At 64.1% G+C, this 53,201-nt stretch carries 63 protein-coding genes and 2 pseudogenes (2 of these 65 running past the window's edge); 44 read left to right on the top strand and 21 right to left on the bottom strand.

Annotated elements, in window-relative coordinates; translation table 11 throughout:
* Both L0C21_RS14510 and L0C21_RS14505 read left to right on the top strand, forming a co-directional pair.
* Nucleotides 1–892: the 3' portion of an AAA family ATPase gene (locus L0C21_RS14510; protein ID WP_259279154.1), read on the top strand. The gene continues 287 nt to the left of window position 1, outside the view; 892 of the gene's 1,179 nt are visible here — the last part of the coding sequence; the start codon falls outside the window, past its left edge; its stop codon occupies nt 890–892.
* A gap of 52 nt (nt 893–944) precedes the next feature.
* Complete coding sequence (locus tag L0C21_RS14505; protein ID WP_259279153.1) at nt 945–1,946, top strand: ParB/RepB/Spo0J family partition protein; 1,002 nt, start codon at nt 945–947, stop codon at nt 1,944–1,946.
* A gap of 717 nt (nt 1,947–2,663) precedes the next feature.
* Here the strand turns inward: L0C21_RS14505 and L0C21_RS14500 are convergent.
* Nucleotides 2,664–3,731 (bottom strand): hypothetical protein, encoded by a 1,068-nt coding sequence (locus L0C21_RS14500; protein WP_259279152.1) that lies wholly within the window; start codon nt 3,729–3,731, stop codon nt 2,664–2,666.
* Between the two features lie 220 nt (nt 3,732–3,951).
* On the opposite strand from L0C21_RS14500, the gene L0C21_RS16960 reads away from it, so the two are divergent.
* Together L0C21_RS16960 and L0C21_RS14495 are read left to right on the top strand one after the other, a co-directional pair.
* Complete coding sequence (locus L0C21_RS16960; protein WP_374940268.1) at nt 3,952–4,110, top strand: recombinase family protein; 159 nt, start codon at nt 3,952–3,954, stop codon at nt 4,108–4,110.
* 207 nt (nt 4,111–4,317) lie between these two features.
* Nucleotides 4,318–4,902, top strand: coding sequence for a YdeI/OmpD-associated family protein (locus tag L0C21_RS14495; RefSeq protein WP_259279151.1), 585 nt, complete (start codon nt 4,318–4,320; stop codon nt 4,900–4,902).
* Nucleotides 4,903–5,034: 132 nt separating this feature from the next.
* On the opposite strand, the gene chrA is transcribed toward L0C21_RS14495, so the two are convergent.
* From chrA to L0C21_RS16955, 3 genes and pseudogenes are all read right to left on the bottom strand, one after another.
* Nucleotides 5,035–6,423: a chromate efflux transporter gene (gene chrA / locus L0C21_RS14490; RefSeq protein WP_259279150.1), complete on the bottom strand. Its 1,389-nt coding sequence runs from the start codon at nt 6,421–6,423 to the stop codon at nt 5,035–5,037.
* Nucleotides 6,424–6,425: 2 nt separating this feature from the next.
* On the bottom strand, nt 6,426–6,824 hold the full coding sequence (locus tag L0C21_RS14485) for a chromate resistance protein ChrB domain-containing protein (RefSeq protein WP_259279149.1): 399 nt from the start codon (nt 6,822–6,824) through the stop codon (nt 6,426–6,428).
* A 152-nt stretch (nt 6,825–6,976) separates the two neighbouring features.
* A pseudogene (locus L0C21_RS16955) lies at nt 6,977–7,273 on the bottom strand (Chromate resistance protein ChrB); the annotation flags it as partial.
* Between the two features lie 280 nt (nt 7,274–7,553).
* Between L0C21_RS16955 and L0C21_RS14475 the strand changes: the two are divergent.
* On the top strand, nt 7,554–8,426 hold the full coding sequence (locus L0C21_RS14475; protein WP_259279147.1) for a DUF1259 domain-containing protein: 873 nt from the start codon (nt 7,554–7,556) through the stop codon (nt 8,424–8,426).
* A 174-nt stretch (nt 8,427–8,600) separates the two neighbouring features.
* On the opposite strand, the gene L0C21_RS14470 is transcribed toward L0C21_RS14475, so the two are convergent.
* Complete coding sequence (locus L0C21_RS14470) at nt 8,601–9,017, bottom strand: MarR family winged helix-turn-helix transcriptional regulator (protein WP_259279146.1); 417 nt, start codon at nt 9,015–9,017, stop codon at nt 8,601–8,603.
* A 104-nt stretch (nt 9,018–9,121) separates the two neighbouring features.
* On the opposite strand from L0C21_RS14470, the gene L0C21_RS14465 reads away from it, so the two are divergent.
* Both L0C21_RS14465 and L0C21_RS14460 read left to right on the top strand, forming a co-directional pair.
* The gene (locus L0C21_RS14465; RefSeq protein ID WP_259279145.1) at nt 9,122–9,532 is read left to right on the top strand and encodes an FAD-dependent monooxygenase; all 411 of its coding nucleotides are present in this window, start codon (nt 9,122–9,124) and stop codon (nt 9,530–9,532) included.
* Nucleotides 9,495–10,619 carry an FAD-dependent monooxygenase gene (locus L0C21_RS14460; RefSeq protein ID WP_310593412.1) on the top strand — a complete coding sequence of 375 codons (1,125 nt, stop codon included), beginning with the start codon at nt 9,495–9,497 and terminating at the stop codon, nt 10,617–10,619. The genes L0C21_RS14465 and L0C21_RS14460 overlap by 38 nt, the downstream gene beginning before the upstream one ends.
* Nucleotides 10,620–10,769: 150 nt before the next feature.
* Here the strand turns inward: L0C21_RS14460 and L0C21_RS14455 are convergent, their stop codons facing one another.
* Nucleotides 10,770–11,456: a hypothetical protein gene (locus tag L0C21_RS14455; RefSeq protein WP_259279144.1), complete on the bottom strand. Its 687-nt coding sequence runs from the start codon at nt 11,454–11,456 to the stop codon at nt 10,770–10,772.
* A gap of 222 nt (nt 11,457–11,678) precedes the next feature.
* Here L0C21_RS14455 and L0C21_RS14450 point away from each other — a divergent pair, with 222 nt between their 5' ends.
* Together L0C21_RS14450 and L0C21_RS14445 are read left to right on the top strand one after the other, a co-directional pair.
* Entirely contained in the window at nt 11,679–12,143 is a 465-nt protein-coding gene (locus tag L0C21_RS14450; RefSeq protein WP_259279143.1) for a site-specific integrase, read from the top strand.
* Complete coding sequence (locus tag L0C21_RS14445) at nt 12,109–12,366, top strand: site-specific integrase (protein WP_259279142.1); 258 nt, start codon at nt 12,109–12,111, stop codon at nt 12,364–12,366. The genes L0C21_RS14450 and L0C21_RS14445 overlap by 35 nt, the downstream gene beginning before the upstream one ends.
* Before the next feature lie 335 nt (nt 12,367–12,701).
* On the opposite strand, the gene L0C21_RS14440 is transcribed toward L0C21_RS14445, so the two are convergent.
* Genes L0C21_RS14440 through L0C21_RS14425 form a run of 4 tightly spaced genes read right to left on the bottom strand, consistent with a single transcriptional unit; the run spans nt 12,702 to nt 15,212 of the window.
* The gene (locus L0C21_RS14440) at nt 12,702–13,832 is read right to left on the bottom strand and encodes a flavin monoamine oxidase family protein (RefSeq protein ID WP_259279141.1); all 1,131 of its coding nucleotides are present in this window, start codon (nt 13,830–13,832) and stop codon (nt 12,702–12,704) included.
* Nucleotides 13,829–14,344 (bottom strand): DUF2938 family protein, encoded by a 516-nt coding sequence (locus tag L0C21_RS17050; protein ID WP_259279140.1) that lies wholly within the window; start codon nt 14,342–14,344, stop codon nt 13,829–13,831. Before L0C21_RS17050 ends, L0C21_RS14440 begins: the two co-directional genes overlap by 4 nt.
* A 4-nt stretch (nt 14,345–14,348) precedes the next feature.
* Complete coding sequence (locus L0C21_RS14430) at nt 14,349–15,047, bottom strand: cupin domain-containing protein (RefSeq protein ID WP_259279139.1); 699 nt, start codon at nt 15,045–15,047, stop codon at nt 14,349–14,351.
* Nucleotides 15,048–15,050: 3 nt separating this feature from the next.
* Complete coding sequence (locus L0C21_RS14425) at nt 15,051–15,212, bottom strand: hypothetical protein (RefSeq protein ID WP_259279138.1); 162 nt, start codon at nt 15,210–15,212, stop codon at nt 15,051–15,053.
* Nucleotides 15,213–15,337: 125 nt separating this feature from the next.
* Here L0C21_RS14425 and L0C21_RS14420 point away from each other — a divergent pair, with 125 nt between their 5' ends.
* Nucleotides 15,338–16,261 carry a LysR substrate-binding domain-containing protein gene (locus L0C21_RS14420; protein ID WP_259279137.1) on the top strand — a complete coding sequence of 308 codons (924 nt, stop codon included), beginning with the start codon at nt 15,338–15,340 and terminating at the stop codon, nt 16,259–16,261.
* Between the two features lie 275 nt (nt 16,262–16,536).
* Nucleotides 16,537–17,418, top strand: coding sequence for an AraC family transcriptional regulator (locus L0C21_RS14415; RefSeq protein WP_259279136.1), 882 nt, complete (start codon nt 16,537–16,539; stop codon nt 17,416–17,418).
* A 263-nt stretch (nt 17,419–17,681) separates the two neighbouring features.
* Here the strand turns inward: L0C21_RS14415 and L0C21_RS14410 are convergent, their stop codons facing one another.
* On the bottom strand, nt 17,682–18,581 hold the full coding sequence (locus L0C21_RS14410; RefSeq protein WP_259279135.1) for an AraC family transcriptional regulator: 900 nt from the start codon (nt 18,579–18,581) through the stop codon (nt 17,682–17,684).
* Nucleotides 18,582–18,745: 164 nt separating this feature from the next.
* Between L0C21_RS14410 and L0C21_RS14405 the strand changes: the two genes are divergently transcribed.
* Both L0C21_RS14405 and L0C21_RS14400 read left to right on the top strand, forming a co-directional pair.
* Nucleotides 18,746–19,480, top strand: a complete 735-nt coding sequence (locus tag L0C21_RS14405; protein ID WP_259279134.1) for an SDR family oxidoreductase — start codon at nt 18,746–18,748, stop codon at nt 19,478–19,480.
* A gap of 18 nt (nt 19,481–19,498) precedes the next feature.
* Nucleotides 19,499–20,242, top strand: coding sequence for an SDR family oxidoreductase (locus L0C21_RS14400; protein WP_259279133.1), 744 nt, complete (start codon nt 19,499–19,501; stop codon nt 20,240–20,242).
* Nucleotides 20,243–20,359: 117 nt separating this feature from the next.
* Here L0C21_RS14400 and L0C21_RS14395 read toward each other — a convergent pair whose 3' ends face one another.
* On the bottom strand, nt 20,360–20,755 hold the full coding sequence (locus L0C21_RS14395; protein ID WP_259279132.1) for an anti-sigma factor: 396 nt from the start codon (nt 20,753–20,755) through the stop codon (nt 20,360–20,362).
* Between the two features lie 378 nt (nt 20,756–21,133).
* The gene (locus tag L0C21_RS14390) at nt 21,134–21,667 is read right to left on the bottom strand and encodes a sigma-70 family RNA polymerase sigma factor (protein ID WP_259279131.1); all 534 of its coding nucleotides are present in this window, start codon (nt 21,665–21,667) and stop codon (nt 21,134–21,136) included.
* Nucleotides 21,668–21,805: 138 nt separating this feature from the next.
* On the opposite strand from L0C21_RS14390, the gene L0C21_RS14385 reads away from it, so the two are divergent.
* From L0C21_RS14385 to L0C21_RS14335, 11 genes and pseudogenes are all read left to right on the top strand, one after another.
* Nucleotides 21,806–22,879, top strand: a complete 1,074-nt coding sequence (locus L0C21_RS14385; protein ID WP_259279130.1) for a catalase family peroxidase — start codon at nt 21,806–21,808, stop codon at nt 22,877–22,879.
* Nucleotides 22,876–23,505 carry a cytochrome b gene (locus L0C21_RS14380; protein WP_259279129.1) on the top strand — a complete coding sequence of 210 codons (630 nt, stop codon included), beginning with the start codon at nt 22,876–22,878 and terminating at the stop codon, nt 23,503–23,505. Before L0C21_RS14385 ends, L0C21_RS14380 begins: the two co-directional genes overlap by 4 nt.
* The gene (locus L0C21_RS14375; RefSeq protein ID WP_259279128.1) at nt 23,495–24,385 is read left to right on the top strand and encodes a LysR substrate-binding domain-containing protein; all 891 of its coding nucleotides are present in this window, start codon (nt 23,495–23,497) and stop codon (nt 24,383–24,385) included. The genes L0C21_RS14380 and L0C21_RS14375 overlap by 11 nt, the downstream gene beginning before the upstream one ends.
* A 210-nt stretch (nt 24,386–24,595) precedes the next feature.
* Nucleotides 24,596–25,669, top strand: coding sequence for a YeiH family protein (locus tag L0C21_RS14370; protein ID WP_259279127.1), 1,074 nt, complete (start codon nt 24,596–24,598; stop codon nt 25,667–25,669).
* Nucleotides 25,670–25,680: 11 nt separating this feature from the next.
* Nucleotides 25,681–26,604: an MBL fold metallo-hydrolase gene (locus tag L0C21_RS14365; protein WP_259279126.1), complete on the top strand. Its 924-nt coding sequence runs from the start codon at nt 25,681–25,683 to the stop codon at nt 26,602–26,604.
* A 24-nt stretch (nt 26,605–26,628) separates the two neighbouring features.
* A complete protein-coding gene (locus L0C21_RS14360; protein WP_259279125.1) occupies nt 26,629–26,928 on the top strand; it encodes a hypothetical protein in 300 nt (99 codons plus the stop codon).
* A complete protein-coding gene (locus L0C21_RS14355) occupies nt 26,916–27,755 on the top strand; it encodes an MbnB/TglH/ChrH family RiPP precursor modification enzyme (RefSeq protein WP_259279124.1) in 840 nt (279 codons plus the stop codon). The genes L0C21_RS14360 and L0C21_RS14355 overlap by 13 nt, the downstream gene beginning before the upstream one ends.
* A complete protein-coding gene (locus L0C21_RS14350; RefSeq protein ID WP_259279123.1) occupies nt 27,745–28,440 on the top strand; it encodes an HvfC/BufC family peptide modification chaperone in 696 nt (231 codons plus the stop codon). Before L0C21_RS14355 ends, L0C21_RS14350 begins: the two co-directional genes overlap by 11 nt.
* A complete protein-coding gene (locus L0C21_RS14345; protein ID WP_259279122.1) occupies nt 28,437–29,036 on the top strand; it encodes an HvfX family Cu-binding RiPP maturation protein in 600 nt (199 codons plus the stop codon). Before L0C21_RS14350 ends, L0C21_RS14345 begins: the two co-directional genes overlap by 4 nt.
* A gap of 75 nt (nt 29,037–29,111) precedes the next feature.
* A pseudogene (locus L0C21_RS14340) lies at nt 29,112–29,302 on the top strand (transposase); the annotation flags it as partial.
* Nucleotides 29,303–29,387: 85 nt separating this feature from the next.
* Nucleotides 29,388–29,600 (top strand): DUF4287 domain-containing protein, encoded by a 213-nt coding sequence (locus tag L0C21_RS14335; RefSeq protein WP_259279121.1) that lies wholly within the window; start codon nt 29,388–29,390, stop codon nt 29,598–29,600.
* Between the two features lie 39 nt (nt 29,601–29,639).
* On the opposite strand, the gene L0C21_RS14330 is transcribed toward L0C21_RS14335, so the two are convergent.
* A complete protein-coding gene (locus L0C21_RS14330; RefSeq protein WP_259279120.1) occupies nt 29,640–30,578 on the bottom strand; it encodes a LysR family transcriptional regulator in 939 nt (312 codons plus the stop codon).
* A gap of 92 nt (nt 30,579–30,670) precedes the next feature.
* On the opposite strand from L0C21_RS14330, the gene L0C21_RS14325 reads away from it, so the two are divergent.
* Complete coding sequence (locus L0C21_RS14325) at nt 30,671–31,753, top strand: saccharopine dehydrogenase family protein (RefSeq protein WP_259279119.1); 1,083 nt, start codon at nt 30,671–30,673, stop codon at nt 31,751–31,753.
* On the top strand, nt 31,674–32,504 hold the full coding sequence (locus tag L0C21_RS14320) for an isocitrate lyase/PEP mutase family protein (protein ID WP_259279118.1): 831 nt from the start codon (nt 31,674–31,676) through the stop codon (nt 32,502–32,504). Before L0C21_RS14325 ends, L0C21_RS14320 begins: the two co-directional genes overlap by 80 nt.
* Nucleotides 32,505–32,707: 203 nt before the next feature.
* Here the strand turns inward: L0C21_RS14320 and L0C21_RS14315 are convergent, their stop codons facing one another.
* Nucleotides 32,708–32,920, bottom strand: a complete 213-nt coding sequence (locus L0C21_RS14315; protein WP_259279117.1) for a tautomerase family protein — start codon at nt 32,918–32,920, stop codon at nt 32,708–32,710.
* 23 nt (nt 32,921–32,943) lie between these two features.
* Nucleotides 32,944–33,693, bottom strand: a complete 750-nt coding sequence (locus L0C21_RS14310) for an oxidoreductase (protein WP_310593400.1) — start codon at nt 33,691–33,693, stop codon at nt 32,944–32,946.
* A gap of 223 nt (nt 33,694–33,916) precedes the next feature.
* Between L0C21_RS14310 and L0C21_RS14305 the strand changes: the two genes are divergently transcribed.
* Nucleotides 33,917–34,825, top strand: coding sequence for a LysR family transcriptional regulator (locus L0C21_RS14305; RefSeq protein ID WP_259279116.1), 909 nt, complete (start codon nt 33,917–33,919; stop codon nt 34,823–34,825).
* A 43-nt stretch (nt 34,826–34,868) separates the two neighbouring features.
* On the opposite strand, the gene L0C21_RS14300 is transcribed toward L0C21_RS14305, so the two are convergent.
* The gene (locus L0C21_RS14300) at nt 34,869–35,177 is read right to left on the bottom strand and encodes a hypothetical protein (RefSeq protein ID WP_259279115.1); all 309 of its coding nucleotides are present in this window, start codon (nt 35,175–35,177) and stop codon (nt 34,869–34,871) included.
* Here L0C21_RS14300 and L0C21_RS14295 point away from each other — a divergent pair.
* From L0C21_RS14295 to L0C21_RS14270, 7 genes are all read left to right on the top strand, one after another.
* A complete protein-coding gene (locus tag L0C21_RS14295; RefSeq protein WP_259279114.1) occupies nt 35,161–36,009 on the top strand; it encodes an oxidoreductase in 849 nt (282 codons plus the stop codon). The genes L0C21_RS14300 and L0C21_RS14295 overlap by 17 nt on opposite strands.
* A gap of 25 nt (nt 36,010–36,034) precedes the next feature.
* On the top strand, nt 36,035–36,202 hold the full coding sequence (locus L0C21_RS16745) for a hypothetical protein (RefSeq protein ID WP_310593399.1): 168 nt from the start codon (nt 36,035–36,037) through the stop codon (nt 36,200–36,202).
* On the top strand, nt 36,193–36,657 hold the full coding sequence (locus L0C21_RS14290) for a (2Fe-2S)-binding protein (RefSeq protein WP_374940267.1): 465 nt from the start codon (nt 36,193–36,195) through the stop codon (nt 36,655–36,657). The genes L0C21_RS16745 and L0C21_RS14290 overlap by 10 nt, the downstream gene beginning before the upstream one ends.
* Nucleotides 36,654–37,631 carry an FAD binding domain-containing protein gene (locus L0C21_RS14285; protein WP_259279113.1) on the top strand — a complete coding sequence of 326 codons (978 nt, stop codon included), beginning with the start codon at nt 36,654–36,656 and terminating at the stop codon, nt 37,629–37,631. Before L0C21_RS14290 ends, L0C21_RS14285 begins: the two co-directional genes overlap by 4 nt.
* On the top strand, nt 37,628–39,871 hold the full coding sequence (locus L0C21_RS14280) for a xanthine dehydrogenase family protein molybdopterin-binding subunit (protein ID WP_259279112.1): 2,244 nt from the start codon (nt 37,628–37,630) through the stop codon (nt 39,869–39,871). The genes L0C21_RS14285 and L0C21_RS14280 overlap by 4 nt, the downstream gene beginning before the upstream one ends.
* 281 nt (nt 39,872–40,152) lie before the next feature.
* The gene (locus L0C21_RS14275) at nt 40,153–40,968 is read left to right on the top strand and encodes an SDR family oxidoreductase (RefSeq protein ID WP_259279111.1); all 816 of its coding nucleotides are present in this window, start codon (nt 40,153–40,155) and stop codon (nt 40,966–40,968) included.
* 82 nt (nt 40,969–41,050) lie between these two features.
* Nucleotides 41,051–41,464, top strand: a complete 414-nt coding sequence (locus L0C21_RS14270; protein WP_259279110.1) for a GlcG/HbpS family heme-binding protein — start codon at nt 41,051–41,053, stop codon at nt 41,462–41,464.
* A gap of 115 nt (nt 41,465–41,579) precedes the next feature.
* Here L0C21_RS14270 and L0C21_RS14265 read toward each other — a convergent pair whose 3' ends face one another.
* On the bottom strand, nt 41,580–42,158 hold the full coding sequence (locus L0C21_RS14265; RefSeq protein ID WP_259279109.1) for an FMN-dependent NADH-azoreductase: 579 nt from the start codon (nt 42,156–42,158) through the stop codon (nt 41,580–41,582).
* 90 nt (nt 42,159–42,248) lie between these two features.
* On the opposite strand from L0C21_RS14265, the gene L0C21_RS14260 reads away from it, so the two are divergent.
* On the top strand, nt 42,249–42,626 hold the full coding sequence (locus L0C21_RS14260) for a winged helix-turn-helix transcriptional regulator (RefSeq protein ID WP_259279108.1): 378 nt from the start codon (nt 42,249–42,251) through the stop codon (nt 42,624–42,626).
* Here L0C21_RS14260 and L0C21_RS14255 read toward each other — a convergent pair whose 3' ends face one another.
* Nucleotides 42,627–43,001, bottom strand: coding sequence for a helix-turn-helix transcriptional regulator (locus tag L0C21_RS14255; RefSeq protein ID WP_259279107.1), 375 nt, complete (start codon nt 42,999–43,001; stop codon nt 42,627–42,629).
* 461 nt (nt 43,002–43,462) lie between these two features.
* Here L0C21_RS14255 and L0C21_RS14250 point away from each other — a divergent pair, with 461 nt between their 5' ends.
* From L0C21_RS14250 to L0C21_RS14240, 3 genes are read left to right on the top strand one after another with little or no spacing between them, the layout of a single operon-like run.
* On the top strand, nt 43,463–44,818 hold the full coding sequence (locus tag L0C21_RS14250) for a ligand-binding sensor domain-containing protein (RefSeq protein WP_259279106.1): 1,356 nt from the start codon (nt 43,463–43,465) through the stop codon (nt 44,816–44,818).
* Between the two features lie 43 nt (nt 44,819–44,861).
* Nucleotides 44,862–46,367: an ATP-binding protein gene (locus tag L0C21_RS14245; protein WP_259279105.1), complete on the top strand. Its 1,506-nt coding sequence runs from the start codon at nt 44,862–44,864 to the stop codon at nt 46,365–46,367.
* Nucleotides 46,364–46,993 (top strand): response regulator, encoded by a 630-nt coding sequence (locus tag L0C21_RS14240; RefSeq protein ID WP_259279104.1) that lies wholly within the window; start codon nt 46,364–46,366, stop codon nt 46,991–46,993. The genes L0C21_RS14245 and L0C21_RS14240 overlap by 4 nt, the downstream gene beginning before the upstream one ends.
* 76 nt (nt 46,994–47,069) lie before the next feature.
* On the opposite strand, the gene L0C21_RS14235 is transcribed toward L0C21_RS14240, so the two are convergent.
* Entirely contained in the window at nt 47,070–48,533 is a 1,464-nt protein-coding gene (locus L0C21_RS14235) for a S41 family peptidase (RefSeq protein ID WP_259279103.1), read from the bottom strand.
* 60 nt (nt 48,534–48,593) lie between these two features.
* Between L0C21_RS14235 and L0C21_RS14230 the strand changes: the two genes are divergently transcribed.
* Complete coding sequence (locus L0C21_RS14230; protein WP_259279102.1) at nt 48,594–49,760, top strand: winged helix-turn-helix domain-containing protein; 1,167 nt, start codon at nt 48,594–48,596, stop codon at nt 49,758–49,760.
* A 123-nt stretch (nt 49,761–49,883) separates the two neighbouring features.
* Here L0C21_RS14230 and L0C21_RS14225 read toward each other — a convergent pair whose 3' ends face one another.
* On the bottom strand, nt 49,884–50,432 hold the full coding sequence (locus tag L0C21_RS14225) for a 3'-5' exonuclease (protein WP_259279101.1): 549 nt from the start codon (nt 50,430–50,432) through the stop codon (nt 49,884–49,886).
* A 443-nt stretch (nt 50,433–50,875) separates the two neighbouring features.
* On the opposite strand from L0C21_RS14225, the gene L0C21_RS14220 reads away from it, so the two are divergent.
* The 5 genes in view from L0C21_RS14220 to L0C21_RS14200 are tightly spaced (at most 9 nt apart) and all read left to right on the top strand, a layout consistent with a single transcriptional unit that may run on beyond the window.
* Complete coding sequence (locus L0C21_RS14220; RefSeq protein ID WP_259279100.1) at nt 50,876–51,613, top strand: beta-ketoacyl synthase chain length factor; 738 nt, start codon at nt 50,876–50,878, stop codon at nt 51,611–51,613.
* On the top strand, nt 51,600–52,379 hold the full coding sequence (locus L0C21_RS14215) for a lysophospholipid acyltransferase family protein (RefSeq protein ID WP_259279099.1): 780 nt from the start codon (nt 51,600–51,602) through the stop codon (nt 52,377–52,379). The genes L0C21_RS14220 and L0C21_RS14215 overlap by 14 nt, the downstream gene beginning before the upstream one ends.
* 6 nt (nt 52,380–52,385) lie before the next feature.
* Nucleotides 52,386–52,649 carry a phosphopantetheine-binding protein gene (locus L0C21_RS14210; protein WP_310593397.1) on the top strand — a complete coding sequence of 88 codons (264 nt, stop codon included), beginning with the start codon at nt 52,386–52,388 and terminating at the stop codon, nt 52,647–52,649.
* 9 nt (nt 52,650–52,658) lie between these two features.
* Nucleotides 52,659–52,919, top strand: coding sequence for an acyl carrier protein (locus L0C21_RS14205; protein WP_259279098.1), 261 nt, complete (start codon nt 52,659–52,661; stop codon nt 52,917–52,919).
* Nucleotides 52,912–53,201, top strand: partial view of a COG4648 family protein gene (locus L0C21_RS14200; RefSeq protein ID WP_259279097.1) — the start only. Its footprint extends 292 nt past the window's final position; only the first 290 of its 582 coding nucleotides appear in the window; the start codon lies at nt 52,912–52,914; its stop codon lies beyond the right edge, outside the window. Before L0C21_RS14205 ends, L0C21_RS14200 begins: the two co-directional genes overlap by 8 nt.

Genomic DNA, 53,201 nt, shown 5'->3' with positions numbered 1-53,201 from the left:
ATGGCGGGCGGAAACCGACGAGCCGGTCATCCTCTCGGTGCAGAACTTCAAGGGCGGCGTCGGCAAGTCGACCATCGCTGTGCACACCGCCCACTATCTGGCGCTCAAGGGCTACCGCGTGCTGCTGGTGGACTGCGACCCACAGGGCAGCTCGACCAGCCTCATGGGCATCAACCCGGATGTGGACCTGGGCGGCGGCGAGACCCTCTATCCTTATCTGCGCCGGGACTATGAGGACCTGAGCTACGCCATTCGTCCGACGCATTGGGAAGGGCTTGATCTGATTCCGGCCAACCTCGACCTGTTCAGCTCGGAATACGAGATGGCGGTGTTATTGAAGGACAACCCCATCCATTTCGACTGGCTGCGCGAGGGTATCGAGCGGGCGGCCCAGAACTATGACGTGGTGATCCTCGACTCGCCGCCGGCGCTCGGCTTCATTTCGCTGAGCGTGCTGCGCGCGGCCAATGCGCTGCTCATTCCAACGCTGCCGTCGAACGTGGACCTGTTCTCCACCCGCAAGTTCATCGCCATGATGACGGATGTGCTGGAGCAGCTTTCCAGCTTGCCGCGCGAGCGCGCCTACAAGTTCCTGCGCGTCGTCATCTCCCGCGGTTCGGATACCAAGACCAGCCACGGCGAGATGAGCCATTTCATGGAAGAAACCTGGGGACGTCGCATGATGCGGGCGCAGCTGAAGGACTCGGCGGAGATCGACAACGCGGGCATGCTGCTGAAGACCGTCTATGAAATCGGCCAGCCGACCGCCTCGCGCCAGACCTGGACGCGCTGCATGTCGTACCTCGACGCCTATGGCAAGGAACTGGAACTGCTGATCCGCAAGACCTGGCCGAGCCACTATGAATCTCTGGAGCAGGCCGGGCTGCTCTAGGCACTCTGACGGAAACGAAAACACCTGACCTCGGGCAGGAGGAGAGGGACCCATGGCGATCAAGGCGAAATCCATCATCTCGCAGGCGCTGGAGAAGCGGCAAGCCAATACGCCGGAGCCCGGTGCGGGCGAGAACGCCAACCTCTCCACCCGCATGTCGGCGCTGGGTTCGGCGCTGGGCTCTGATACCAAGGTGCAGACCCAGCGGCTGATCGACCCAAGCCGTTGCCGCATCTGGCAGGGTAACGCGCGCATCTATGACCAGCTGACCCTCGCTCAGTGCCAGGACCTGATCGACAACCTCATCGCCGAGGGCGGGCAGAAGATCCCGGCCGTCGTGCGGCCGGTCCGGGGCGACGCCAGCGTTGACTATGAAGTGATCTGCGGCGCGCGGCGGCACTGGAGCATCAGCTGGCTGCGCGCCCACAACTACCCGGAGATGAAATTCCTCGTCGCCGTGCAGGACATGGACGACGAGGCCGCCTTCCGCCTGCAGGACTTGGAGAACCGGGAACGGCAGGACATCTCGGATTACGAGCGCGCCCGCTCCTATGCCCAGGCGCTCGACTACTATTACGGCGGCCAGCAGCACGCCATGGCCAAGCGGCTTAACGTCTCGGAAAGCTGGCTAAGCCGCTACCTCACCATTGCCCGGCTGCCGGAGGAGGTGCTGGCGGCGTTCGGCGACAAGCGCGCGCTCAACATCACCGCTGCCGCCGAGATCGCACCGCTGCTCAAAACCGAGAAGGGCCGTAGCGCCGTGCTGGCGGCAGCAAACGAACTGGCGGCGGAGCAAGAGACGCTGGCGGGTGAGGGCAGGCCCTTCCTGCCGGCGGCAACGGTGCGGACCCGCCTTAAGAAGAGCGCCGCCACACCCAAGGCGAGCAAGACAGGGCCGGAGACGGTGACGTTGCCGAACGGTCGCCCGGTGCTGCGTTTCACGCGGCCGGGCCGGGGTGGAGCCTTCCAGATCCAAGTACTACCGGGCCATGGAGCCAGCAAGGATGAGGTGCTGGCGCTCATCAGCCAGACGGCGGAGCAGTTGCTCCGCTGATCTTGCAGACCTGCAAGATATCCTCAAAGCCGCGGAAAACCGCGGCTTTTTTGTTGGTCAATGGTGCGGCAGCGGCGGGTGGCGTTTGTCGACACACAAGACCGACAGGGAAGGGGAAGAGCCGTCTTGCAGGCCTGCAATTTGCCCGGAAACCCGCAGAAATCTGAGGTTTTCCGCCTCCGTTTGGGTCGGCTTCTGCGCCCCGGCGCGATTGGGCGACGAAACGTGCAGTTCCTGTTCAGACTCCATCAACGCGCCTGCTAGACCAGACAGCTCTTCTCCATGGCGGTTCAGGTTGGGCAGGTGGAATCTGGTTCCGTTTCATGACGTCCCATTTGCCATGAGGACCCGCGCCGACCTTGGCGGCAAACCCACCGATCAGAGATTGCCTTGCCGGTACGTCCCGCTCGTGGTCACACCACAGCCTAAGGACTGCCCTGCATCCTTATCGGGACGCGCCTGGGGAAATCGCATGGCGGTCTGCACGTGCAGCTCACGCGCCGATCCGACCGGGTGCATCCCGGTAAGCAAAAAGGGAGGGTGCCAAGAGGGTCTTGGCCCTCCTGCAAAACAATCCTCCCCGCAGCACAATCCTTGTTATGCCCCCGTCTCCTACATGCAGCGCCTTTCGCACAGCAGCCGGCCAGGCCGGTGCTTTTGCCTGCAAGGCTTTGAATCGTTTCCGCTGACTTTTCGCGCGCTGAGGGGGAAGGGCGATTATTCCTCCGCCAGCTCCGCGAGCGACGCCGGTTCGCCCAATCGCTCCAGCATCCGGTCGACCGCTGCCAGGGCATCGTTGAAGGCGGCTTCATCGAAGCCGGCGTCAAGCGTGGCAGGGTGCGGGGCAAGGGCCGGACGGCCCCGGCTGGGCGGCTCGAGCCCGGCCATCTGGAAGAGAAGTGTGCCCGCGTAGCGCTGATACAGGGGGCGTTTCATGGCAGAGCGGTCAACAGCAGGCTGAACCAGGCCGATCTCCTCGCTGGCTTTCAGCAGCCGGGATGTGGTGGAGACCTGCTGGCCCCAGCGCCGGGCAAGGCCGGCTGGGGAGAGGGGACGCGGCCACAGGGCCTCCCACGCCAGGCGGCGCAGGGCCTCCTTCCGCTGAGTTTTCGCGCCCTCCACTTTCCGCTGACTTTCCGCCACAGCGCGGCCGATCTCTTCGAGCAGGCGCAGGCCCTGCTCGGCCTGAGTGGCGAGGCGCTGGCAGAAGCGTTCGATCATGGCGGTGGTGGAGAACTCTTTTGAGGCCAGCACCCGGATGGACCCGAACAGGCCGGGCAGGTGAGCGTGGGTCAGCTTCAGCCGCCACAGCGCGTAGGGCACGGCGAGCGTGAGGTCACAGCGGTCGAGCCGCTGGCGCTCCAGCGTGTGGAGCCGGGCGATAAGGAGAACGAGGGTTGGGCCGTCGGCCGGGCCGAAGTCGCACAGGGCTTCGACCGTGGCTTTCAGCGCTTCATGCCCCTTGCGCTGCTCCATGGCCCGCCAGCGGGTGCGGGCGGCTGCCGTCTGGCGGCCAAGGGCTGGCTCCAGTACGTGGTTTCCGCTGCCTGCCAGCGCAGAAAAAATACGTCTGGCGTCGTCCGGCTCGTTGATCTGACGGCCCAGCTCGGCCAGCGCCTGAATTTCGGCATAGGCCCGCCACAGCGGCGCATAAGGATGGCCGAAAACCGCCTGATCGAGCCGGGCCATGGCGGTTGTGGCCTGTTCGAGCGCCCGGAGCGCGCCAAGGCGCGACTGGGCGGTTTCGACTTCGTAGCCGGTCAAGGCAGTGAGGAAAGTTTGCACGAGTTTCCCTTTCGCGCAAACTTAACCATAGGCGCGGGGAAGGCGCAATGCCGGGGATGTTTTGGAGGGGGAAGGGGATGTGGGTTCTTGTACGCGATCACATAGAGCTTCAGTAAGCATTGAAGCTAGACAGCATGCTACCACGATCGCGTTGCGTAGGCCAGCCTGCAGCTACTTGGATTACTTAGGCTTTGCAGCAGGCTCCATGACAGGCTGATACATGCGGCGCGGCACTTTGCGGGCGCAGCCGAAGATTTCGCTCCGCGCCCTTGCAGCCGAGCTTGACCGCAGAGGCTTTCACCCTCCCAGAGGCCACCGTTGGTCGCCCGAGACCGTGAGACGGCTATTAGAGGTGTCGCCTGACCTTAGAGCCGATTAGTATCTATGATTACCGGTATCCAGCTTTGGCCGATAGCGGCTAGCCTGCTTCCAGCATGGAACTTGGGAAAACCGCCGTTCCCCTTTTGCGCCTACATGGACCGTTTCTGACGCGCTGCAACAAGCCACGACAACGTCGCTTAAGGCGGGCTATAGTATCGGTTGTGCAGATGAACGGATCATATCTCGACCCCTGGGAGATCGACCGATGACCGAAGAGCGCGCAGGCCTGCCGATCGTAGCCTTTGCCGATGCTGCGGCTCTGGAACGGTGGCTCGAACTCCAGCCCGCAAATTCGAAAGGGCTCTGGATCAAGCTGGCGAAGGCAGGCTCGGGTCGTGTTAGCGTGACGAAAGCCGAGGCGATCGATGCAGCGCTCTGCCACGGCTGGATCGATGGCCAGCTCGACAAGTATGACGACGAGCATTGGCTCATTCGCTTCACGCCCCGCAAGGCCCGCAGCAAGTGGTCACAGGTAAACCGCACGCGCGCGACCGCGCTCATCGAGGCTGGCCGGATGCGCCCCGGTGGGCTGGCGCAGGTCGAGGCTGCCAAGGCAGATGGCAGGTGGGACGCAGCCTATGCTCCTGCGAGCACGGCCGAGGTGCCGGCGGACCTCCAGGCAGCGCTTGATCGGAGCCCTGAGGCGGCAGCCTTCTTCGGGACACTGAGCGGCGCCAACCGGTACGCAATCCTCTACCGCATAGGAGCCGTGAAGAAGCCGGAGACCAGGGCGCGTAAGATCGCAGGCTTCATCGCCATGCTCGAGCGGCACGACACGGTGCACGGCTGAGACTGGCCGAGAGCGGACTGGCTGGCTTCAGGTGTACTGAGCCAAAAACCAGATGCCAGATCAGTCGGCGGCTGACCGAGGCCCGCTCTTCATTGCCGCCAACTCCTGCCTAAAGGTTTGGTGAAGTCCTCTTCAGCCGATCGTCAGCTGATAAACAATCCCCACCGTGGCACAGGCCGCCAGCACCGGCAGAACGCCCACTTTGAAGCGGAAGACGGCGACCACAGCTGCGGCTGTCAGGATGAGGGCCGGCAGGTTGACCGTGGACAGAACCGGCACGTCAAGGGTGCCGCCGAACAGGCGGTGCCCCCGCACCTCGGCGAACAGTGCGTGCAGGGCGAACCAGACGGCAAGATTAAGGATAACGCCAACAACCGCTGCGGTGATGGCAGTGAGCGCCGCCGAAAGCGCCTTGTTGCCGCGCAACCGCTCGATGAACGGCGCGCCCAGGAAGATCCAGAGGAAGCAGGGCACGAAGGTTACCCAGGTGGTGAGCACGGCCGCCAACGTGGCTGCAACCAGCGGGTCCAGGGCGCCTGGGGCGCGGAAGCCGCCCATGAAGCCAACGAACTGGACCACCATGATGAGAGGGCCCGGCGTTGTCTCGGCCATGCCAAGCCCATCCAGCATCTCGCCGGGCTGCAACCAGCCATAGGTTTCGACTGCTGCCTGCGCCACATAGGCGAGGACGGCATAAGCGCCGCCGAAGGTGACGACCGCCATCTGGCTGAAGAAGGTGGCGATACGAGTGAAGGTGTCGTCTGGACCGAGGGTCAGCCACAGCGCCAGAATGGGCCCGAGCCACAGCAGCAGCAACACCGCAGAGATTTTAAGCGACCAGGCGAGGTTCGGCTTGGCATGACCCGGCAACTCTTCGCCAAGTGCGGTTGCACGGTCTGGCACCACCTTGCCCGTCGCGGCGGCATGGCCGCCACCGCTCTGGAAAGAGCGCAGGCCCATCCGCCCGCCGACATACCCGATCAGCGCCGCCGACAGCACAATCAGCGGAAAGGCAATATCGAGGAGGAAGATGCTAATAAATGCCGCTGCAGCAAGGCCGCGCATGACATTGTTCTTCAAGGCCTTTGTTCCGATACGCACGACCGCTTGGAGCACAACCGCGAGCACCGCCGCCTTGAGGCCGAAGAACAGGCCCTGGATCAGCGGCACATTGCCCAGCAGCGCGTAGATGTAGCTGAGTGCCAGGATGGCGAGGAAGCCCGGCAGGACGAACAGCGTGCCGGCAACCAGGCCGCCCTTGGTGCGGTGCAGCAGCCAACCGATATAGACGGCCAGCTGCTGGGCCTCGGGCCCAGGCAGCAGCATGCAGTAATTGAGCGCGTGCAGGAAACGCTCCTCGCCGATCCAGCGCTTCTCCTCGACAAGGATGCGATGCATGACCGCAATCTGCCCCGCCGGCCCACCGAAGCTGAGCGCGGCGATGCGTGCCCACACGCGCACCGCCTCGCCGAAGGAAATACCGTGATTGTATGACGGTCGCGCCGGGCTAGGGGCGTCCATGGTCACACTCCGCATTTGGAAAAATAGCCGTAAAACTGATCGAGAGCGTCGCTGCCTCGGGCAATCCGAGCCTCGTCGTCACTTGTAGTCGCGCAGATGCCGGACATGAGCGCGCTGAAGCCCATGATTTCAGGGCGCTGGAACTTGCCGTCGGCAATGTCGAGCTCATGCACCATTGCCGCGATGGCTGTCAGCGCTGGATCCGATGTCAGCCCGGCACGGAGCAGGAGCGTCTCGAAGGTGCAGCGGTCGTCCTCATGGGTGAACTCTGCCTCGGCCATGTCGAACCGCAGCTCGCCGGGCTGGGGTTCGTAGCCCTTGCTGTCGACGAACTTGAAGCTGGCCTGCTTGTCGATGAAGCGGCGAATAAGCCAGGCCGAAGCGATGCGATCCGCGTGCACGCCCCGTCGGGTAACCCAGACGCATCGCCGAAGGTCCGCGAGCGTAAACGACTGGGGCTCCCCGAGCGGCTGACGTCCGGATGCGCTCGCGCCTGGCGTTCTAGCTCTGCGATCGCCGCCTCGGCGGTCTGGCGCCCATGGGCATCGAAGAAGTCGATGGCCGCGATTTCGCTCAGCCGCTTGTGCAGCCGCTTCAGATCGGCCTCGCTGATCTCTTCGCCCAGAGAAGCGCGAGCCTCGCGGGTCAGCTCATCATAATCGGCGTCGCGGGCTGCATCGAACAATCCGCGCACATCGGCATCGGTCATGCCCCCGAGCAACTGCGCCTTGAGAATCAGCGCCTCGCCGCCGCTGTTGGTGATTTCTCTCTGCAGCGCATCAAACCGCGCGACGGCATCGTCACGGAACGGCAGTGCATGGACGGTGTTCTTGAGGGGCGTGGCGCCCATACCCTGTAGCTGCCGCCAGATCTTGACCCGGACATAGGCCGGCTTGGCCGGCAGTTGATAAATCAAGAGCAGCCACGGCCGCCCGTCGGGTGTGCTCGATCTCATATAATTAGTATATCATTTTGTATCATTTGATGAAACACCTGAATCAAACTTCTGCGCGGCATAGTGTTTACCCTGCTGCATAAAAAAAGCGCGAAAGCGGACCTCTGATACCGGGGCTGCCCTGCGCTGGGACAGGATCGGGACACGACCGTTCAACAGGCCGGAGAAAAGACGTATGAAGATGTTCTGTCTAGCAGGTGCGATTGCCCTGACCCTGGCAGTTCCCGCCGTAGCCGCGCCGGACTGGGGCCCGGTCGATGCGGCGCTCGGGCGCGCGGGCACGACCCAAGCCGACGGCGTCCGGCGCTACGCCTTTCCCCGATCGGATCTCAACGTTCAGCTTGACGGGGTGCGAATTAAACCGGCGCTTGCCCTCGGCTCCTGGCTTGCCTTTCAGCCGATGGGCGATCAGGCCATGGTCATGGGCGACCTGGTGCTCACGCATGACGAGGTGAACGGGGTGCTGAGCCGCCTGCTTGCAGGCGGTCTGACCATAACCGCGCTGCATAATCATCTTCTGCGCTCCGCGCCCGCCACCATGTACATGCATGTCGGCGGCCATGGCGATCCGGCAAAGCTGGCAGCGACGCTGCGGTCCGCGCTTGAAGCCAGCCGTACGCCCTTGTCACCGCCGGCAAAGCCCGCGAATGAGCGGCTTGATCTCGACACGGCCGCCCTTGATCTGATTATGGGCGGCAAGGGCAAGGCGAACGGCGGTGTCTATCAGTTCAGCTTTGCGCGCGCTGAGAAGTTGACGGATAGCGACATGCCTGCGCCCGCGGCCATGGGCACGGCAACCGCAATCAACTTCCAGCCGACCGGCGGCGGCAAGGCCGCTGTCACGGGGGACTTCGTTCTCACCGCCAATGAGGTTGATCCCGTGTTGCGGGCCCTTCGGGGCCACGGCATCGAGGTGACTGCGCTCCACAACCATATGCTCAGCGATCAGCCGCGGCTGTTCTTCATGCACTTCTGGGCTAATGACGACGCTGCGAGGTTGGCGCGGGGGCTGAAGGCCGCACTCGACCAGACGAACATCCGCCACTGATTGCTGTGCCGGCTAATGTGGGAGATGGCATGAACACTGGCTCCCCTGCGACCGCTGCGGTGGCGGCAATTCATCCAACCCAGCCAATGAGCGAACTCATGCGGATGTCCACTTCGTAGAAAGCTACCGGACCCGCCAAACGGTAGAGGCGGGCGCGAAGTCGCCGAACACTTTTCAGCGCATAAGGTCGTCGGCGAAGCGGCGGAGCAGCTTGCGTAGTTCATCGAGTTCGGCATCGGTCCAGGACGCCAGAATGCGATTGGCAAGCCTTTCGCGTGCAGCGTTCAGCGCGTCGACCATGGCGCGGCCTTTGTCGGTGATCATGGCTTCGCGAACGCGCTTGTCCTTCGCCGAAGCCTGACGCTCGATGAGGCCCAACTCCTCAAGCTTGGTCATCTGGCGACTGATGGTGGTGTGATCGCGCCCCGTACGCTCAGCGAGGTCGACGACCCCGATAGGCCCGTGTCTTGCGACCCGCACGAGGAGCGGAAACAGCGCGCGGTCGAGCGGAATGCCCGCCTCCTCGATCAGCCGATCATCACGCCGAGGGCGGTTTATCTCGTCGACCAGATCGATGATCGCCGCATGCAATCCCTGCAGAATCTCACTATTATGTGTATTATGCACGTTTTTCGTTGCTTCGTTGGTCCGAGAGGAGATATGTGCATATTACACATTGATTCTCGGAGGTGACAATGTCCTTCGACATGGAAGTCCTGATCAGCGGCGCAGGCGCGGCGGGCCTCACACTTGCGATTGATCTTGCGAGGCGGGGCGTCTCTTTCATTCTCATAGAGCAGAATAATGAACCGTTCGGCGGATCGCGCGGCAAGGGTCTTCAGCCTCGGTCGCTGGAGGTCTTCGAGGATCTCGGCTTCCTTGATCGACTGGCGGCGGTCGGCGCTCCCTATCCGCCTCTGCGGCAGTATCGCGCCGATGGGACCACCGAGGAAACTCTCCTGACCGAGCAGGCTGTGCCAAATCCGGCCGAACCCTACGCCACGCCGCTGATGATTCCGCAGTTCAAGACCGAAGGTGTGATGCGCGAGCGGCTCGCCGAGTTGGGGCATCGCCCCCCAATTCGGCAGGCGGCTGACCGGGTTTGAGCAGGATGCAGACGGAGTTGCCGCCCGGATCGCAGACGCCGCCGGAGAGCACCTTATCCGTGCGCGTTTCCTGGTCGGGACGGACGGCGGTCGCAGTTTCGTGCGGCAAAGCCTTAGCGTCGCCTTCCAGGGTGAGACACTGGGCGTTCGGGCTCTTGTCGCCGATGTTCGACTGAAAGGTCTGGACCGGCTCGCATGGCACCGCTTTCAGCGCGGCGCCAGCGCAACGCAAATCATGATTTGCCCGCTTGCCGGCACAGACCTCTTCCAGGTCCAGGCGCCGGTGCCCCTTGACGGCGAGGTGGACCTGACCCCCGCCGGTTTGACCGAATTGGTCAAGGATCGGACCGGTCGGTCCGATATCGTCGTGGACTCGGTCTCCTGGTCTTCCGTCTATTCAATGAATGCGCGATTGGCCGACCGGTATCGCGTCGGGCGCGTCTTCCTGGTGGGAGATGCCGCGCATATCCACCCGCCGACCGGCGGGCAGGGGCTGAACACCAGCGTTCAGGACGCCTACAATCTCGGCTGGAAGCTGGCTGCCGTCCTTGCCGGAGCGCCGGATGCTCTGCTCGATACCTACGAGGAAGAGCGAAGGCCCATTGCCGCGGACATGCTCGGCCTGACGACACGATTGCTAGACGAAGCCAAGGCTGGGCTGATGCGCCGAAACCGCGAGGTTCGGCAACTCGATCTCGGCTATCGCACGTCGTCGCTCTCGCTGCGGGGCTCGATCAGCGAAGCGCGGGTTCAGGGCGGCGACCGGGCCCCGGATGCCCCCTGCCGGGGGCGGGCCGGCCAGCCGACGCGGTTGTTCGCGCTGTTCCAGGGACCGCAATGGACCCTGCTCGGCTATGATGCGGTTGACCGGCCGCCGCCCCGTGAGGGCCTTCGCATCGTCATGGTGGGCAATCAGGGCGACATCATTGATGATAAGGGACACATCGCTGACGCTTATGGCCTGCGGTCTGACCACTGGGTGCTTGTCCGGCCTGACGGCTATGTGGCTGCGATCCTTGCAACGAGCGAGCTGGACAAAGCGCTGAGGGTTTATCTTGACCGGGTGCTCCCTGCCAGCGCGTGCTAACGGACGTGCCAAGGTAAAGCTGACCGGCAGCTAACTGGAAACGCACCCTGGCTCAACAGGGGCAAGTAGGGCGCAGAGAAGACTGCAGGAGCGCACCCAGTTTCGCAGTCTACTCCCGAGTGACGAGAGAATCTCAGCGTCTTGGTGGGACTAACGTGGTTTTAAGCCAACCGCCAGTTCCGCCAGGCCGCGGCCCCGGCTAAAAACTTTGAGTTTTTTCGGATGTTTGATCCGCCGTTTTTTCTTGGCGCCCTCCGGTTTGGAGTAAGGAGGAGTGTGGCTCTTTGCTGGTTTGGCCCGCCGCTTTGTCTTGAGATTGTCTGTGTTGCCCAGCCCCCTTGCGTGCTTGGGTATGGCAAGAATTGGGGTTCTTTGCGTGACCAACAGTGGCGTCTGGATATAAGCAGTGCTGGCCACCCATTGACGCTCGAAGTGGTAACAGGTGTAGCTGGCCATGGAGGCTGCACGGGCGGCGTAGATTTGATAACGCTGTGGCGGCGTCATCACGTTCAAGGGAACGCCCGTCAAGGGATGCGACCTCCGGCTTTCCGTAACTCGATCCACCAGTACCTGGGCGTACTCCGGCGCCCATTCTGCCAGTCCATACGCGTTGACGCGGTCAATCGCGACCTTGAACCAGGTCAGCCAGATCCGCTGCTCAAGCTGCTGCACCACCTCACTGGCCCGTTCAACCTGCGTGGCGCGCAGATCCGCACCAATCTGCGCTTTTGGCAGAGCTGGTGCGAGCGAATAAAGTTTGACCCCGCTGCCGCTACCGCCGAGACCATCGTGGCATTCATCCGATATTGCTGCCAGTCCTACTTGCAGGATGCCCAAGGTTGCATTCGGCTCCACCGCGACGACAGCCTGAGGAAGAACCCGGATTTTCGCAAGGTCGCCACGCTTGAGCGCTACTTGAGTAGCCTCCGCACGGCCTATCGTTTGACAGGGCTATCCGATCCTACCAGGGCCGAGCAGGTTGCCCTGGAGATGCAAATCCAACGGTAGACGCGCGGCTTCACCCAGGAGCAGGCGCACCCGCTGCGCTTCAAGGGGGATATGACAGATCCCCAGCTCAAACGGCCCAAGGGAATCTGTATCGCCCGCCTGCTGTACGGGCTGCACCGCGACTGGACCGGCCGCACCGATCTGATCGGCCTGCGTGATCGGGCCATGCTGCTGGTCGCCTACGATACCGCGTTCCGCCCTTCTGAGCTGGTGGCGGTTTGCATTGAAGACATCGATGGGCCGTTCGAGGATGGCTCCGGCCTTGTGCCAGTTCCCCGGTCAAGCCCAGACCAGCAAGGCGAGGGGCGGCAGGCCTATCTGGCGCCGCAGACTATGGATGCCATCGGTGCGTTCTGTGCGGTCGCCAGGCTGAACAGTGGTCCGCTACTCCGCTACATCCCGGTTCATACCGACGGCAGCCCGCGCGAGATCAGGCCCAATACCGTGCGGGCAGACAGCTCCATCGATCTACCGGCGTATCGTGCGTCAAGCCTGGGAGCAGGGCGCCTTCCCTGATGTCAGCGAGGCAGAGCTGAATGAGATACTGCCCAGGATTAATGGCCAGTCCACCCGGGCAGGTATTGCTCGGGACAGCCTGGCTGTTGGCGAGGATCTGCAGGCGATCATGCAAGCCTACGGCTGGCGCGACCCTGGTACTGTGCTGCGCCACGGCAAGCAGCTCGCCTTCCGCAGCGGCGCCGCCCAGCGTTTGACCAGGAAGATGTGGGGCGAAGAGTAGGTTGCCTAGCGGAGCCGCGCATGGCCTAACCGCGCTTCCGTTCCAGAAGCATGGGGTGCCGAGGTCGGCTCTGCATTGTTTTAGCTGGATAAGTCCTCACGAACGGCAAAAATTATGCACTGAAGCTCTATGTGATCAAGTTGGCGGATTTGCTGGGAATGTTACTGAAGCTCTATGTGCTCGCGTACAGGGTTCCCGTACGTAGGCCGACAGAACTTCCATTGCTCACATAGCGCTTCAGTAAGCACCGAAGCTGGGCGGCATGCTACCACGATGACGTTATGCAGACCAACTCATAGCTGACTGGAATTCTTGGGCTTCGCGGCCGGACTGTTCTATCCGTGCTTTCCTTCGAAGCGAAAGCCGACCGTTTCGAGCTTGCCGAGCGTTTCTGCGGCGGCCCGCTTGGCCGCGATCAGCGCTCCGGCGAGATAGCCGGGTTCGGACGGGCTGGTCTCGCTTCCGGCCAATGCGAGGCGCTGCTGCCACGGCCCCGTAACCCAGGGCGCGTCGCTCGGGAGGATATACCCGGCGGCCGCCCGGTCGGCCGGGGTCGCGGTTAGCGGGTCGGCGGCCCAGTCCTTGATAAGGGTGGCTAGGGGCGCGCGCGCCTCGTCGCCGAAGATGCGGGCGAACTGGTCAAGGCAGGTGCGGGCCAGCTTTTCCTCGCCAAGCGCGGCGCGCTGTTCTGCTGCAACGCCGATAAACCCGAACAATGCGGCACGGCCCGAAGCGGTGGTCGCATCGTGCATCTCAAGCATCGGTCCCACCATGCTTTGCGCCGTGCCGGACAGGCCCGCTTCGCGCCAAAAGGGGCGATCATAAAGCGCAAAGAACTTGGCGTGCGGTGCCATCCACGTCGGCGTGCCGCGCCAGCGCTCCGCCGTGGCCGCGTCCTGCTCGGGCGTGAACGCCACGGTGGCCTCAAGTAGCCGGGGCGGCAATGCGGCGATCACACGGTTGACCGCGAGCGTCTCCGGCGTTTCATCGGCTCGCGCAATCGTGAGTTCGACGCCGTCCCCCGTCAGCGCCATCGCCGTCACACGCGTGCCGAGAAGAACCTTGCTGCGCGGCAGGTCGTGCGCGAGCGCGCGCACCAGCGCGGCCGTGCCGCCTTCGAGGCGCATCGACTGCTGCCCCTGTGCAAGGCCACGCAGGCGGTGGCGTCCCTCGCGTGACATGCGCTCGAAGATCACGTCGCCCTCACTGTTCTGAGCGAAGGCGGGAAGGCCAAGCTCTGCAACCAGCGCGCCGATGGCGGGCTGCACCCGAGGCCAATACCAGGAGGGGCCGAGATCGAAGCCGTCCTCGGATGGCTGGCCAGACTCATCCGCCGACAAGATCCGGCCGCCAAGGCGATCACGCGCCTCGATCAGCATGAAATCGACGCCCGCCGCCCGCAGCAGACGGGCCGCGTAAAGACCGGCCAGACCAGCGCCAACGATCGCGACTTTGGTATCAATCATCTTACAAACCTCAAGACGGCCACGCCGCCGCCAGCGCGAGAGCGGTTGCATACATGCCAAGCCCGAAGATCGAGTGGCCTACCACACTCTTCAGGCGGGTCACAGCAGGCCTCGGCGTTTTCGCGCCGGCAATGCCCGCTCCCATGCCGGGCATCATGATGAAATAGGGTGCAACAAGGAGCGCCCAGGAGAGGATTATCGGCGGCAAGACCGTCGGGTGCGCGATCCAGTTCTGCCCCCCAGAAGGCGAGCAGGAGCAAACCGTAGCCGATGCCGATGACGTAGTGGGCGCTCCACCCGATCACGGCTTCGCCGGTGACCGGCCGGGCCTTCGCCATGCTTTCGTGAACGAACTGGCCGCGCGGCATGTTGCCGATCCAGCGCCCGACCATCGGCCAGTTGGTTGCAGGCATCTTGAGAACGCGCGCCATGAGGAGCGCCCACAGGTCAAGAACGACGGTGCCGCCGATGCCGATCAACGCGGCTTTGATGATATCTTCCATACCGATCATCACTTCATCCCTGGGTGTGGGAGTCGTTCTCAAAGGCGCAGACGTCCGCATGGAGCAGCGGTGCGGCCTTGAACCAGACGCGCGTGCCTTCAGGGCCAACCCGGGCGTGCAGCGGCGCGCCGGCGGGCAGGCGCAGCCAGCTCCAGCGCGCCAGCGTCTCGGCGCCATCCCTGAAGCCGCCTTCAAGGACCAGCAGCTCCAGTCCCTTCGCATTGGCTAGCGCGACCTCGGCACCGGGGTGCCAGTCTTCAAGCATCACCTGCTCGCCCGCGCCCTCGAACAGCAGCGTGGACGAAGCGGCACCGGGCCGCAGAGGCACAGCCTTGCCCTCGCCGGGCAGGCGGACGATGCGCTCGCGATCGCCCGCCCGGAACTGCCACAGCTTGACGAAGATGGTGCATCCAGCCTCGCTGCCGGGGGCGTGCCCTGTGCCCGGCGGGTTGCGGACATAGGTGCCGAGCGGAAAGTCTCCGGTTTCATCCTGAAACGTGCCCTCGAGGACGAGAAACTCTTCCCCGCCGGGGTGATCGTGACGCGCGAAGCGGCTGCCGGGCGCGTAGCGGACGATCGAGGTGGCGCGCGCCTTCTCCGCGCCGATGCGGAAGAGCATCCGGCGCTCGACGCCCTTGGCGGGGCTGGGCACCCACGCCAGCTCGCTGGCGTGGACGAGGGCGCGGGCCGAAAAATCGTCGTTCAGCAGCATGGCTCACAGCTCCGCCCGGCCGCCATCCACCACGATCTCGGCCCCCAGCATATCGCTCGAGGCATCGCCGGCAAGAAACAGCACGTCTGCGCCGGGCCCAACCTGGGCGCGACCGGGCCTGCTCCCGGAGCTGCCCGTGACCAGCGCCGTTTTTCCGTGAAGCATGGTCTGGGTCCTCTCTCTTTCCTCCCCTCATGGACCGGCGAGATCGGGTTCGCGAGGCAAACGGGCCGCTTCGCAAAGAAAGAAAAACTTTCTTGGTGGTCACGTAGCGCATAAGGATCACGGCCATGAGATTCCTGACCCGCCTGAAATCCTTGCAAGCGCTGGAGGCGTCGGCCCGGCACGGCAGCTTTGTCGGCGCGGCAAGCGAGTTGGACGTAACGCCTGCCGCCGTCGGCCAGCTCGTGCGCTCGCTGGAGGACTGGGTCGGCTACCCGCTGTTCCGGCGGAGCCGCTCCGGCAGTGAGCGCCTGACGCCGGTCGATGAGGCGCAGGAGGCGCTTCAGGATATCGCGCAGGGCCTCGACCTGCTTGAGTCCGGACTGAAGAAGTTGCGGGGACGCACAGCGCGCTCGGTCGTCGTGGTGACGGCCTCCCAGGCTTTTGTTGCCAACTGGCTGTTGTCCCGGCTTGAGGACTTCGCCGCAGCCTATCCCACCATCGATGTGCGGCTCGATGTTTCGGATCGCCTTATCGATCTGGCGCAAGGGGAGGCCGACATCGGCATTCGTTGCGGCATGGGGTCATGGAAAGGCGTGAAGGCCACCTGGCTCATGGACGAGGAGATTATCGCCGTTTGCCATAACCGGCTGTTGCCGGATGACGGCCAGGTGACGGCGGGCTGGATCGCGGAGCAAACTCTGATCCATGACGGCACCCCACATCCGGGCGGGGATTTTCCCACATGGTCCGAATGGCTCGCGCGCTCCGGCGTGAACCATGCGCCCACTGATCGGGGGCTCAAGATCAACTCCACGGCTGCCGTCATTCAGGCCGCGGTTGCCGCACGCGGCGTCGCGCTGGTACGCAAGGCGCTCGTTGTGCAGGAGATCGAGAGCGGACGGCTCGTTCACCTGCTGCCCGACCGGCGCTGGCCAGTAAAATGGGCCTATTATGTGGTCGCCTCGCCCAAGGCGCTGCGGCGTTATGAAGTGAGTGCCTTCCATGACTGGCTCACGCAGAAGGCACTCCCCAAAGCGGAGCAAGCCTGACCTTCAGCCGGCTGCCAGCCAGGCTGACCATTACCCGGTAACAACGCGACATCATCGATGCGACCTTCGGGTGCGGTTGCCGCCCCCTTGCAGTCGTGCAGTCGACGCGTCCGCATTCTGGAAGCAGCCATTCCACCAACCTTGGCGTCTCTGTCCTCGCGCTGGCAGAGCGAAATTCTGAAATGGTTTGGCGATCGAGAAACCAAACAGCAAGATCGGTCGAGCGGACGATTGCTTCACGCGGCACCTTGGGACCGCCACAACGGATCAGGACGATGACGACGGCATTCGACCATTACCGTGCCCGGATGCAAAGGGTGCTGGATTATATCGACCGGAATCTGGACCGCGATCTCGACCTGGAGACGGTGAGCAGCGTCGCGGCGTTCTCTAAATTCCATTTCCACCGGCAGTTCAAGGCCATCTTCGGGGTATCCCTGCATCGCTACGTCCAGTTGGCCCGCCTGCGGCGGGCCTCGATACAACTGACTGACGGGCAGGGACAGACCGTCACTGAGATCGCCTTGGACGCCGGCTACGAGGCCCCCGATGCCTTTGCCCGTGCCTTTCGTCAAAGGCTCCGGCAGTCACCGTCCAGCTTCCGGAAATCTCCCGACTGGGAGCCGTGGCTTGAGGCCTTCGGGCCCCTCTACACAGCCAGGAGCAAAATCATGCAGACGACCTTCATCTCCGATCAGGTGACGATCCGCGAGGTGGCCCCGACCCGCGTGGCGATCTTCGAGCACAGGGGCGATCCCGAGGCCATTAACGGCACGATCCAGCGGTTTATCGCTTGGCGCAAGGCCGCCGGGTTGTCACCCCGCACCAACCCGACCTTCACCATATGGTATTCCGAGCGGCGTCCCGCCGATCCTGCCGACTACAGAATGCATCTCTGCGTCGGCGTCGGGGCCGACCAGCCGATCGAGGCGAGGGGCGAGACGATCCAGGAGGGCGAGATCCCCGGCGGACGGTGCGCGGTGCTGCGCGTCACCGGTGATACCCACAACCTTGAGCCCGCCGCCCTCTATCTGTACCGGGAATGGCTGCCTGCCAGCGGCGAAGAGGCGCGGGACTTTCCCATCTACTGCCAGCGCTTCTTTCTGGACGAGCCAGAGCATGGCACAGCAGCGGACCTGTTTTTGCCATTGAAATAGAGAATGTTGGGATTCTCTCAACGTGGATGTCGGGCAAGCCCTGCCCCCCTGGCTTTCCTCGGCGGCCCTGCACAGCACCGCCCTGCTTGAGCCTGCTTTCCAGACGGTTTGCTCTGCAGTACTCCGTAATTCCTGCTGAACGACCGACACGGGCGCTAGCGAGTCGTTGAGAGGAGAATACAAAGCAGGTGGGCTATCGTTCACGGGCAGCGGGCGGCATCTTTGCCGAGACCCAAGCCTGCGCGCTTTACAGCCCCCCGCGCTTAAATGGCTGCGGTCAGGCTTGCCGCACCGCGCAACCGCATCGCGTCCTTGAGGGGCGGAGTGCCGAAGGTGCGGCTATAATCGCGGCTGAACTGGGAGGGGCTTTCATAACCGACCTGGAAGCCCGCATTGGCAGCATCCAGACCCTCCAGAACCATCAGCCGGCGCGCCTGCTGCAGCCTGACCTGCGTGCGGTATTGCAGCGGGCTGAGGCCCGTCACCGCCTTAAAATGGTAGTGGAAGGATGAGACGCTCATTCCCGCGGCGCTGGCCAGGCGTTCCACGCTGAACGGGTTGGCATAGTGGTGCTTAATCCACTCGATCGCCCGGCTGATCTGCCGAAGGCGGTTCTCGCCCACGGCGATGTGACGCATCATCCTGGCCTGCGCGCCGGTGAGAAGCCGGTAAAGGATTTCCCGCTCGGCCAGGGGCGCCAGTACCGGAGCGTCCTGTGGAGTATCGAGCAGCCGCAGGAGCCGGAGCACGACGTCCAGCAGCCCAGGCTCTACCTCGCTCAGCGCCAGGCCCACGCTATCATCGCCCGGCAGGGGCGGGAGCGCGCGCTCCAGCATCAACTCGGACAGGGCATTAAGATCGAGGTCATAGGCCACGCACAGGTAGGGGCGCTCGGGGCTCGCCTCGCTGACCCAGGCAAGCAGCGGCAGGTCGACCGAGACGACCAGGAACTTGGCGGCATCATAGGAGAAGCTGCGATCGCTGAGGCTGGCCTGCTTGGCCCCTTGGGCAACCAGACACAGCGTCGGCGTGTAGACGGTGTGGATCGGCTCCGTGGGTCTGGAGGATCTGATAAGTCGCACGCGGGGCAGGGCAGAGCAGTGCATGCCGTCCGTGCCGGTATGGCGATCGATAATCCCAGCAATCTCTTCGATGGCGCTCATGACCCTTGGATGCCACCGATCGGGTGCGCCCACAAGATGGGAACCGCGCTTCTGGAGGATCAGACAAGACTGGCGGACGATCGTTCTACCGCATGTCGTGCGCGTTGAGCGACAACGCTCCTGCCCCGGCAGTCCTGGGGCGGCCAGACCAGGAGAGGCTCAACATGCCAGAGATCAATCAGAAAGTTGTGCTTGTAACCGGCGCCAGCAGCGGCATCGGAGCCGCAACCGCCCGAGAACTTGCCAAGGCCGGCGCGAAGCTGGTGCTGGGCGCCCGCCGCACGGAGCGGCTGGACGCAATTGCCGGCGAGATCCGCGCCGCTGGCGGGGAGGTGGCGACCCGGGCGCTGGATGTGCGCCATCGCGCGGATGTTGCCGACTTCATCAACTTTGCCATCCAGGAATTCGGCCGGATCGACGTTCTTGTCAACAACGCCGGGGTGATGCCGCTGTCGCCGCTTGCAGCCCTCAAAGTGGACGAGTGGGACCGGATGATCGACGTCAACATTCGCGGCGTACTGCATGGCATTGCCGCAGCGCTGCCTGTGTTCGAAGCGCAGGGAGGCGGGCACTTTATCAACGTTGCCTCGCTGGGGGCGCATTATGTGGTGCCGACAGGCGCGGTTTACTGCGCCACCAAGTTCGCGGTCTGGGCGATCACCGATGGCATCCGGCAGGAGCACAAGACCATCCGCGCGACGATCATCTCGCCAGGCGTGGTCGAGAGCGAGCTGGGGAGCGACATGACGGACCCCCAGGCAATAGCGGCAATGGCGGAGTTCCGCCGCATCGCCATCCAGCCCTCGGCCATTGGGCGGGCGATCCGCTTTGCCATCGAGCAGCCAACGGACGTGGATGTGAGCGAGATCATCGTGCGCCCGACGGCAGGCGATTTCTGAGCGATAAGGAGGAGCATCATGGTTGAGATGAAGAAAACGGCGATCGTTACCGGCGGATCGCGAGGTATCGGGGCCGCCATCGCACTGCGGCTGGCGAGGGACGGATTCAATGTCATCGTCAATTATGCGAGCAATCAAGCGGAGGCGGAGAAGGTCATCGCCGCCATTACCGAACAGGGCGGGACAGCGCGGGCCGTGCGCGCGGACGTTGCCGATCCGCAAGCGGTCGCTCGACTGTTTATCGATACCGAGGCGGCTTTCGGCAGTGTGGATGTGGTGGTGAACAGTGCGGGGATCATGCCCGCGCACCTGCCGCCGCTCGTCGACATGGACGATGTGACGTTCGACCGCCTGATGGCGGTGAATGTCAAGGGCAGCTTCAATGTCATGCGCGAGGCCGCCCGGCGCTTGCGCGACGGCGGGCGGATCATCGGTTTGTCGACGAGCTTGGTCGGCCTCGCGATGCCGGGCTATGCGGCCTATGCCGGCACCAAGGCGGCCGTCGAGACCATGACCAACATCCTCGCCAAGGAGCTGCGTGGGCGGTCCATCACCGTCAATGCCGTCGCGCCGGGCCCGACCGCGACCGACCTGTTCCTTGCGGGCAAGAGCGACGAGCAGGTGGAACGCCTGGCAAAGCTCGCGCCGCTCGAGCGGCTCGGCACGCCGGAGGATATCGCCGCCGTCGTGGCCTTTCTGGCCGGCCCGGATGCCGGCTGGATCAACGGGCAGACCATCCGCGCCAATGGGGGAATTGTTTAGATTTGCGTGCCTTTTCCATCGGTCAGGGTGCCAATCCGCCGCCAAGCGCAGGGTCAGCATAGTATTTACTAGCTTTAAACATGGTCCTTCTGGCGCATTGTTTGGCTGCTTTCCGCCTTAAACAGCCAAATAATGCCTGCGCGTCATGTCGGCCGCACGGTGAAGCGTTTCAGCCTGCTCCAGGCCGAAGATGCCGAAGCCCAGACCATTATCGGCCCAGGTCCACCCATGAACGCCTTCGCCTTGCCGGCGAACCATCCTGTCATTTTTATCTATCTTCATCGGCCTGACGTAGAGCGCCACGCGCCTGCCGTGCCCATCGGCATAGAGATAAAGTCCCGCAGGGCCATGCTCTGTCGCGACCAATCGTCCACCGATCAGCTTGAGGCCCACGGGTTCAAGGTCCGGCGAACTGATCGGTCGGGACAGTCTGTTGGAGAACCAGTCGTCGAGCGCCCGGCGATGGTCGGCGCCAAGTTCAACCGGGCGCGTACTGTCGCTGGCATATACCATGTAATTCGCTGTCGCCTCCCTCGCCAGCATCGCGGTTCCGGTGGTAGGGGGAGACGTTATATCGCGAAGGAGCCACCCTCCCGCTCCGCCGAGGACGAGCAGCAGTGCCGCGGCGGCTGCGATCCCCTGCTTGGCGGGCCGGGAAGGGCGTCGCGCCAGGGCTATGCCTCAGGCGAAGGTCCAGTGACGCAGGCAGCGGCTCGTCCGCCACGGACGCAAGTGCTGAGCGCAGTGCCAGCGATTGCGCGCGGTAGGCTGTGATACGTTCAGCCTGCTTCGGTCTTTCCGCGAGCCACTCCGCCACTTCACGTTCGCGTTCGGGCGTGAGGCGACCATCCACATAGGCTTGCAGATCTGCTTCGCTGACCGGTCCGCCGTTCATTTCACGATCCTCAACATCGGGCTCTTTTGATCTGTGTCTTCCCCTGCGCTCATCCTGTGCAGCCGCTCTCGCGCTCGGGAGAGGCGCGACATGACAGTTCCCACCGGGATGTCCAGAACCTCCGCGGCCTCGGCATAGCTCAGGTCCTCCACCGCGATAAGCAGCAGAACACCGCGTTGTTCCTCGGACAGAGCAGCGATCAACGAGAGGACGTCATCATATCTTATCTTGTCCTCCTGCGTGGGTGGAGAAGCGAGCCTGTCCTCCGGGACAGAGTCCATCGGTCCGGGCGCGGCGCGCGTTGCACGCTGGCGCATGCGGTCCATCGCGAGGTTGTGCAGAATTCTGAACGTCCAGGCCCGCGCGCTGCCAGTCGGACGGCGCTGGTGCCAACGGGAAATCACGCGTTCAAGAACGTCCTGGACAAGATCGTCGGCCTCAGAGCGATCACGCATCAGACCGCGAGCATAGCGCCGAAGCGCAGGAATGAGCGGCTGGATCGTCGCGATCAGCTCTGAGTTCGGGTTCATGGACCGCATCATACCGCGCTGGACGATGAGGGGAGACATTCTATTCCAGCAAGCGAAAATATTTTTGATCATGATGGAATATCGCGCGTGCCGCCATCGTCTCTCGCTACATCCTGCCAATACGAACGGACCTCATCGATGCCACTTCCAAGACCTTTGCCGCTGGCGCCTGCGGCGCTGATTGGTGCCATAGCGCTGCTGCTCGCCGGAGCTTTCGCGTGGGCAGCGGGCTGGATCGGCGCACGACGCATCGACGGCGGCGACGTCATAGCCTCGCTCGACTATAATGGCGGCAAGCATCCCGGCTATCGGCGGGCTCACGCCAAGGGCCTTTGCTTCAGCGGTTCCTTCCATGCGAACGGGGCAGGGAGCGCGTTATCGAGCGCCTCCGCACTTCGCGCGGGCGAGTACCCTGTGATCGGACGCTTCTCGGTCGCAGGCGGTAATCCCCTGGCGACTGACGGGCGCAACGTCTTCCACTCGATGGCCTTGTTACTGCGTACGCCCGATGGTCAGGAGTGGCGCATGGCAATGGACCACACTCCGATCTTTCCGGTGGCCGATATCGCTTCGTTCATCGCTCTCCAGCGGGCTACAAAGCCGGATCCCAGGACAGGCAAGCCCGATCCGGCATTGATGAAGCCATTCCTCGCCGCGCACCCTGAGGTGAAGGCCTTTCAGGACTACATGGCCAGGGCCACTCTTCCGGACAGTTTCGCGAATGCCACCTACTACAGTATCAATGCCTTCCGCTTCACCGCAAAGGGCCAGACAAGGCTCGTGCGCTGGCAGTTCGACCCCGAGGCGCCGCTTTCAGGGCTCGACAAGAAGGACCTCGATGCCCTTCCGCGCGACTACCTGTTCCGCGAAATCATCGCCCGCACCGCCAAAGGCTCCTCGCGCTGGCATCTCAAGCTTGTGGTCGCCAATCCCGGCGACATCACCGATAACGCGACGGTCGCATGGACGGGGCCGCACCGGACCATTGATGCGGGTATTTTGACGCTTACAGCCGTGCAGCCGGAGGAAGCCGGCGCTTGCCGTGATCTCAACTTCGACCCGACAATCCTCCCGCCCGGCATTGGCCTGTCGGATGATCCCATGCTTGCCGCACGGTCAAAAGCTTACTCCTCCTCTTTCACCCGCCGGGCCGGCGAAGGAGCGGGGCCGAGCGCGGCAGGAGCAGATTTCTCCAAGGAGGCCGAGCAATGACCCGCCACCCTGACGACTTTCACCCGCTGCTGCGCCTCGTCCATTGGCTGATGGCAGCGATGGTCCTCGCCATGCTGTTCATCGGGGTCGGCATGGTCTCGACCACCGGACCGCTCTATCCCGCACTGCTGGCACTGCACCGGCCCGTGGGCATCGCGATCCTCATACTGGTGCTCATCCGACTGCCACTGCGCCTGATCACCGGCGCGCCGCCGCTCCCGGATGACTTGTCGCCCCTGCAGCGTCAGGCAGCCAAGGCATCCCATGTCCTGCTCTATGCTGGCATGATTGCCATGCCGCTGATCGGGTGGGCCATGCTTTCAGCGGGAGGCTATCGCATCACGTTGACCAAGGCCTTGGCCCTGCCGCCGATCCTGCCGCATGACCTGGCCTTATATGCCCTGCTTCGAGAGGCGCACACGGCGATCGCGGTGCTGTTATTCGCGCTGATCCTGGCGCATCTGAGTGCCGCGCTCATGCATGGCCTCATCCGACGCGATGGCGTCCTACGCAGCATGACCACCGGCCATCGCTATCGCGCGGACACGCCCGACGCGGTCGGCCACGCGCCGGCACCGATTGCCAAGGACCTGGACGCAAGGTACAGCACTGCGGATGACGCTTGAACAGCTGCGTATCTTCGTTGCGGTCGCCGAACGCGAGCATGTTACCCGCGCGGCTGAGGCGCTCAATGTCACCCAGTCGGCCGCCAGCGGCGCGATCGCCGCGCTGGAGGCCCGGCACGACGTCAAGCTGTTCAACCGCGTGGGACGCGGCATTGAACTTACCGACGCGGGGCGGATGTTTCTGGAGGAGGCGCGCGCGGTGCTTGCGCGCGCCGCCAGTGCCGAACTGGCGCTATCCGAATATGGCGGCCTCAAGCGCGGCACGCTGCGGCTTGTCGCCAGCCAGACCATCGCCGGCTATTGGCTGCCAGAGCGTCTCGCGGCCTTCAAACGTCGGTATCCTGCGATCGAACTTTCGGTCGCGATCGCAAACACCGAAGGGTCTGCTCGTGCGGTCAACGCTGGTGACGCGGAGCTAGGCTTCGTCGAAGGCACCATCGATGATCCGGCTCTCGCGCAATGGCCGATTGGTGCCGACCAGATGGTAATGGTCGGGCAGGAACCGGCGGAAGCGATCACCAACGATTGGCTCGCCAGGGCGCCGTGGGTCATGCGTGAGGAGGGTTCGGGCACCCGCTCTGCCTTCGAATCGGCGATCCGCGATCGAGGTCTTGATCCGCGTACGCTCAACGTCGTTCTCACGCTCCCATCCAACGAGGCCGTTCTCGCAGCCATACGTGCGGGCGTCGGATACGGCGTCCTGTCCAAACTGGTGGTTGCCCCGGCGCTCGCCACACATACGCTGCACGCGCTGCCATTCCTTCTGCCCGAACGCCCTTTCTTCGGCCTGCGCCAGAAGGAGCGCTATCGCAGCAAGGCGGCCGACGCTCTGCTCGATGTCATCCGCAGCCATCACGCGCAGTTGGATTGGGTCATCTGATCGCGTCTGCCAATTGGATTGATCGCAGGATGCACCGCATTCGTGATGCTGCGCCGGGATGCCTGATCGACGGCCATTGGCCCAAATCTTGAGTTTTCGGGGATTATCGGCCCGGCGAACAATCTTCCTGAGAGATTGAAACGATAAGAATACACCGTTGGATTGATCGGTCGCTGGGGTGCACCTGTCTCCTGTCCTTAGGAGACGACCATGATCCAGAACCTGCTCAATCGGAATAAGGCAACTCGCCTGATACCCGGCTTAATGCTGTGTCTCGCCGTCACTGGCGCGGCATATGCGGTGCAGTGGGCAGAGGAGGCGTTGTTCGGCCAGGCATGGCTCGAGGCGCTTGTGCTCGCCATCCTGCTTGGCACGCTGGTGCGCTCCCTCTGGACCCCCCACGAGCGGTGGCATCCCGGCATCGCCTTCAGCGCCAAGATATTGCTCGAGATCGCAGTTGTCCTGCTCGGCGCTTCCATGAGTGCGGCCACGATCCTGGCGGCGGGCCCAGAGATGCTGCTCGGCATTGCGGGCGTGGTGGTCGTGGCGATCGCCGCCAGCTTCCTCGTCGGGCGCATGCTGCATCTGCCGACGCGCATGGCCCTGCTCGTCGCCTGCGGGAACTCGATCTGCGGCAACTCGGCCATCGCGGCTGTGGCCCCGGTCATCGGTGCGGACGCAGATGACGTCGCCGCTTCGATCGGCTTCACTGCCGTGCTGGGCGTTATCGTCGTTCTTGGCCTGCCGCTGCTGGGCCTGGCGTTGCACCTCGACGGGTTGCAGTACGGCGTTCTGACCGGCCTTACCGTTTACGCGGTGCCGCAGGTCCTTGCTGCTGCGGCGCCGCTCGGGGCGGCCGCTGTGCAGATGGGCACGCTGGTCAAGCTCGTGCGTGTGCTGATGCTCGGCCCGGTCTGCCTTCTTCTCTCGCTCGTTGCACCGCGTCTGCGCGAGGAGACGGACGAACCCGCGCCCCACGTGACCGCCGGTGAGCGGCCTGCCGCCGGACGCCCGGCTCTCCATCATCTCGTGCCGTGGTTCATCCTCGGGTTCCTCGCCCTCGCAGCGCTGCGCTCGCTCGGCCTCGTGCCCGACGCGGTGATCGCTCCGGCCGGGGCCATCGCAACCTTTCTGACCGTGGTGTCGATGGCAGCCCTCGGGCTCGGCGTTGATGTGCACACTGTCGCCTCTGCTGGCGGTCGCGTCACCGCTGCGGTGGTCCTCTCGCTGCTGGTGCTGGGCGCGATCAGCCTGACCCTTATCCTCGCTCTTCACATCGCCTGAAGGAATTCCCCATGAAAACTCTTTCCAAATCCCTGCTTCTCCTGGCTGGAGCGGTACTCTCCAGCCCGCCGGCTCTGGCGCAGCCCGTCTGTGGCAGCGGCATTGCGCTTCAACTGCTTGGCTCGGGCGGCCCGATTTCGGATGACGCGCGTGCTTCCTCGGGTGCGGTAATCTGGATCAACGGCAAGGCGCGGCTTTTGATCGATGCCGGCGGCGGCACTTACCTTCGCTTCGGCGAGGCGGGCGCCCGGCTGGAGGATGTCGATTTCATCGGCGTCTCGCATTTCCACACGGATCATGTCGCTGATCTGCCCGCGATCCTGAAGGGCGGCTATTTCCTGAGCCGCAGCCACAAGGTCGCGCTCGTAGGCCCTACCGGCAATGCCAACTTCCCCAGCATGACCGCCTTCTTCTCGCGTGAATTTTCGGAAGGGCGCGGTGCCTTCTCCTATCTTTCAGGACTGTCGAATGCCTCGGACGGCCTGCATCTTGCCGTCCATCCGACGGACGTGGCGGTGGCAAAGGCCATGCGTAGCAAGGTCTGGCAGGGGGATGGCGTGACCGTTTATGCGCTGGGCATTCCCCATGGGGATGTGCCCGCGCTCGCCTTTCGCATCGAGACGCCCAAGGGCGTGATCGTGCTCTCTGCCGACCAGAATGGCAGTCGCAAGGAGTTCATCGACTTCGCACGCGGAGCGGACATCCTGATGATGCCCGCTGCCATTGATGACAACGCCGATGAGCAGTCCCGCTTCTTGCACGCAACCCCCACCGTTGTCGGCAAAATCGCCGCCGCCGTGAATCCCAAGGTCCTCGTGCTCGATCACTTCATGGGTCGCGCGCTGCGCGACAAGGATCACAACGTCCAGATCATCCGCAGCTTCTTCAAGGGCCGCGTCGTCGCTGGCCGCGATCTCTCCTGCTTCCCTCTCTGAACATCCCACCAAGGAGACAACGACATGAAGCATGAACTCGTCCTGGGCATTGCCGCCGCTTCGCTGCTCGGCTTGCCGGCCTACGCCGCCACGGCCACTGCCGCCGCTCCGCTCCCCGCCGCGAGCCAGCCCGCCAAGGGCGGCGGCAAGTGCGCCAGCGGCAAGTGCGGTACGGAGAAGATCTACAGCCAGGCGAAGATCACGCACGATCCCAACGGCAAGCTGGTGCGCGCCCGCGATGGCAAGTGCGGGCCGAGCGGCAAGGGCTACAACGTCGTGCAGAGCCGGAAGGACCGGCTTGCGGAGGGTGTATGCGGCAGCTGAGCCCCACGGCGCGCGGTCTTGGCCTGCGACCCGAGCTGGTCCCGGCGCTCTGTGAAAGAGCGCCGGTTCCCGGCCTCGACTTCCTTGAACTCGCGCCTGAAAACTGGATGGGCATTGGTGGCCGTCGGCGTGAACAGCTCGACTGCATTGCCGGGAAGTATCCGCTCGTAGCACATGGCCTCAGCCTGTCGATCGGCGCCACCGAGCCGCTCGACGTGCGCTTCCTGCGCGAAGTGCGCGCCTTCCTCGACGATTACGCCATCGCGATCTACAGCGACCACCTGAGCACCTCGCGCGATGCACAAGGCCAGCTCTATGATTTGCTGCCGATACCGCGTCGCCTGGAAAACATCGCCTACCTGTCAGACCGCATCGCGATGGTGCAGGACATGACCGGGCGGCGGCTCGTGCTGGAGAATATCTCCCGCTACCACGAGTACGGAGGCGAGATGCCCGAGGGCGAGTTCCTCGCCGAGCTTGTCCGGCACTCAAGCTGCGGGCTGCTGCTCGACATCAACAACGCCTGGGTCAACGCCCGCAATCATGGGCAGGATGTGCAAGCATTTATCCGCGCGCTGCCGGCTGAGGCCATTGCCTATCACCACATAGCCGGGCACCTAGAACTGGCCGACGGTACGCTGCTCGACACCCATGGCACGCCTGTAGCCGATGAAGTTGCAGATCTTGGCCGCGAGGTACGGCGGCTCCATGGAGACCGTCCGCTGCTGCTGGAGCGCGACAATTTCGTGCCTGCCCTCGACGCGCTCCTTAAGGAATTGCGCGCCGTCAGCGCGCCGCTCGCAAGGAAGCCCTCTCATGCCTGCTGAATGCGCTGCTCCGCCCACCGCGATGGAAGCGGAACTGGCAGCCCTGTGCAAACGAGCGCGCTCAGGGCGCAAGCCCGTGTACGGATCGCTTCTGCGCGAGAACGTCGCGGACGTGCTCCAGCACAGCTTTCCCACCTTTGTCGCACGATACGGAAACGGGCCCCTTGCGGATGCCGTCGATGCCTTCGTTGTGCACCACCGGGCCGCGCGGCCACAATTTCATCACATTGCCACCGAATTCGTCGCCTTCGCGCAAGCCCGGCTGCAGTTGGACGCTTCGCTTCTTGCCGTGCTGGAATACGAGTGGTGCCTGCTCTCTGTAGAGATCGACCCCTGCGTGGTCCCTCGCGCTCGCAGCCGAAGTGGCACGGGCCTACCGCTCTCGCTGAACCCGACGCTGCGTTTCGTGCTGCTCCCGTTCGACCCTGAGGATCTCGGATCGACCCTCGGCGATGTTGCCGCTGCCTATTTCGCGGGACTGCCTTGCGCCATTTACCGGAAGGCCGATCACTCCGTGGAGATCCGCCGGCTCACCCACGAAGACTGTCGCAATCTCGAAGCCATTCGGCAGGCCATGCCACTCGCGAACGGCCCCGATCCGTTTTCGGCTCAAGCTTGGCTGGCCCGCGCACTCGCCGATGAAATGATTACCGTGGTTCCTTGCCAAATGGAGAAAACATCATGAGGCCATTACCGCTCATCACGGCAGCCCTGGAAAAGGCGCAAGCGTTGGATTTCCTGCCTCCGCTCGCCATCCGCCTTTATCTTTTGCCAACTCTGTACGAAGGCGCTCATGCGAAGATCACGGGCTTCTCCGGGCTTGTCTCGTGGTTCGCCGCACCCGCCTCACAGGGAGGACTCGGGATGCCTTTCCCGCTTCTCATGGCAAGCCTTGCGACCGCCGCCGAAACCGCAGGATGCGTCTGCCTGGCGCTAGGCCTTTTCACGCGCCTCATGTCGCTCCCGCTGATGGTCACCATGACCGTGGCAGGGCTAACGGTCCACTGGTCTCATGGCTGGGCTGCGATCGCCGGCAAAACGGCCGAGTCTACTCTCCGGATGCAGGCCTTCATGGAATGGCTGTGGCAGAATTTTCCGGGACGATTCAATTATATCACCGAACTTGGTGATCCCGTGATCCTCAACAACGGCATCGAATTCACGGCGACTTACCTGATCATGCTGGCCGTTCTGTTTTTCTCGGGCGGCGGTCGCTATGTGAGCCTCGATTACTGGCTGACGCGAAGCACTTATGTTCGCCGGATGATCGCGGCCGCTTGAGTTGCCTCGCTCATAGCATTTGGCTCGGCCAGCCAAGGCGACCTAACAAAACGGCATCTCTGTGTTTTTGTCTGCATGAGCAATCCTCTGGTTCCTGATGCGCCGTGGGCGGTGATCGCGCCGCTGCTGCCGTCTGAACCACCCATGCCGAAGGGCGGCCGTCCGAGGGTTTTCGGATCGTGCCGCCCTGGCGGGTATTGTCTCTCTCCTGTGCTCCGGCATTCCGCGTAAGATGCGGCTGTTCGGGCTTGGCCTGCTGGCGGCGCCGACGCTCCGGCGAGCTGCCCTTGCGTTCTCGGCATCTGAATGCGAGCATGCTGCCGGACTACGCAATTTGGAGCATGAACCACCGTGGCTAACGAACCGATCAAGGGTCCGGCTTCTTACTTTCCATCCATTGAGAAAAAATATGGACGACCGATCGCCGAATGGCAGGATCTTGTTCGCAAGCATCTGCCGGCGAAGCACATGGAACTCGTGGCCATGTTGAAGAACGAGCATGGAATGGGCCACGGCCATGCCAATGCGATCGTGGCGTACACCTTATCGGCCGAAAAGGGCTAAGCGTCTCTTACTGCCGATCACGGCCTCACTCAGGCCTGCTCATCGCCCGGTGCTGACATGGAGCAATGCATCGCCAGCGCCTGCGGCGTTGAAATGCTGTTGGAGGAAGGTGACAAATGCCTTCACCTTTTGGGGCGTGTACTTCCGGTTGGGATAAACGGCCGAAATAACGGTCTGAAAATTGCTCGGCGTTACATGATGATCGGGAAACAGGTCGATCAGTCGGCCGTCGGCGAGGTCTTCCCCGATGAGCCAATCGCTGAGGAGGACGACCCCGAGGCCTTGCAACGCGCAATCCCTGAGAACCAGGCCGCTGTTCGCTGACATGGCGCTGCGAATGGGCACCTCGGTCTCCTGGCCGTCGGCATTTCTGAACCGCCAGACGTCCGAGAAGCCCGGCAGCGGAAATGTCAAACAGTCTCGATCGCTGAGCTCGGATGGGTCTGAAGGGGAGCCGGTGGCTGCAAGATAAGCCGGGCTCGCGCAGGCATAATAGCGGGTCCGCAAGATCGGGCGCGCGATCAGCGCGGAATCCGCCAACGGCCCATGCCGAAGTGCGAGGTCAAACCGCTCCCCGACAATGTCCACGATCCTGTCGGTAAGCGACAGCTGGACCTTAACCTTCGGGTATTCTGCACAGAAGGCGGGGATGATGCGGCTCAGATGACGAATGCCGAATGAATGCGATGCGGATATCCGAAGAATGCCGCTCGGGCCGCCCGCCGTATCAGCAACTATGGTGTGCAGCGAGCGAAGCGCATCCAGATGCTGTTCGATCTCCTGGGCGAGCACAGTTGCCGCCTCGGTTGGGGCAATCTTGCGCGTCGTCCGGTAGAACAAGAGCGTGCCGAGCTCCGCCTCCAGCGCCGCAATCGCGCGCGAGATGACGGATGGCGCAACGTTGCGCGCTCGGGCGACGGCACTGAAGCTACCTCGGCGATAGACCTCTTCGAACAGCTCAAGATTGGCTAGCTTCATTATTGCTGATACTGCACAAGTGTTGTCTATCCTTTGCTATATCCGCAATCATTGGTTGCGTCTATCCGGTGTTCATGCAGAAGGAGTTCAGCATGACCAGCCAGACAGACGACATATTGGCCCCGCGCGGGGATCACGCGAAGGGGCTTGCAGCGATAGCCGTTTACGGTGCGTCGGGGCATACTGGGCGCTTTGTCGTGGCGGAGCTGCGGCGCCGCAACCTGCCCGTGGTTGCGATCGGCCGCAGTGCCGAAAAACTCGAACAGGTGGAGGCCACCGAGACGCGCATTGCATCGCTTGACGATCCGGCGGCGTTGGACCGGGCGCTGGCCGGGGCATCGGTGGTGATTAATTGCGCCGGGCCATTCCTCGATACAGCGCAGCCGGTCATCGAGGCCGCCCTGCGAGGGGGCGTACATTATCTGGATGTCACGGCAGAGCAGCAGGCCGCGCGCGACACCTTTGCGAATTTTAACGCGGCGGCGCGGTCGGCGGGTATCAAGATCGTCCCGGCTGCAAGCTTCTACGGGGGACTTGCCAGTCTCCTTGCCCGTGCAGCGATGCAGGGCTGGCACAAGGCCGACCATGTGCGGATCGCCATTGCGCTCGACAGCTGGCAACCAACGCAAGGAACCCGCATCACAGGCCAGCGCAATACCGTGCCCCGGGTGCAATTGTCAGATGGCGCGCTTGTAACGCTCCAGCCGTCGGCTCTCCCTGTCAAATGGGATTTTCCGGCACCTTTTGGTCGGCAGGATGTCACTTCCATGCCGTTCAGCGAAGTCATCACCATCGCTCGTGATCGGCGTATTGGCAATGCCAGCAGCGTCATGAACCTGCTGCCGCTGACCGAGGTAAGAGATCCCCGGACACCTGGGCCGATTGCGGCCGATGCGCTTGGCCGCTCTTCGCAAACGTTCGTGGTCGATGTCGTTGCGGAGAACGATGGCAGGCAGCGCCGCGCCTTTGCCGTGGGGCAGGATATCTACGCCATCACTGCGCCGATCGTCGTCGAGGCGGCGGAACGCATCCTCCGGGGACATGCACAAGCGTCAGGCAGTGGCGCATTCGCGTTGAGCGAGCTTTTCGAGCCGCATGATTTTCTGGACGCGATCGCCGCCCGCTATTCGGGATTCAAAACCCATTTTTCGTTTAACGAGGCTGAAAATGACTGATCAGAAGACCAAGGCAGAACAGTTCAGGGCGCTCCACGTCGCCGGAAAGCCGCTTGTCCTCTTCAATATCTGGGATGCTGGAAGCGCGCGCGCCGTTGCCTCTACCAAGCCCGCCGCACTTGCGACCAGCAGCTGGGCGGTGGCGGCCGCGCACGGCCTGGCGGACGGGGAAAAGCTTGCCCTGGACCTTGTGATTGCCAATTTGCAGCGCATCGTCGTCGCGGCCGACCTCCCGGTCAGCATCGATATCGAAAGCGGTTATGATGATCCGGCGCAGACAATCGAGCGGACGATCGAGGCAGGCGCGGTCGGCTGCAACATCGAAGACAGCTTCCCGCATGACGGAACGCTGCGCGAGATTTCCGAGCAGGCCGCCCGCATACGGCGCGCGCGGCAGGCTGCTGACGCAACCGGCATTCCCTATTTCATCAACGCGCGCACCGACGTCTTCTTCCAGAAAGGCGCAAGCGATTCCGACGTTTCGCTCCTGCAATCGGTGATTGAGCGCGCCCATGCCTATGCGGAGGCCGGCGCGGATGGCCTCTTTGTTCCGGGCCTCGTGACTATCGAACGCATCGCGCAGCTGGCCGCGGTAAGCCCCCTTCCCGTCAATGTCATGCTGGGCGCGAATTCGCCGGGGCCGGACGCCTTCGCCAAGGCAGGCGTTGCGCGGGTGAGCTATGGCCCAATGCCTTACCTGCTCACGATGAAGGGGCTGGAAGATGCGGGCGGGCACATCTTCAAGGAATGACCGCCGGATTGATGAAGCGGTTGGTTCGAGGCCAGCGCAACAAACATCCGGCCGCAGCATTGGTCAAACCAACCACGAATGTCCAGCACGGGCGCGAACCTGCCAAGGATGTTTACGCCCACGGCAGAAGCGAGGGATTGAGGGGCCTTGTGACGGAGGCAAGCCGCTCGCCCTCGCTTCGCCGCAGACATCGCAACCTAGCGTTAGTCCTTTGCTCGATAGGCATCGGGGATACGGAACACCTCGTCGGCACGGCCATAGCCGCCGTCCTTGACCTCTTCGATCAGGACCATCGTGTGCGGACGCGCCGCCTCGGTGAAGTAGTCGACGAACATGTCGGTTATGCGGTGGATGATCTCTTCCTTCTGGCTGCGGTTGAGCGCGGCTTCGGGCACTTTGATATTGGCAAAAGGCATGTCGGGTCTCCTTGAGGGGCTCGCTACTCGGCGGCCTTAGCCATTGCGATGCCGTCAAGTCGCACGATCGCCTCGTCCGGCAGAGCCAGTGACGCGGCGGCGATGTTCTCGCGCAGATGGGCGGGCGACGAGGTGCCGGGAATCAGCAGGATATTGGGGGCCCGCTGCAGCAGCCAAGCCAGCGCCACCTGCATGGGCGTTGCCTGCAGGCGCTGGGCAACCTCGGACAGCGTTGCCGACTGCAAGGGGCTGAAGCCACCTAAGGGAAAGAACGGCACATAGGCAATTCCATCTGCCGCCAAGGCATCAATAAGCGCATCATCGTCGCGATGGGCGAGATTGTAGTGGTTCTGCACGCAGACAATCTCAGCGATGCTGCGGCCCTCCGCCACCTGCGCTGCCGTCACATTGCTGAGGCCGATATGGCGCACCAGCCCTTGCCGCTGAAGATCAGCGAGCGCTTTGAGCGGCGCGGCGATCGACCCTTCCGCCGGACCATAGGGGTCAAACATGGCCCGCAGGTTGACGACGTCGAGCGTCTCCAGGCCGAGGTTACGCAGATTATCCTCCACCGCCCGGGCGATGTCGTCCGCGCTGAAAGCGGGAAGCCAGGATCCATCCTCTCCCCGGCGCGCGCCGACCTTGGTGACCAGCACCAGATCATGAGGGTAGGGGGACAGCGCCGCGCGGATGAGCTGGTTGGTGATATGCGGCCCATAGTAGTCGCTGGTGTCGATGTGGTTGATGCCGCTCGCCACCGCTTCGCGCAGCACGGCGAGTGCCGCTTCCCTATCGCGCGGGGGCCAAAAACATGGGGGCCGGCGAGTTGCATCGCGCCGTAGCCCAGCCGCTTTACGGTGCGGTCTCCCAGTTTGAAAGTGCCGGCTTGTTCGATCATTTGCATGTCTGTGCCTCCTTCAATGGCCTCAAACTAGGCATTGCCGACTAGGTCGATAATCCGGCATGATCTGTACGGGCTGTACGGAAAAGCGGACAATGAAAGCAGATCTCGGCGACCTGAACGTCTTCCTTGCCGTGGCGCGGGCACGGGGCTTTCGCGATGCGGCCCGCATCTCCGGCGTTAGCGCTTCGACGCTCAGCGAGGCGGTCCGCCGCCTCGAGAGCCGGCTGGGTGTTCGCCTGCTCCATCGCACCACCCGCAGCGTCACTCCGACGGAGGCAGGCGCGCGCCTGATCGACCGCCTTACCCCTGCGCTCGGCGAGGTGGAGGCGGCGCTTGATGTTGTGAACGGCTTTCGCGACAAGCCGGCTGGCACGCTGCGCCTCAATGTGCCGGTCAGTGCCGCCCGCCTTGTGTTGCCGGCCATTCTGCCAGGTTTTCTGGCCGCCTATCCCGACATTCGGATGGAAATCATGGCGGATGACAGCTTCGTCGATGTGCTGGCGTCGGGCTGCGACGCCGGCATTCGCTACGAGGAGCGCCTGGAGCAGGACATGATCGCAGTGCCGATCGGGCCTCGTCTCCAGCGGTTCGCCACTGCCGCGGCACCGGCCTATCTCGACCGGCATGGCCGCCCTGGCCACCCGCGGGACTTGCTGGAGCACGCCTGCCTGCTCGGCCGCTTCGCCAGCGGCGTGATGACCAGCCCCTGGGAATTCGAGCGCGCGGGCGAGGTGGTGCGTGTCGAGCCGAAGGGCCCGCTGGTGGTCAGCGTCGGCGCCGCCACCGATCTTGCCGTCGACATGGCTGTCGCGGGCGTTGGGGTCATCCAGCTGTTCGAAGACTGGCTGCGCCCGCATCTTGAGAGCGGCGCGCTTGAGCCTGTGCTACAGGACTGGTGGCAGCCCTTCTCCGGGCCGTTCCTCTACTACTCCGGCCGCCGCCTCGTCCCGCCGCCGCTGCGCGCCTTTCTCGACTTCATCAAGTCGCCCCCGATGATGTGATGCCTAGGAGCGACGTCTGCTACTGCGATCATGCAGGCTGCGCCTAAACGTCCGCAACGGGTACGCCGGTGCCTGACATTAAAAATGGGGGAACCCGGCCTAATTGTCCCTGCAACATGCGGCCCGGTGTTGGGCTGACCATACCTTGGGCGAAGGTGACCCTGAGGTGGGCAATCTCGCGCAAATACAAGGAAAATTGCAGGGCGAAGCCGTGGGAAAGCGCACCGGGTCGCGCATCCGCCGCAATATCGCGATAGTTGCCGAAATCCTGCGACAGCGGCCAGGCCACGGGCGTCATATGCTTTCCGGGCACCTCGACGGAAGGAGACGCCACCATGAAGACCTGGTTCATCACCGGCGCGTCCCGTGGCTTCGGGCTCAGGATCGCGCGTCTGGCGCTGGCGCAGGGCGATAATGTCGTCGCGACGGCTCGCCGCGAAGACGCGGTCCGCGAGGCGATCGGCGCCCATCCCAATCTGCTCGCGCTCGCGCTGGACGTGACCGACGAGGCGCAGGCCCGTCGGGCCGCAGCCGCCGCCGTCGCGCGCTTCGGCACTATTGATGTGCTCCTCAACAATGCCGGCTTTGGTCTGCTCGGCGCTGTGGAGGAAGCGACGGCCGAGGAGGTCGAGCGCGTCTATCGTACCAACGTCTTCGGCCTCTTGGCGGTTACCCGCGCGGTGCTTCCGCACATGCGGGCGCAGCGGGCAGGCCGGATCCTCAATATCTCGTCGATCGGCGGTTATCGTGCGGGGCCTGGCTTTGGCGTCTATGCGTCGACCAAGTTCGCGGTCGAAGGGCTCTCCGAGGCGCTGCACGCCGAACTTGAGCCCCTCGGCATCCATGTCACCGCGGTCGAGCCGGGCTATTTCCGCACGGATTTCCTCGACGCGAGCTCGCTTGTCGCGAGCCCGGTCCGGATCGATGACTATAACGCCACGGCAGGCGCGGTGCGCGAGCGTGCCGCCAGCCTCAACCACGGCCAGCCCGGTGATCCCGACAAGCTCGCCGAGGTGCTCGTCGCCTTCGCCGATGTTCCCAACCCGCCGGTGCGGCTGCCGCTTGGCAGCGATACGGTCGCGGCGATCGAGGCCAAGCATGCCTCGGATGCGGCGATCATCGCCGAGTGGCGCACGGTCTCGGTCTCGACGGACTTCGCCCAGGCAGAACCGAGCGCGGCCTGAGGGAGACGCCGCTCAGGAGGGAACGATGGTCGAGACGGTTGGGCAGGAATACGGCCCCGAGCGGGAGAGTGACGATTTCCGGTTGTCGCGACGCGGCGTGCTCAGTCTGGCCGGCGCCACCTCGCTCGCAGCGCTTCCGGCAACAGCGCAGCCTGCGATGGCCGAGGGGGAAAGGGCGCAGCAATGCGGGTGACGCTCCGAATTAACGGCGAGGCGCATCAGCTGGAGGTCGATCCGCGCCAGTCGCTGCTCGATGTGCTGCGCGAGCGGCTCAATCTCACCGGCACCAAGAAGGGGTGCAACCAGGGCGCGTGCGGCGCCTGCACGATCCTCATTGGCGGGCGTCGCGTCGTCTCCTGCCTCACGCTCGCGGCGATGCACGACGGGGCGGAGATCACCACGATCGAGGGGCTGGCCGGCCAGGGTGAGCTGCATCCGCTCCAGGCCGCGTTCATTGAGCACGACGCGCTCCAGTGCGGCTTCTGCACGCCGGGGCAGATCATGTCGGGCGTCGCCTGTATCGCCGAGGGCCATGCCGGATCGGCGCACGAGATTCGTGCCTGGATGAGCGGCAACATCTGCCGCTGCGCCGCCTATCCTGGGATTGTCGCCGCGATCGACGAGACGGCAAGGAGGGTGCGCGGATGATCCCCTTCACGCTGGAAAAAGCCGCGACGCTGCAGGATGCGATCAAGGCTGCTGCCGGCGGTGCGCGCTATATTGCCGGCGGCACCACGCTGATCGACCTGATGCGCGAGGAGGTCGAGAGGCCTGAGCGGCTGGTCGACATCAATGCGCTGCCGCTTGCCGGCATCGCCGCGGACGGCGACACGCTGGTGATCGGCGCGCTTGCCCGCATGTCGGACGTCGCCGCCCATCCCGAGACGCGCCGCCTTCAGCCGCTGATCTCCGAGACGCTTGTCGAGGGAGCCTCGCCGCAGCTGCGGAACATGGCCTCGATCGGCGGCAACCTGCTCCAGCGGGTGCGCTGCCCCTATTTCCGGATGCGCGACGCAGCGTGCAACAAGCGGGAGCCCGGTACAGGCTGCGCGGCGCTCCATGGCATCAACCATGTTCATGCGATTCTGGGCACCAGCGAGCACTGCATCGCCACCCATCCGTCGGACCTCGCCGTGGCGCTGGTGGCACTCGGCGCAACGATGCGGGTGTTGGGCCCCGAGGGCGAGCGGAGCTTTCCGGTCGAGGATCTCTACCGGCTGCCGGGCGCAACGCCGCATCTGGAGCATAATCTGCGTCCCGGTGAACTCATCGTGGAGGTTCGGGTGCCGGGCGGCGCCTATGCCCGGCAGGCGCGCTACCTCAAGGTGCGCGACCGGGCTTCCTACGAGTTCGCCGTCGTCTCCGCAGCGGCGGCGCTCGATCTTGCCGGCGGGGTCGTGCGCGAGGCGCGGATCGCGGTGGGCGGCGTCGGCACGCGGCCGTGGCGGCTGCGCGCGGTCGAGGCGGCGCTCGCCGGAAAGCGTGCGGACCGCGCATCCTTTGAAGCGGCGGCACGGCTCGCCGCCGAGGGCGCCGTTTCGCGCGCGCACAATGCCTACAAGGTCGAGCTGCTGCCGCGCACGATCGTGCAGGCACTGGAGATGGCAGGAGGCAGGGCATGACGGCGCAAGTGATCGGCCAGCCGCTCGCGCGCATCGACGGACGCGCCAAGGTAACGGGCGCGGCGCGCTATGCCGCAGACTTCAACAGGCCTGGCCAGGCTTATGGCGTGCTTGTGCCGGCGACGGCGGGCCTCGGCCGCATCACTGGGATCGACCAGGGCGCCGTCCGCGCGATGCCAGGCGTGATCGCAGTCATCAGCCATCTGAATGCCCCGCGCCTTGCCTATCGCCCGCACAAGGCCGGGATCGATCCTGCCGTGGGTGAGCGGCTTCACGTCTTCCAGGATGATCTCGTGCGCTTCTATGGCCAGCCTGTTGCGGTGGTGGTCGCGGAGACGCTCGATCAGGCTGAGCGCGCCGCGGCGGCGCTGCACATCCGCTATGCCGCCGAGCTGCCGCTCACTGACATCCACGCGCCTGCCGCCGAGCCGCTGCTGCCCGAGGCTGCAACCCGGCCGGGCTCGCGCGTGCGGGCGGACACTGCGCGCGGTGACGCCGATGCGGCGCTGGAGCGCGCGGAGGTGAGCCTCGACGTCCGCTACGAGATGGCGCGCGAGAACCACAATCCGATGGAGCCGCACGCCACCGTCGCCGAGTGGCAGGACGGCCGGCTGATATTGTGGAGCAAGAGCCAGTTCGTCGTGAACGAGGCAGCCGAGATCGCCGCGATCTTCGGGCTCGAAGCCGATCAGGTGGAAGTGATCTGCCCCTTCATCGGCGGCGCCTTCGGCAGTGCCCTGCGCGCCTGGCCGCATGTGACCGTTGCCGCGCTCGCCGCGCGCATGACCAGGCGGCCGGTGAAGCTGGTGCTCAGCCGCAAGCAGATGTTCTTCACCACCGGCCATCGGCCGCGCACCTCGCAGTGCATCGCGCTCGGCGCCACGCGCGACGGGCGGCTCACTGCGCTTATTCACGAAGGCATCGGCGAGACGAGCCGCTACGAGCAATTCCTTGAAGCGCTCACCGCTGCGTCCACCTTCATGTATAGCTGCGCCAACGTCCGCACGCGGCACCGGCTGGCACCACTCGACACGGGCACGCCCACCTATATGCGCGGCCCCGGCGAGGCGAGCGGCATCCATGCGCTCGAATGCGCGATGGACGAGCTGTCATACAGGCTCGGGCTCGATCCGATCGAGCTTCGCCGACGGAACGAGCCGAAGATCGACGAAGGCGAGGACAAACCGTTCTCCAGCCGGTCGCTGATGCAATGCTATGCGCTGGGCGCCGAGCGCTTCGGCTGGAGCGCGCGTCGGCCCGAGCCGCGATCGATGCGCGACGGGCGGCTGCTGATCGGCATGGGCATAGCCGCGGCAAGCTATCCTGCCGGCCATGCACCGGCGAACGCGCTGGCCCGGCTGCGGCCCGATGGGCTGGTCGAGATCGAAGCAGCGGCGAGTGACATGGGGCCGGGCACCTATACCTCGATGACACAGGTTGCCGCCGAGACGCTGGGCGTGCCCGTCGATCAGGTGCGTTTCAGCCTTGGCCGCTCCAGCTTCCCCCAGACGCCGTCGCACGGCGGCTCCTGGACCATGGCGTCGGTCGGATCGGCCGTGCGCCAAGCCTGCCTTGCCGCACTCGATGCGGCTGTTGTGCAAGCAGTGGAGGACCAGCGCTCGCCGCTGTTCGGCGCAGCGCCGGACCAGCTCGAGTGGCAGGACGGGCGGCTTCACCGCCGCGGCGACCCCACCGCCGGACAGAGCCCAGGCGAGATCGCTGCGAGCCTCGGCCGGCCGGTCGAAGGGCGCGCGGCTTCGCGGCGCAGCGCCGAGGTGGCGGAACGCTATTCGATGCACGCCTTCGGCGCGGTGTTCGTCGAGGTGGCGGTCGACCCTGACCTCGGCATCATTCGCGTGCGCCGCGCGGTCGGCGTCTATAGTGCGGGACGGATCGTCAACCCGCGACTGGCGAAGAGCCAGTGCATCGGCGGGATGATCGGCGGCATCGGCATGGCGCTGATGGAACAGACCGTGCTCGATCCGCGCGACGGCCGACCGGTCAATGCACACATGGCCGATTATCTCGTGCCGGTGAACCTCGATGTCGGCCAGGTGGAGGCGCATTTCGTCGAGGAGGAAGACCCCCACGTCAATCCGCTGGGCGTGAAGGGAATCGGCGAGATCGCGCTGGTCGGGATGGCACCGGCAATCGCCAATGCCGTCTTCCACGCAACCGGCGTGCGTGTGCGCGGCCTGCCGATCCGGATCGAGCATATGTTGGAAGCGCCGCACCCGTAGTAATCCCTTTGCCGCGCATCCTGCCTGAAGTGAGCCACGCCTTGCTTCCGAACGAGCAACCGCAGTCCTCCGCCGTGCAACTTGCCGATGGATAGCCTCACGCTGCTTGGCCGCGCCGATTGTCTCCCCCGAGGCATGCCTACAGATAAAATCACCCGTCTTGGTTCGTCGCCGCAATCTCAAGACAATCGCCGCAACTGATCGACGGCGACGCCTAGCCTTTTCTCCTAACCTTCTTCTTGTCGACTGCAATCCTGCCTTTCTGGATACGGAGAGTAACAATGAAGAAAAAAGCCATTCTCATCACTGGCGCCGGCTCGGGGTTCGGCAAGGGCGCCGCCATTGGCATGGCCAGGAACGGCCACGATATCATCGCCACCGTCCATGTTTCATCGCAGGTGACGCCGCTGCGTCACGAAGTCGAGGCGCTGGGCCTTGCCGACCGCATCCGCGTCGAGCGGCTCGATCTCGACGACCCCTATGACATCAAGCAGGCGGTCCTCTGGGACTATGACGTGCTGTGGAACAATGCCGGCATGGGCGAGGCCGGTCCGGTGTGGGAGATCCCCGTCGACCTCGTGCGCCGCAACTTCGAAGTGAATGTTTTTCTGCCGCTCGTCCTCACCCAGGCCGTCGTCCAGAAGTGGGTGCGGGAGGGCAGGACCCAAGGCAAGAAGGTGGTCTTCACCTCCTCGATGGGCGGCCTGTTCACCCCGGCCAACTGGGGCACCTATGTCTCCACCAAACATGCGCTGGAATCGATTGCCGAGGCGCTGCAGCAGGAGCTGACGCCCTATGGCATCAAGATCCAGACAATCAATCCGGGTGCCTACTACACTGGTTACAACGAGACGATGGCGGACAATCCGTTCCGCTGGCTCGATGACAAGGTGCATTTCACCAAGCGTGCCGACCTGCGTAAGGGCTTCGATGATTTCTTCGCCACGCCCGAGGGCCGCATGGACCCGCAGGAAATGATCGACCGCATGATCGAGATCGTGCCGGCCGACGAGGGCAAGTTCCGCAATGTCGTCCCCAAGGCGATCGAGGACATGCTGAAGCAGCATCAGCTCCAGGCCTGGGAAAACCGGATCTGAGCTGGTCTCCGGCCGCGGCGACCTGCCCTCCGCCCCCAAGGCCGCGGCCGGAGCTTTTCACCTGCATGAAAGGAACTGAAGCATGAGCATCACGCAGGCGCAGGCTGATGCGGCGATCGCCGCTGCCCGCAAAGCCGCTATCGGAATCGGCGTGCCAATGAATATCGCCGTTTTTGACGATAGCGCCAATTTGAAGATCTTCGCCCGGATGGATGGCGCGCTGCTCGGCTCCGCCGACATCGCGCTCGGCAAGGGCAGGACCGCCGCGCTGTTCGGCATGAACACCGAGGCGATCGGCGAATTCTGCAAGCCCGGCGGCACCTCGCCCGGACTCGAGAACACCAACGGCGGGCTTGTCGTCTTCGCGGGCGGCATTCCGATCCGTGATGCCAGCGGCGCGTTGCTCGGCGCGGTTGGCGTCTCCGGCGGTGCGGTCGCGCAGGATTTCCAAGTGGCGCAGGCGGCGGCGGTCGCGGCGCAGGCGCTGACAAACTGAAGGGGACCGTGCCACGACGCGAGGCGTACGGGCCGCAATGCGCCCGTTCACCTTTGCGGCGGTCGCCCTGCCGGCCGTGCGCCGGCAGTCATTGAATGACATGCCGGCGCAAGCTTCATACAGTGATAAGGCTGGCGGGCTCAACTTTGGCGGCCTTCGCGAGCGCGGCCGCCATCGCCGCCTCGCGTTGCTCGAGGCCGAGCGCAAGGCCTTCGGCGACGATGAACTCAGGGTCGCTGATGCCGATGAAGCTCAGGATTGCGCGCAGGTAGCGCTCCGCATGCTCGGCCTCTGCGGCCGGGCCTTGCGAGTAGATCCCGCCACGCGAATGCGCGACGATTACGTGCTTGCCGCCGGCAAGGCCCACTGCTCCTTCCGGTCCGTAGCGGAAGGTCTGACCGGCAACGACAATATGGTCGATCCACGCCTTGAGCTGGCTGGAGATCGAGAAATTGTACATGGGCGCGCCGATCACGACGATATCGGCATCGAGGAACTCGCGCAGCATCGGAGTGGCGGTCGCGGTCGCAAGGCCCTCAAGATCGACATGCGGCAGCGGCGCTGCGGCCAGGTCGCGATAGGTGATCTCAAGGCTCGGATCAGTGGCCAACAGCTGCGCGACCACTGCCGCAGAAAGCGCGCGAGAGGCCGAAGCATCGCCCTGGATACTGGAATCGACGTGAAGAAGTTTCATAAAGGGACTTTCAGCTCAGTTTTGGGTCCCTAACTAGCTATGGATGCCCGGGAAACCGGACAAGAACGCATTTTTTTGAGGCCTAGTCATATGGATGTGACCGGATCGGAGGAGCACAAGTGCGACGAGTTGCACGAGGTAATCGGGCGGATCGGTGATCGCTGGACGTTGCGCGTGACGATCGCGCTGCGCGCTGCGCCGCTTCGTTTCAACCAGATCCGTCGTGCCGTCTCCGGCATTTCGCAGCAGATGCTCACCCGCACGCTCAAGACGCTTGAGCGCGACGGCATGGTGACGCGCACTGTGTACCCAACCGTGCCGCCGCAGGTGGAATATGCCCTCACGCCCTTGGGGCAGTCTCTGGTTGCCGAAGGGCTGAGGCTCGGGGCCTGGGCTGAGACCCATCTCGGCGAGATCGACCTCAACCGCGCCACCTATGATCACGGCAAGGACAATGGCGCCGGCTAGCTAGCACATCCGCCGATACTCCGACGGTGTCATGTTCATCCGCTGGCGGAAACGAGCGGTGAACGCCGAGGGAGTATCGTAGCCCACCTCGAGCGCGATCTCGGTGATGGTGAGCGAGGGATCGGCCAACAGGGTGGCCGCGCGCCGGATGCGCTCATCGATAAGCCAGTTGCGCGGCGTCTGCCCCGTCGCGAGCCGGAATGCCGTGCAGAAATGGAAGCGGCTGAGGCGGACGAGCGCGGCAAGCTCGGCCAGCGCAACGGGCCGGTCGAGATTTGCGCGCATGTGCTCGGTGACGCGCCGGAGCTGCCATGCCGCAAGCCCGCGCCTGTGAACATCAAGCTCTCCGCCCGTTGCATCGATTTGAGTACGCAAGGCTGCGAGCAGCCCGTCGGGCAAACCTGGAGATCGATCCGCGCTGCTGAACACAGAACCCTCCTTTCGCAAGCTAATGGGGAGACTCTGGTCAGGGGAAAGCGACGGCACAATGCCGACCGGGCGATGCGGGAATCACACCTTCGTGGTAGCTTTCGTTACGTCTGCCATACAAGAAGCGTGCCTCCCTCGTGAGGCGTGGCCGTCAGTACCGGGAAAGCAAACGCCGATCAGACTAGCTCTAAATAAGTAGTTCGAGGTTGCACAGGTCCACCGGGCGGGTATCTTTAAAACTGGGATATAACGCTCGTGCGAGGCCGCGGGGGATGAGGGGAGGTACCGTTCGACGGGCGTGCGGGGGCCTGATCGCGGGGCTCGCTGCCGCATGCTTGCTCGCTGGCCCGGCAGTTGCACTCGATCCTGAGCGCAGTCTCTGGCAGTACAAGCACACGCGCTGGACCGTGGCCGACGGCGCACCCCCGATCATCTATGCGCTTGCACAGGGGAGGGACGGCTATCTTTGGATCGGCAGCGCCGCCGGGCTCTACCGATTTGATGGCATCACCTTCGAGCCTATCCCGTTGCGTGTGCCCAATGCCCGGGGATGGCGGGCGACTTCGGTCCTGGCGGCGCAGGATGGCTCGATCTGGGTCGGCTATAACAGCGGAAAGCTCGCGATATACCGCGACGGCCGTCTGCAGCTCGACCGATCCTTTCCCCCTGCCGAGTCTGCCGTCTCGTGGCTTGCTCAGACCAGGGACGGAGCGGTTTGGGCGGTCATTCAGCAACGGGGCAACTGGTTGCGGCGCTATGCCGACGGCAAATGGCAGGAGATCGGTCCACACTGGGGCCTTTCCACGCAGCAGTCCAGTGATGTGTTTGCGGCCCGGGACGGGGCTTTGTGGGCGGCGACCGAAGGCAAGGTTCTCGTGCTGCGCCCGGGTTCAACGCACTTTGAACACGCGGGAAGCTATACTGGCCAAGCTGCGATCACCGACGATGCCAGCGGTCGCGTTTGGGTCACGGACAGCCGGGGCAGCCGGACCATCTCCGGCTCGCAGCGGAGCATAACGCTCTTCAGGGGCGCTCTTGAAACCACCGGGCCCATTGTGACTCAATTCGATCGCGACGGTAATTTCTGGGCCGTGACCGGGAAGGGCATGACACGGGTACGATCGCCGGACCAAGCCAGCTTGCGTGCTCGCCGGCCGGAGGTGGCGGAACTCGAACATTTTGATGCAAGCGATGGACTTACGGCCGATATCACCACGGCAGTCATGGAAGATCGCGAAGGCAATATTTGGATAGGCACTACCCTGGGGCTCGACCAGTTCCGCAATGCCCGGATCGTCCGGGAGCCTCAGCTCGCGGCCATCCATAGAAACGGGTTCGGCCTGCTCGGCGCGTCGGACGGCACGATTTATGTCTCCGCGAGCGGGAAGCTTTTTAGCGTGGCCCCCGGCGGCGAGCCGCAGCGGCTTGCCGCACCCTTCGAGAGTACGCTGATCTGCGAGGATGCGGATCAAGGGATATGGGCATTTTCGCACGACCATGTGCTTCGCATTCAACGCGGCGTCGCAAGTCGCACACAGGCTCGCGCAGTGCTGGAGGCTCTCCGATCGAACCATAATCTTGATGGATGCGCGGCCGACGGCGACGGCACGCTATGGGTGAACGGTACCGAAGCGGGACTGTTTAGTTATGCCGAGGGGCAGTGGCGGCACTATCCACCCAGTGGCGACCAGTGGGCAATGACGCTGACCCCAGGGCGCGAAGGCAGGCCGCAGGGCAGGCAAGCTCGCGCAGATCGACCGTAATGGGCATCCGCAGCCGCCGCTGCTCGTGCGGCGGTCCGCGGACATGCATTTTATCCATCAGGGCCGCAGCGACATTTTCTTTGGTGGCCCGTTTGGCATTGGCCGGGTCCGCTCCGGAAAGCTGGAGATCGCGGAAGCGGATCGGTTTCCCTGGCTCGTCGATCCCTATGCGATGGTAGAAACTCCAGAGGGGCAAACCTGGATTCTTGGCCTGGCAGGTATCGTGGGTATTGCGACGGCAGATCTCGATCGCGCCTTTCGCGATCCGCAAGCCCGACCGCGAGCGACAGTTCTGAGCTTCGATGACGGTCTGCCCAACCTGCGTAGTGTGCTGCGGCGGGCCGTGGCGCGCGGCGGTGATGGCCGGCTGTGGTTTGCCACCCTCGGCGGCGTGGTCTGGGTGGATCCTGCGCGGCTCTACCCCAATGCCGCGCCTCCGCCGGTGCATATCGGCTCGCTCGTGGCGAACGGCATGCGCTACCGCGATCCGGTTCGGGCGGTGCTGCCGCAGGGGACGTCGAGCCTTGCGATCCATTATGCCGGCCTTAGCCTCACGATGCCACATCGGGTCCGTTTTCGCTATATGCTGGAGGGCGTCGACAAGGATTGGGTCGATGCAGGTACGCGCCGGGAGGCATTTTTCGCCAATCTTAGCCCCGGCACGTATCGCTTTCGCGTGATCGCCGCAAACAGCGACGGCGTGTGGAACCAGAACGGCGCGACGCTGGAATTCACCATCTTGCCGACCTTCCTCCAGACAATCTGGTTCAAGCTGCTCATTGCCCTGGCAGTGGCGGCGCTCGCAACGCTCGCCTATCGGTTCCGCATGCGTCAGGTCATGGCGCGCATGCAAAACCGATTTGATATCCGCATCGCCGAGCGCGAGCGGATCGCGCGTGAGCTGCATGACACGCTGCTCCAGGGTATTCAGGGGCTGATGCTGCGCTTCCAGGCCGCTGCCAACCGCGTTTCGGCCCCCGAGGTCCGGGAAACGCTCGACGATGCCCTGGAGCGCGCCGACGCGGTTCTGGTCGAAGGCCGGGCGCGCGTGCGCGATCTTCGAAGCACGTCGGAGTCGGGCGAGCTGGCGCAGCAGCTCCTTGATCTCGCCGGCAGGCTCATCGAAGGCGAACCGCTTCGCGCTGATCTTGCGGTCGAGGGTGAGCAGCGCCCGCTCCATCCTCTCGTACAGGAGGAGGCGCAGCGCATTGCCGAAGAGGCGATCCGCAACGTCGTCAGCCATGCCGGTGCGACAAAGCTCGACATCCTGCTCACATACGGGCGCAGCGCGTTCGTCCTGCGGGTTCGTGACGATGGGGTTGGAATTCCAGAGGCGATCCTATTCGCCGGAGCACGCACCGGCCATTTCGGGCTGGTCGGCATGACCGAGCGCGCGCGGCAGATCGGCGGCCAGCTTCACATTACCGGCAGCGATGGCGCTGGCACCGAAGTCGCTCTCGTTGTGCCTGCCCGCGCGGCCTATTCAGATCATCACTTGAACCTGTTGAAGTGGCCTCCGCTCGGTCGCCTCAGGGGACGCGCGCAATGACCAGCGCCAACCGCATCCGGTTGCTCACGGTCGACTATCACGCGGTCCTGCGTGACGGAATCGCCGCAATCATCGCGCCGGAGCCGGATATGGTGCTCGTCGGCGAGGCCACCAATGGCGCCGAGGCCGTGGAGGCATTCCACAATCTGCGCCCCGACGTCACGCTGATGGACCTTCAGATGCCGATAAAGGGCGGGATCGAGACAATCGAGGAAATCCGCGCTGTTGCGCCCGCCGCACGCATCGTGGTGCTCACCACCTATGAAGGCGATGCCCTGGCGGTGCGCGCCCTGAAGGCCGGGGCGTGCGCCTACCTGCTCAAGAGTTCGCTCCGAAAGGAGCTGCTGAATACAATCCGCATCGTGCATGCCGGCAGGCGCTATGTACCTGCGGAGATCGCGCAGGAGATCGCGGTCCACGCCGCCGAGGAACCGCTCACATCACGCGAGCTTTCCATCCTTCAGCGTGTGGCCGAGGGCAAGGCGAACAAGATGATCGCCTGGGAGCTGTCGCTCTCCGAGGATACGGTGAAGGCCCACCTGCGAAACATCTACTCGAAGTTGGATGTAAACGACCGCGTGCAGGCGGTGACGACAGCTTTGCGGCGGGGGATCATCTCTCTCTAACGATCCTGCGGCGTTATTTATCGGGCAGCGCCTTGCAAGGAGAATGCTTCGAGGCGAGGGAAGGCCAGCCGGTATCTCATCCTGGGGCACGGACAGTGGCTAGGGCAATAGCCCGCTGCAGCACCGGATCATCCGGGGGCTCCATGATCGGCGTTGGAATAGCGATATCGGGCACGACGCCACGCATCGAGCGGTTGCCGCTTGGCCGGACGATGTGCGCCTTGGGAAAGCCAACTTCCAGCCGGCTGCGCCCAAGGGTAAAGCTTTCCATGGCGCCATAGGTGGTGGCGAGATCCGACGTCTCCTCGCCAATCACGACGCCAAAGCCGAGGTCCTGAACGAGCGCCGACACCGAAACCGCATTGGAGTAGCTGTGGCGATTGACCAGCACATGAACTTGGCCCGCAAAGCGCCTGCCGGGGCGCGGGCTGATCGTCGGGATTGGAAAATCTATGACGTCACCGATTTGCGCCGTCTCGTAAGCGCGGGCGAGGCGGGCGGAGGTCCCGGTCGGGTCGTTGTCGGCATTGGCGAGACGCGCGGCGTTTGAAGCAATTGCTTCCTCGCTCACCTTGATCCTGAAGGCGCTGGCAAAGCGAAAGGGCTGTGACGCGAACCAGGCAACCATGGGATCGCTGAACGAATTATCCCCGCCCGGATTGTCGCGCAGGTCAATCATCAGCGTGCGCGCGCCAGCATTCAGAAAGCTCTCGAACGCTTGATCGATCAGCGCCACGAAGGCGCGGTTGTCGAAAAGTGCGTTGGGATTCTCCGCGTTATAGAAGGGGCCGGGGCGAAGATAGGCAAGGTCAGGCCCGATCATGCGGTAGCTGCGGTCCTTGCGCGCAAGGTTGAGCGCGGGCGGCCGCGGCACGGCATCCATCTGGGCAGGGGTGCGTGCCGGTATCCGGACGGTGAAGGGTGTTCCCTCGTCGCGGCGCAGGCAGAGGGGAAATTCGGGCAAGGGACCCTGGGCCATCCAGAGCAGGCGGCGAAGGTCCCATTCGAGGATGCTGTGGAACATGTAGCGGGTGTCGGCAGAGACCTCGCGCCACAGCCGGTCGATCAACTCCATCGCCGGCTGATCGCAAATGCGAAGAACCTCGTCGCCAATGCGTACCTCGCCAAGGCTACTGGCATTGTAAGCAACGTAAGCGCGCCCCGCGATAACCCGGAGCGAAAGCGGGAAGACACGGCCGCCCCCGTCAAGATAGGCCGTATAGGCGGTGCGAACGGCATCAATCCGCGCATGAGCCACCCGGCCAAAGGCCGTGAACCGCTGAAACATCTGCGTTGCCGCGGCCCGATCCAGCGGCCGGGTTATTCCGGCGACCAGATGCGCGTATTCCCGATCATACTCGGAGCGCGGGCGATGGGCGAACAGGTCAAAGTGGGCGTGCTGCAAGCGCTTGTAGAGTTCCTGCGCGTCGGCGCGCAAATCGTCCGGAGAGAGAAGATCGGACGGGAATGCCCGTAGCCGCGCCGGAAGCGCCAGTGTGAGCGCAAGGCTGGCCGTGAAGGAGCGTCTGGAGATGTGCATGATGCCTCGACCGGTGCTATGGTCATGAGGCAAAGTTACAAAAGGCAGCTTGGTGGAGGAATGACGGCAGGCTCCTTTTTTGCTGACGAAAGGCTGACGAAGGTGGCGGGCAGGGCGGACGGGCCTTCCCAGATCATGGTCGGCGGCTGGCAGGCAGACCGGGCGAGCGGGGAGCTGCGCCGCGGCGCCGCGGTTCGGCGGCTTGAGCCGAAGGTCATGGATCTGCTTTTCTGCCTGGCCGCGCAGCCGGGCGAGCCGGTGTCGCGGGATGCGCTCATGGCCGCGCTATGGCCCAACCGGATCGTGGGTGAGGATGCGCTGGCACGGCTGGTGTTCAAGCTGCGGCGCGCGCTTGATGATAACCCGCGCGCGCCGCGTCTTATCGAAACTCTTCCGAAGCGTGGCTATCGCCTGCGCCTGATCCCTGAAGAACAACCGGCGGCAGGCCGCCGTCGCTGGATCGGGCGGTGCGCCGCCGTAGCAGCAGCGGCAGCAGCCCTTGTATTGGGCCTTGGCCTGCGCGGTCCAGGCAACGAGGCCAGCGCCGCGCTCCTGGCCCGCGCATCTGATGCTTACTTTCAGTTCACCCATGCGGACAATGAGATGGCGGCTGCCCTTTACCGCCGCGTCCTCGCCGAGACGCCGGATGACCCGCGGGCTCTTGCCGGCCTCGCGGGCGCGCTGGTCCAGCGCCATGTCCGCTGGTCTGGCGCCCGGCCGCCCAAACCGGGTGAGAGTGCCTTGGGGCAGGCTCTGGCGGATGGCCGGCTGAGCCGCCCCGAGGCGCGCGCTGATCTTGACCGGGCTCTGGCGCTTGCCACGCGGGCGGCCGAACGCGCGCCGCGCGATGCCGAAGCGCTGCGAACTCTTGGGCTCGTCCGGTCTGCCCGGGGAGACTTCCTGGCCGCACGCCAGGCCTATCGTCGGGCGCTTGCGGCAGACCCGGACGCCTGGGGCGCGCTTATCAATCTTGCGGATCTTGAGGATTTGACAGGAGGCGGGAAGGCGGTGGCGCTGCTGGAGCGCGCCTATGGCGCCATGTCGGCAACCTACGGGCGCGCGCCCGCGCGCGTGCGGCCGTGGCAGCCGCAGGTCGGCCTTGAGATCGCCCGCCGCCATCGCTCCGCTGGGCGTATCGGCCAAGCTGCCGACTGGTATCGGCGAATACTGGCGGATTACCCCGGCTTCACGCCGGCGCTCGCGGAGCTGGCGCGCATAAGCAGCTGAAGACGCAGCGAAAAATCGGTTTCCTGCCTTTTGGTGGCGTGCAAGGCAGTCGCCAGGACCCGTTGCCGGAGCGCGGATTTAGGGTTGGTCGCCGGATCGAGGCTGAGCAGCGCGAGCGTCGCGTCAGACCCGGCTGATGGCGTATTGCACCGTGCCCAGCAGACCAGAGGACAGGTCGCAGCCCTCATGCCAGGCGCGCAGGGTGATCTCGGCGCAGGCCCTGGCATCCGACATGGCGTCGTGGTGATTGAGCGGAATGTCGAAGTGCTCGCACACGTTCGGCAGCTTGGTCGGGAAAATGTTCCACGCCGCGCGGGCAAGTTTCACGGTGCACAGCCACGGCTTGTTCGGCGCAAAGATGCCATAGGCCGCGCAGGTGCCGTAGAGGATGCGCCGATCGAAGCGGGCGCTGTGAGCGGCGAAGAGATCGGCCTGGGTGAAAATAGGCTCCAGCTCGGGCCACAGCTCGCCAAAGCAGGGCTCGTTGGCCACGTCGTTCCAGTAGATGCCGTGAATATCGCTGTAGAGGATGTTCGGCCGGGGCGGACGGATCAGATGGTGAGACTGCTCGGTGATGCGGCCGTCCTGGATCAGCGCGAGGCCAACGGCACAGGCACTATCGGAACCATTATCGGCCGTTTCGAAATCAATTGCGAGAATACGAACGGACATGAAGGGCTTTCTACGCCTGAAGTGCGCCGGACGGTTTGGGCGAAATGCCGCACGTGAGAAAACGCACCTGCGGTTGCTGCGCGCCAGTCAACCCTAGGGGTTTGATGCCCGTGCGGGCCTCGGGGGTGATCGCGCCAATGCCGTAAAGCACCCGGTGCCATGCATTTCAAGAATATAGCGACCGCCACCCTGAAAATTAAGACAGGCAACCGAACAGGCGCGGCAAGCCGCGTCTCCGCCAACCGGTTCGTCTCAATATCCAAGATCAGGCCAGAAAGCGGATTGAGGCGCCCTATTCGAGATGTTACACCCCCGTTAGGACAACTTGTTTGTATTAACAATGGCGGGTTTGCGGCGTTTCGCACACTCGCCGGAAGGCTGGATATTTCGGGAAGCCAAGGTGCGGCAGCGGGGGATTGCCCATTGAGGTTGGGGCTTGTTCGATGGGCTGCCTGGTCAGGGGGCTGTCGACGGAGGCAGATTGGCACGCGTGGGCCGATGGCCGCGCGGCGCTATCGGGCGATGCCATGCCTGATGTTGGCTTCCTGCCGCCCCTCCAGCGTCGGCGGATGAGCCGCCTATCGCGCATGGCGCTGACCGTGGCGCACGATTGCCTGGAGGCCGCAACGGCCCAGCCCGCGCTGGTGTTCTGCACCCGTTATGGCGAGTATGAGCGCACCTATGGCCTGCTGCAGGATCTGGCTGACGGGGAGGCGCTCTCGCCCGCATCGTTCAGCGTCTCGGTCCATAACACGGCAGCCGGGCTATGCTCGATCCACGAAGGGCTGGCCGGCTACTCCACCGCCATCTCGGCCGGGCGGGAGACGCTGGAGCACGGCTTCCTTGATTGCGCGACCCTCCTGAACACCGGGGAGGCGGACGAGGCACTGCTGGTGTTTCACGATGAACCGCTGCCGGAAGTCTATGGCCGCCCCGAACCTGGCTTTCCGGGCGGTCTGGCGCTGGCCCTGCTGCTGCGCCGCGCAGGGCAAGGCGGCGACGAACTGGCGCTGGCCTGGCGCGAAAAGGCCGGGGATGAGGCGCAGAACCTGCCGGAGCCCGAGCCATGCGCCATAACCCAGGCGGGGAACGTTCTTCGCCTGCTCACGCGCCGCGCCGACCGTTGCGGCCATGAGGGCGACCGGCTGCGCTGGATCTGGAGCTACCATGCGGCGGCTTGATTATCTGTGGCGGCTGATCGGCACTGGCACCAGCTTTGCCGTGTTCGGCCTGGGCGGCATGGCGCTCGGCTCCCTCCTGTTCCCGCTCGTGCATCTGGTCACGCCGGATCGAGCCCTGGCGTACCGGCGTTGCCAGCGGCTGGTGCGGCTGGCCTTCCACCTGTTCATCCAGGTAATGGCCGGCCTTGGAGTGCTGACCTATTCGTTCGAGGGGGCGGCGCGCCTGAAAGGGCGCAAGGGAGCGCTCATCCTTGCCAACCACCCCTCGCTCATCGACGTGGTGTTCATTGTCTCGCACCTGCCGCAGGCGGTGTGCGTGGTCAAGAAATCCCACTGGCACAACCCCTTCGTCATGGGGATCATGCGGGGGGCCGGCTACATTCCCAACGACGACCCCGCGCAGATGATAGACGATTGCGTGGCGGCCCTATCGCAGGGCGAGAATCTCGTGCTCTTCCCCGAGGGCACGCGCACGCGCCCCAACCAGCCCATGCAGCTGAAGGCGGGGGCTGCCTCCATCATCGCGGCGACCGGTCAGCCCTTCGTGCCCGTTTATATCAGCTGCTCGCCCACCACCCTTACCAAGGAAGAAAAGTGGTACGAGATTCCGCCCCGGCGGCCGCACTTCCGTTTGGTGGTGGGGGAGGAGGTCAACCCCTCGCCACATATGGCTGAGGACGCGGGCCGCAGTATCAACAAGCGGCGCGTAAACCGGTTTCTTTATCAGGTCCTCGAAGAAGGACTACTCCAAATGAAGGCAGGCTAATCAGAAATGATGATGCAACTTGAAGAAGAGATAACGGATTTGATCATCACGACGCTCGATCTGGAAGGGGTCGACCCGGCTGACATCGACCCCGCCGCGCCGCTGTTCGGCGATGGCCTTGGCCTGGATTCCATCGACGCGCTGGAGTTGGGCGTTGCTCTTCAGAAGAAATACGGTCTCAAGATCGACGGCCGCTCGGAAGACCTGCGCCAGCATTTCCACTCCGTCCGTAGCCTGGCCGCCTTCGTGGCGAGCTTTACCGCCGCTTGAGAGAGACTCATGAAAACCAAGGAAGAAATTTTCGAGACCCTGCGCGGCCTGCTGGTTGAGCATTTCGAGCTGGATGCCGAGGCCATTCGTCTTGATGCCCGCCTGTACGAGGATCTGGAAATCGACAGCATCGACGCGGTTGATCTGTTGGCAGAGCTGCGGAGCGAGCTGGGCCGGCGGATCGACCCGCAGGCCTTCCGGCAAATCCGCACAGTCGGCGACGTGGTGGACACTATCGACCGACTGCTGAACGAACCCAGCCATGCCTGAAGCCGGCCGCCTGCTGGCCGCTCTTCTCGCGCTGACAACGCTGCTCTTCCCGGTGATCGTCTACTTCGGGTTGGAGCGGCTGGGCCCGCGCGTGCTGGGTCTGATCCTGGTTGCGGCCTTTCTTGCGCGCCTTGTCTTTCTGTTGAAAGGCAAGGCATTGCAGGCGGGCCGGTCCCTTGGCATCAGCGCGGCGCTCGCCGGGATTGGGCTCGCCGGCGGGGCGTGGGTGTGCGAGCAGGCGGACTTGTTTTTGTTCTATCCGGTTCTCGTCAATGGAATGCT

Source organism: Pedomonas mirosovicensis (genome assembly GCF_022569295.1).
In the GTDB taxonomy this organism is placed as follows: Bacteria; Pseudomonadota; Alphaproteobacteria; order Sphingomonadales; family Sphingomonadaceae; genus Pedomonas; species Pedomonas mirosovicensis.
Note: the sequence above shows the minus strand (reverse complement) of the source record. Positions and strands in the feature narration are given on the sequence as shown.

Excerpts from the sequence above, each read along its gene's own strand:
- L0C21_RS14505 (WP_259279153.1), top strand. The coding sequence starts at position 945 with ATGGCGATCAAGGCGAAATCCATCATCTCGCAGGCGCTGGAGAAGCGG.
- L0C21_RS16960 (WP_374940268.1), top strand. The coding sequence starts at position 3,952 with ATGCGGCGCGGCACTTTGCGGGCGCAGCCGAAGATTTCGCTCCGCGCC.
- L0C21_RS14495 (WP_259279151.1), top strand. The coding sequence starts at position 4,318 with ATGACCGAAGAGCGCGCAGGCCTGCCGATCGTAGCCTTTGCCGATGCT.
- chrA (WP_259279150.1), bottom strand. The coding sequence starts at position 6,423 with ATGGACGCCCCTAGCCCGGCGCGACCGTCATACAATCACGGTATTTCC.
- L0C21_RS14475 (WP_259279147.1), top strand. The coding sequence starts at position 7,554 with ATGAAGATGTTCTGTCTAGCAGGTGCGATTGCCCTGACCCTGGCAGTT.
- L0C21_RS14465 (WP_259279145.1), top strand. The coding sequence starts at position 9,122 with ATGTCCTTCGACATGGAAGTCCTGATCAGCGGCGCAGGCGCGGCGGGC.
- L0C21_RS14450 (WP_259279143.1), top strand. The coding sequence starts at position 11,679 with ATGACAGATCCCCAGCTCAAACGGCCCAAGGGAATCTGTATCGCCCGC.
- L0C21_RS14440 (WP_259279141.1), bottom strand. The coding sequence starts at position 13,832 with ATGATTGATACCAAAGTCGCGATCGTTGGCGCTGGTCTGGCCGGTCTT.
- L0C21_RS17050 (WP_259279140.1), bottom strand. The coding sequence starts at position 14,344 with ATGATCGGTATGGAAGATATCATCAAAGCCGCGTTGATCGGCATCGGC.
- L0C21_RS14430 (WP_259279139.1), bottom strand. The coding sequence starts at position 15,047 with ATGCTGCTGAACGACGATTTTTCGGCCCGCGCCCTCGTCCACGCCAGC.
- L0C21_RS14425 (WP_259279138.1), bottom strand. The coding sequence starts at position 15,212 with ATGCTTCACGGAAAAACGGCGCTGGTCACGGGCAGCTCCGGGAGCAGG.
- L0C21_RS14420 (WP_259279137.1), top strand. The coding sequence starts at position 15,338 with ATGAGATTCCTGACCCGCCTGAAATCCTTGCAAGCGCTGGAGGCGTCG.
- L0C21_RS14415 (WP_259279136.1), top strand. The coding sequence starts at position 16,537 with ATGACGACGGCATTCGACCATTACCGTGCCCGGATGCAAAGGGTGCTG.
- L0C21_RS14410 (WP_259279135.1), bottom strand. The coding sequence starts at position 18,581 with ATGAGCGCCATCGAAGAGATTGCTGGGATTATCGATCGCCATACCGGC.
- L0C21_RS14405 (WP_259279134.1), top strand. The coding sequence starts at position 18,746 with ATGCCAGAGATCAATCAGAAAGTTGTGCTTGTAACCGGCGCCAGCAGC.
- L0C21_RS14400 (WP_259279133.1), top strand. The coding sequence starts at position 19,499 with ATGGTTGAGATGAAGAAAACGGCGATCGTTACCGGCGGATCGCGAGGT.
- L0C21_RS14395 (WP_259279132.1), bottom strand. The coding sequence starts at position 20,755 with ATGGTATATGCCAGCGACAGTACGCGCCCGGTTGAACTTGGCGCCGAC.
- L0C21_RS14390 (WP_259279131.1), bottom strand. The coding sequence starts at position 21,667 with ATGAACCCGAACTCAGAGCTGATCGCGACGATCCAGCCGCTCATTCCT.
- L0C21_RS14385 (WP_259279130.1), top strand. The coding sequence starts at position 21,806 with ATGCCACTTCCAAGACCTTTGCCGCTGGCGCCTGCGGCGCTGATTGGT.
- L0C21_RS14380 (WP_259279129.1), top strand. The coding sequence starts at position 22,876 with ATGACCCGCCACCCTGACGACTTTCACCCGCTGCTGCGCCTCGTCCAT.
- L0C21_RS14375 (WP_259279128.1), top strand. The coding sequence starts at position 23,495 with ATGACGCTTGAACAGCTGCGTATCTTCGTTGCGGTCGCCGAACGCGAG.
- L0C21_RS14370 (WP_259279127.1), top strand. The coding sequence starts at position 24,596 with ATGATCCAGAACCTGCTCAATCGGAATAAGGCAACTCGCCTGATACCC.
- L0C21_RS14365 (WP_259279126.1), top strand. The coding sequence starts at position 25,681 with ATGAAAACTCTTTCCAAATCCCTGCTTCTCCTGGCTGGAGCGGTACTC.
- L0C21_RS14360 (WP_259279125.1), top strand. The coding sequence starts at position 26,629 with ATGAAGCATGAACTCGTCCTGGGCATTGCCGCCGCTTCGCTGCTCGGC.
- L0C21_RS14355 (WP_259279124.1), top strand. The coding sequence starts at position 26,916 with ATGCGGCAGCTGAGCCCCACGGCGCGCGGTCTTGGCCTGCGACCCGAG.
- L0C21_RS14350 (WP_259279123.1), top strand. The coding sequence starts at position 27,745 with ATGCCTGCTGAATGCGCTGCTCCGCCCACCGCGATGGAAGCGGAACTG.
- L0C21_RS14345 (WP_259279122.1), top strand. The coding sequence starts at position 28,437 with ATGAGGCCATTACCGCTCATCACGGCAGCCCTGGAAAAGGCGCAAGCG.
- L0C21_RS14330 (WP_259279120.1), bottom strand. The coding sequence starts at position 30,578 with ATGAAGCTAGCCAATCTTGAGCTGTTCGAAGAGGTCTATCGCCGAGGT.
- L0C21_RS14325 (WP_259279119.1), top strand. The coding sequence starts at position 30,671 with ATGACCAGCCAGACAGACGACATATTGGCCCCGCGCGGGGATCACGCG.
- L0C21_RS14320 (WP_259279118.1), top strand. The coding sequence starts at position 31,674 with ATGATTTTCTGGACGCGATCGCCGCCCGCTATTCGGGATTCAAAACCC.
- L0C21_RS14315 (WP_259279117.1), bottom strand. The coding sequence starts at position 32,920 with ATGCCTTTTGCCAATATCAAAGTGCCCGAAGCCGCGCTCAACCGCAGC.
- L0C21_RS14305 (WP_259279116.1), top strand. The coding sequence starts at position 33,917 with ATGAAAGCAGATCTCGGCGACCTGAACGTCTTCCTTGCCGTGGCGCGG.
- L0C21_RS14295 (WP_259279114.1), top strand. The coding sequence starts at position 35,161 with ATGAAGACCTGGTTCATCACCGGCGCGTCCCGTGGCTTCGGGCTCAGG.
- L0C21_RS14300 (WP_259279115.1), bottom strand. The coding sequence starts at position 35,177 with ATGAACCAGGTCTTCATGGTGGCGTCTCCTTCCGTCGAGGTGCCCGGA.
- L0C21_RS16745 (WP_310593399.1), top strand. The coding sequence starts at position 36,035 with ATGGTCGAGACGGTTGGGCAGGAATACGGCCCCGAGCGGGAGAGTGAC.
- L0C21_RS14290 (WP_374940267.1), top strand. The coding sequence starts at position 36,193 with ATGCGGGTGACGCTCCGAATTAACGGCGAGGCGCATCAGCTGGAGGTC.
- L0C21_RS14285 (WP_259279113.1), top strand. The coding sequence starts at position 36,654 with ATGATCCCCTTCACGCTGGAAAAAGCCGCGACGCTGCAGGATGCGATC.
- L0C21_RS14280 (WP_259279112.1), top strand. The coding sequence starts at position 37,628 with ATGACGGCGCAAGTGATCGGCCAGCCGCTCGCGCGCATCGACGGACGC.
- L0C21_RS14275 (WP_259279111.1), top strand. The coding sequence starts at position 40,153 with ATGAAGAAAAAAGCCATTCTCATCACTGGCGCCGGCTCGGGGTTCGGC.
- L0C21_RS14270 (WP_259279110.1), top strand. The coding sequence starts at position 41,051 with ATGAGCATCACGCAGGCGCAGGCTGATGCGGCGATCGCCGCTGCCCGC.
- L0C21_RS14265 (WP_259279109.1), bottom strand. The coding sequence starts at position 42,158 with ATGAAACTTCTTCACGTCGATTCCAGTATCCAGGGCGATGCTTCGGCC.
- L0C21_RS14260 (WP_259279108.1), top strand. The coding sequence starts at position 42,249 with ATGGATGTGACCGGATCGGAGGAGCACAAGTGCGACGAGTTGCACGAG.
- L0C21_RS14245 (WP_259279105.1), top strand. The coding sequence starts at position 44,862 with ATGCATTTTATCCATCAGGGCCGCAGCGACATTTTCTTTGGTGGCCCG.
- L0C21_RS14240 (WP_259279104.1), top strand. The coding sequence starts at position 46,364 with ATGACCAGCGCCAACCGCATCCGGTTGCTCACGGTCGACTATCACGCG.
- L0C21_RS14235 (WP_259279103.1), bottom strand. The coding sequence starts at position 48,533 with ATGCACATCTCCAGACGCTCCTTCACGGCCAGCCTTGCGCTCACACTG.
- L0C21_RS14230 (WP_259279102.1), top strand. The coding sequence starts at position 48,594 with ATGACGGCAGGCTCCTTTTTTGCTGACGAAAGGCTGACGAAGGTGGCG.
- L0C21_RS14225 (WP_259279101.1), bottom strand. The coding sequence starts at position 50,432 with ATGTCCGTTCGTATTCTCGCAATTGATTTCGAAACGGCCGATAATGGT.
- L0C21_RS14220 (WP_259279100.1), top strand. The coding sequence starts at position 50,876 with ATGGGCTGCCTGGTCAGGGGGCTGTCGACGGAGGCAGATTGGCACGCG.
- L0C21_RS14215 (WP_259279099.1), top strand. The coding sequence starts at position 51,600 with ATGCGGCGGCTTGATTATCTGTGGCGGCTGATCGGCACTGGCACCAGC.
- L0C21_RS14210 (WP_310593397.1), top strand. The coding sequence starts at position 52,386 with ATGATGATGCAACTTGAAGAAGAGATAACGGATTTGATCATCACGACG.
- L0C21_RS14205 (WP_259279098.1), top strand. The coding sequence starts at position 52,659 with ATGAAAACCAAGGAAGAAATTTTCGAGACCCTGCGCGGCCTGCTGGTT.